The sequence below is a fragment of the Elioraea sp. genome, from assembly GCF_022842375.1.
Taxonomy (GTDB): domain Bacteria; phylum Pseudomonadota; class Alphaproteobacteria; order Acetobacterales; family Acetobacteraceae; genus Elioraea_A.
In genome coordinates, this window is the sequence record NZ_JALHPR010000003.1 from 1 (window position 1) to 57,367 (window position 57,367).

Below are 57,367 nucleotides of genomic sequence, written 5' to 3' on the forward strand. Positions count from 1 at the left end.
CGGCGGGGAGCGTGGCGGCAGCGGCGAGGCCGGCGAGCGCGGCACGGCGCGAGAGCCGCGCCGCGATCAGCGCGCCGATGGTCTCGCCCGGTGCCGGGTTGCTGCCGATGTCCTCGATCTCGACCGTTTCGTCGGCCGAATTGTCCTGGTGCGTCACGACGCGCCTCCCTAGGTGTCTTGTCACAAAACTGTCACACGACACCACGGTGGCCACAAGCCCGCAACGAAGATCGAAAGCCCTCGGGCGCCGGCCCCTCCTCCGGCCGCCCGGGCCCTCAGACCTTCAGCGACGCCAACGCCTGGTACACCCGCGCCCAGGCCGTCATGCCGCGATCGAAGCTCGCCTCGCGGAAGAACTCGTTCGGCGCGTGATAGTCCTCGTCGCCGGTCGAGAAGCTCATCGGCACCGTATCGAGACCGAGACGATCCTTGAACACGGCACAAAGCGGCAGCGTGCCGCCGATTCGCGTGCGGAAGCACGGCATGCCGTAGACATCCTCGAGCACCGCCTCGATCACGCCGAGCGCGGGATGATCAGGCGCGATCTCGTAGGCCGCCGCGCCGCCGCCGCCCTGGCGCACCTCGATCGTGGCACCTTCGGGGCACACTGACCGAAGATGCGCCTCGACCGCCGCCTGAACCGTCCGCGGGTCCTGCCCCGGCACGAGGCGGCAGGTGAGCTTGGCGTGCGCCTCGCACGGCAGCACGGTCTTGGACCCCTCGCCCTGGTAGCCGCCCCACATGCCGTTCACCTCGAGCGTCGGGCGAAGCCAGAGTTTCTCGAGAACCGAACGCTGCCGCTCACCCCACACGGCGGTGGCGCCGACGCCCGCAAGCCAGGCGCCCTCGTCGAACGGCACGCCTGCGAGGTCGGCGCGGTCATCGCCCGTCGTCTCGCGCACGCCCTCGTAGAAGCCCTTCACCGAGACGCGGTCATCGTCCGCGTGCAGCGTGGCGACGACGCGCGCCATCGCCGTCAACGGGTTCAGGATCGCGCCGCCGAAGCTGCCCGAATGCATGTCCTTCGCCGCGGTGCGCAGCGTAAACTCGAGCTTGCAGATGCCGCGATTGCCGACCGACACGTCCGGCCTGTCGGGGAACATCATCCCGCCATCGGCGGAGAGGCAGAGATCGGCCGATAGCATCGGCCCGTGCCGGTCGAGGATGGCGCCGAGCGTCGGCGAGCCGACCTCCTCCTCGCCCTCGTAGAACACCTTCACGTTGCAGGGCAGGCGCCCTTGCGTCGCGATCCACGCCTCGATCGTGGCGAGCGAGATGAACAGCGTCGCCTTGTCGTCCGACGCGCCGCGGGCATAGAGGCGGCCGTCACGCAGCGTCGGCTCGAAGGCGGGCGTGGTCCAGAGCTCAAGCGGCTCGGGCGGCTGCACGTCGAAATGCGCGTAGACCAGGATGGTGGGCGCACCGGGCGCGCCGAGCCATTCGGCATACACCGTCGGGTGGCCGCCTGCCTCGAGCATCTGGATGTTCGACAGCCCCGCCTTGGCGCAGCGCGCCGCGACCCAGTCGGCCGCCCGCCGCACGTCCGACGCATGGCCGGGCTTTGCGCTGATCGAGGGGATGCGGACGAGGTCCTTGTACTCCTCCCACAGCCGCTCGCGATTGGCGCGCAGCCAGGCCTCGGGGCTCTCGGTCACGCGCGCATCCATTCACTTTCCTCCATCGACGCTGATCGTCTGTCCGTTGATGTAGCCGGCGTAATCGCTCGCCAGGAACAGCACGGCGTGCGCCATGTCCTCGGGCGTGCCGAGCCTGCGCGACGCGACACCCGCGACGAGCGCGCGCTGGCCGGCCTCTCCATACGCATCCCATTGCCGCATGGTCGCGGGGTTGGAGAGCACGAAGCCGGGAGCGATGCTGTTGACCGTGATGCCGAACGGTCCGAGCTCGTGCGCAAGCTGGCGCGTCAGCCCGATCTGCCCCGCCTTCGCGCTTGCATAGGCCTGGATCCCGGTTTTCGACACGCCAAGCCCAGCGCCAGACGAGATGTTCACCACCCTGCCACGCCGCCGCGCCTTCATCGCCGGGGCCGCGGCCTGGGTCACCGCGAACGCGGCCGTGAGGTTCACGCGCACGATCGCGTCCCAGTCCTCGTCGCTGATCTGCTCGATCGGGCGGCCTGGCTGGCCACACACGCCACCGGCATTGTTCACCACCACGTCAAGCGCACCGCCCGACGCCTTCTCGATCGCCGCCACCCAGGCGCGGACCTCCGCGCGGGCGGTAACGTCTAGCAGCGCGGCCTCGATGCCGTGTGTGCGCGCCGTCACTTGCAACGCGGTCTCATTGACGTCACAGGCGAACACATGGGCGCCGCGCTCGGCGAAGGCGCGCGCGATCACCCGCCCGATGCCGTGGCCGGCCCCGGTCACCGCAACCGATTTCCCATCGAAACGAATATTCATGCCGCGACGAACCCGGCGAGCTCGCTGAGGTTGTCGTCCGTCATCGGGCGGGTGCCATCCTCGATCTCGTGGATCATGGCGACGAGGCGGTCGGTCAGCGGCGTCGTAAGCCCGTGCCGCGCGGCGATGCCCGAGATCGGCGCGATCTGCATGTCGACTTCGGTGCGCCGCTTGCGGATGGCGAGGTCACGCCAGACGCCGCTATGCGTCTTCGTGCTCGTGCGGTTGTGCGCGACCATGGCATCGACGGAGGCCTGCGCGGCCGCCGCCGTGCCGTTGCGGCCGAACGCGTCGGGGTCGAAGCCGTTGAAGCCCTCGGCGCGTATGCCCTCGGCATCGGCCACCGCCATCACCTCAGCCCCAAGGCCGCGCCAGAGCGGGAACAGCGCGGGGTTGGCCAGCGAGCCGGCGATGCTGTCCTGGCCCAGCGCCTGGGCGAACAGCATCGCGCCATAGGCGAGCTTGCCCCAGAGATAGCCCCAGATGTTGTCGGTCATGATCGCGGCATCGTCGAAATCGAGCATGGTGCGATGCAAGCTCGCCAGCCTGCCGGTGATGCGCCCGTCGAGCTCGCCCAGCACCACCGCCCCGCGATTGCCGTACATCACCTCGCCAGGGCCCATCCAGTCAGCCCCGAAGTTGACGAAGGCGCCGACGGTGCGCTCGCGCCCGACGATGCGCTCGATCACCGTCTCGCACAGGCCGTTCTGCAGGCTCAGCACGTAGCCGTCATCGGCGAGGTGGGGCAGCAGCGCCTGCGTCGCCGCTTCGGTGTGGTGCGCCTTCACACAAAGGAACACCTTGCGCCAGGTGCCGTTGAGCGCCGATGGCAGGAAAGCGGGCGCGGTGACGCGCAGCTGGTCGACCGGGCCGGTGATGGCGAGCCCGCGCGATGGGTCGGCGATCGCGTCGACATGATCCTCGACCACGTCGACGAAGGTCACGTCATGCCCGGCGCGCACCAGGAAGGCGCCGACCGTGCCGCCGATCGCACCGGCTCCCCAGATCAGGATCGGATCATCGGGCATCGCGGTTTCCCCTCACCATCCGCTCTCGATCAGCGCGCGCGTCTCCTCGACGGCCACGCGCCAGATCGCCTCCATCTCATCGTCGGGTCGCTGGTAGCGGCCGGCGAAGTTGCCGTCTCCCAGCAGCGCACGGATCCCGGCTGCCGGGCGGCCGGCAATCGCCGCCGTGTCGATCGGCGGCTTCGCGCCGTCTGGCATCGCGATGCCGGCAAGCCGCGTCCAGGGGAAATTCTCCATCCACGAGCCATGGCTGCCCACGGGGTCGGCCGCCTGCACGGCTGCCCAGGTGCGGGGTGCGTTCCACCAGTTGTGGAAGCGCACGCGGTGCCCCGCGCGGCCCGCCACCCATTCACGCACGAAGGCATCGACGGGGTTGTTCCCGCCATGGCCGTTGACGATGAGGACGCGGCGGAACCCGTGGCCGGCAAGACTGTCGAGGATATCACCCACGACAGCGAGCAGCGTGGAGACCTTCAGCGAGACCGAACCGGGATAGGCAAGGAAATAGGGCGCGAGCCCGTAGGGCATGACCGGGAACACGGGAACGCCGAGCGGCTCCGCCGCTTCCACGGCAACGCGCTCCGCCAGCGTGGCATCGACGGCGAGCGACAGGAACGCATGCTGCTCGGTCGAGCCGATGGGCAGGATGCAGCGATCATCCGCCGCAAGCCAGGCCTCCACCTGCATCCAGTTCATTCCGGCGATCCGCACGCGCCCCTCGTTCCCTGCCCTTCCGCTCGACAGCGCGCGACGTTACGCTCCCCGGAGGCTCATGCAAGGGGGAGATGAGAGATGCAACGACCAGGATTGGTGACGCGCCTTCGGCTGCTGCGTGGCTTTCTGGCGGCCACCGCCGCGCTTGCCCTTCCGCTTGCCGCCGCCCCCGCGGCGGCGCAGGACCTGCGCATCGGCGTGCGCGCGGGGCCCGAAGCGATCGATCCCCACTTCATGGCCCTTGGCAACCACGCCGCCGCGCTCAAGAACATCTTCGACCCGCTCGTCTGGGTCGACGCGAACCTCCAGGTCCAGCCTGGCCTGGCACTCTCCTGGACCGCGATCAACGACACGACGTGGGAGTTCAAGCTTCGCCCCGGCGTCAAGTTCCATGACGGCACCCCCTTCACCGCCGCCGACGTGAAGTTCTCGATCGAGCGCATCCCAGGTGCGGCGGGGCCCGATGGCGGGCTCGTCATCTACACGCGTTCCATCGTCGGCGTCGACGTGGTCGACGACCTGACCGTGCGCATCCGCACCAACGTGCCCAACGCGGCCCTGCCGCAGGACATGACGCGGATGTTCATCGTCTCCTCCCGCATCGCGCCGACGGCGAAGGCGGCCGAGTTCAATTCCGGCCAGGCCGCGATCGGGACGGGGCCGTTCCGCTATGTCTCGTGGAGCCCGCGTGGCGACCTCGTGATGGAACGCGCGGCAGGGCATTGGCGCGGCGATGCGCCATGGGCGAAGGTCACCCTCGTCGAGATCAGCAACGATGCCGCGCGCGTCGCGGGGCTCCTCTCCAACCGCGTCGACTTCGTGAACTACGTGCCGGTCAGCGACATCGCCCGGCTGAAGCGCGAGCGCAACCTCGCAGTGTTCCAGGGCGAGAGCATCTATACCTTCATCCTCTACCCCGACATGCGCGAGGACATGACCGCGCCGGCGATGCGCCTGATCACCGACAAGCAGGGCAACCCGCTGCCGCGCAATCCGTTCCGCGACCCGAGGGTACGCGAGGCGCTCTCGCTTGCGATCGACCGGGCGGGCATCGTGCAGTCGGTGTTCGAGGGAACCGCGATCGTCGCGAACCAGCTCATGCCGAACTACATGTTCGGCGCCAGCCCGAACCCGCCGCCGCTCCGCCATGACGTCGCCCGCGCCCGCGCGCTGCTCGCCGAGGCCGGCTACCCGAACGGGTTCCGCTTCCCGCTCTACTGCTCGTCCGACCGCCTGCCCGGCGATGGCGCCACCTGCACAGCGCTCGGCCAGCTCTATGCCCGCATCGGCCTCGACGTTCAGGTGAACGCGCAGCCCCGCACGGTGTTCTTCCCCGCCCGCACCCGCGGCGACTATCCGATCACCATGGCAGGCTGGGGAACGCTGACGGGCGAGGCTGGCTACACGCTCTCCTCCTTCGTCCACTGCCGGCGCCCGGGCGGCCGCTACGGCGCCTTCAACGTGAGCCACTACTGCAACGATGCGCTCGACACGATCATCGCCGAGGCGATGGGTACGCTCGACGACACGAAGCGTCGCGCGCTGTTCCAGGATGCACACGCCAAGGCGGTGGCCGATGGCGGGCAGATCCCGATCGTGACGCTGCCCACCGTCTGGGCAGGCCGCGCGAACCTGACCTGGACGCCGCGCGCCGACGAGGACACCGTCGCCTTCGACATCCGCCCACGCTGACCATGCCATTGCCGTGCGCGCCGGGCAACGCCCCGGCGCGCCCCCCCCCCCGGCCCCCCACGCCGCGATGACAGCCTCGCACGCCTCGCCATTGCTCCGCGCCGCCGGGCTCTCGCTCGCGGCGGCGGTGCTGTTCACGCTCGAAACCGTGTTCGTGAAGCTGCTCGCCGGCAGCGTGCCGATCAGCACGATCATGCTCGTGCGCAGCGCGGGCCAGTTCTTCTGGATCACCCCTGCACTGCTCCGCCATGGCACGGCACTCCTGCGCACCAGCCATCCGTGGCTGCACATCGCCCGTGGCGTGCTCAGCCTCGCCTGCTGGGCGCTCTACTACTGGTCGTTCCAGCGGCTCGACCTCGCGACTGCGACGGTGCTGTCCTTCACCTCGATCATGTTCGTCACCGCCCTTGCCGGCCCGGTGCTGGGCGAGGTGGTGCGCTGGCGGCGCTGGACCGCGACGATCGTCGGCTTCATCGGCGTGGTCATCGTCGCGCGGCCCTTCGCGGGCACGTTCAATCCCGCCATCCTCGTCGGGCTCGCCTCGGCCTTCTTCGGGGCCGGCATCGTGTTGACGACGAAACGGCTTTCCACGACTGAGAGCACCGACACGATCATGCTCTATATCGGGCTGATCACCTTCGGCGGTTCCCTTCCCGTCGCACTGCCCGATCTCGTGGTCCCGCACGCCTGGCAGGCGCTTTGGCTCGGTCTCATGGCGGTGATCGGCCCTGCCGGCATGCATTTCTGGATCAGCGCCTTCCGGCTGGCGGATGCAACCGTCGTCGCGCCGATCGGCTACACGCGGCTGCTGTTCGCGACCGCCTTCGGCGCGCTCCTGTTCGACGAACAGCCCGACAGGTGGACCGGGCTCGGCGCCATCCTCGTCGTCGGCAGCGCGCTCTACATCACCCATCGCGAGGCCGCAGTGGCACGCGCAAAGGCAACGTGAGGCGGGCGGAGCATCGCCCGCCCGCCTCGCAGCCGCGCCACGCTACTGGATCAGGAGGTTGTCGCCAGCGCCGCCGATCAGCAGGTCGAGGCCGGGGCCGCCGATCAGCACATCGTCGCCGGCGCCGCCATCGAGCGTGTCGTTGCCATCGCCGCCGATCAGCACATCGTCTCCCTCGCCGCCGTTGGCCGTGAGCAGCATGCCGCCGGCAAGCAGGCCCGAGGCCTCGATCACGTCGTCGCCGCCAAGCCCGTTGATCACCAGGCGGTCGAGCGCTGCCTCGAAGCCCCTGATGCGCACGGTCGCGGCAAGGCCGAGCACCAGCACATCCGCCCCGTCGGACACGACGAGCACGACATCCTCGCCGGCCGTTCCCTGGAGCGTCACCTGGTCAGCCTGCCCATCGCCCCCGCCACCGGCAGCGGCGAGGTCGATCAGCACCTCCGACACGTCCGTCCCCGAAAGATCGTTCACGGTGATGAGGTCGGCGCCGCCGAGCGCGTTGAACGTGACCTGCTCGACGTCGTTCAGGTCCATCGTCACGTTGGCGATGTTGCGGAAGAACGTCGCCCGCCCGCCATTGGCCGAGATGTCGATCACCTCGGCGATGTTGGCGCCATTGAACAGCATCGTGTCGAAGCCCGCCTGGCCCTCGAGCACGTCGCTGTCATCGCCCGGGTTCCACACGAACGTGTCGTCGCCCTCGCCCATCAGCGCGAGGTCGGCGCCATCGCCGCCGTTGATCAGGTCATCGCCCGCGCTGCCGAGGAAGACGTCGTTGCCGAGCCCGCCATTCATGGTGAGCGCGATCGCACCCGCCGCGAGGCCGGATGCGTCGATCACGTCATCGCCGCCCTGTCCGTTCAGCACCAGGCGGTCGAGGTCGGCGTCCATGTCGAAGATGTCGACCTTGGCATGGAGCCCTGACACCGTGATGGCGCCGGCACCGCCGGCGACGGTCACGACGTCCGCCCCGGCGGTTGCGTTCACCGTCACGGTGTCGGCCGCCCCGTCGGCGCCGCTGCCAGGGCCGTTGAGCGCGATCTCGATGTCGATCACGTCCGTGCCGGTCATGTCGGCGATGACGATGGTGTCGGCACCGCCCAGCGCGTTGAACTCGATGCGTTCGACGTCATCGAGGTCCATCGTGATGTTGGCGATGTCGCGCAGGAACAGGGCGCGGCCGCCATTGGGAAGGATGTTGATCACCTCGGCGGCGTTCGAGCCGAAGAAGCGCATGATGTCGAAGCCGGCCTGGCCTTCGACGACGTCGCTGCCGTCACCGGGGTCCCACTCGAACACGTCGTCGCCGGTACCGAGGAACGCGATGTCGTCGCCGTTGTCGCCGAACACGAAGTCATCGCCGTCGCCGCCGAGCAGCAGGTCGGCGCCCTGGCTGCCGAGGATCGTGTCATCGCCACCGCCGCCATCCAGCGTGAGCTTGACGATGCCCGCGGCGAGCGTCGTCGCGGTGATGGCATCATTGCCGCCAAGCCCGTTGATGACGAGGGCGTCGTTCGCGCCCTCAACCGCGCTGATGCCGATCGAGGCCGAAGCGCCGATGACCGCGATGGCCGTGCCGACGCCGATGACCTCGAGCGCATCGTCACCGGCCGTCGCGTTCACGACCACCGTGTCGGCCGCACCGTCACCGGCGTTGCCGCCCAGCGTGCCGGCGAGGCTGATCCTGTATTCCTCGAGCCCCGTCCCGGCCGTGTCGTTGATGATGATCGTGTCGGCGCCGCCAAGCGCGTTGACGGCGAAGGTCTCGACGCCATCGGTATCCATCACGATGTTGCCGAGGTTGCGCGTGAAGGTGACGCGCCCGCCATTCGCCGTTGCCTCGAAGATCTCCGCCCCGCCCGAGCCGTTGAACAGCATCGTGTCGGCCCCGTCCTGGCCCTCGACAACGTCGCTGCCATCTCCGGGGTCCCACTGGAACACGTCATCGCCGGCACCAAGGAGAGCGACATCGTTGCCCTGCTGGCCATCGATGAAGTCGTTGCCGTCGCCGCCGATCAGGAGATCGGCGCCGTTGCTGCCGAGGATCGTGTCGTTGCCGGCACCGCCATCGACGGTGAGCTTGATCAGCGCGGCGAGGTTGCCGGTCGCGGAGAACGTGTCGTCGCCGCCATTCATGTGCACGACGAGGTTCTCGGTCGTGCCGATGTCGAGCGCGAAGGGGGCCGGGGCAACGCGGTCGAACCGCACACGCGCACCGTTGGCGGTGGCGGTGAACTGTTCGGCGCCATTGCCGCCGTTCACCTCGGCCGTGTCGATGCCGGCGCCCCCCTCCATCAGGTCGCTGTCATCGCCCGGGTTCCAGATCATGCGGTCATTGCCCGCACCTCCGAACATCTGGTCATCGCCGTCGCCGCCCGTCAGCACGTCATCGCCTGCGCCGCCGAACAGCAGGTCATTGCCGCCGCGGCCGAACAGCGTGTCGTTGCCGCTCTCGCCGAACAGATGGTCGTTGCCCGACCCGGCGGTGATCGTGTCGTTGCCCCTTCCGCCGAACATGTTGGCGCGCGGCAGCGCCCCGTTGCTTTCGTCGAGCGTGATCACGTCATCGGCGCCCAGGCCGAAGATGCTGATCAGCTTGGTGTTGGCGACCGTCGGCGCGCCGCCGAGGATCTTGATGGCCCCGCCATTGGCGAGGATCTTGCCTGCCGCATCACGGCTGATGGTGAGCGTGTTCGCGGCACCGTCGGCGAGCAGCGTGAGCAGCCCGACGGACGGAACGAAGATACCGGCGATGGCCATGGTGTGGTCCTCCTGATTGATTGGAGGCACGCTGGCGCGTTCATGTTGCAGTTTCGTTCCAACATCGGGGCGCCTCTGTTTCAGGTGTTTCAACTTCGCTCAAACCCACGTGAGCCTGCAGGATTAACGAAGCGTACACGGCCTTCACGGACACTCGGCCTCGCCGTCAAACGTCGATCAGGGGCCCCATCGATGCGCTTCACCATCAGCCGGCTGATCATCGCAGGCCAGGTCCTGCTGGCCCTCCTCATCATCGCAGGCGTGGGGCTCTCGCTCCGCACCACCGGCGAAGGGGCAGAGAACCTCAGAGCCATCTATGACGACCGTGTCGTTCCGCTCAGGCACCTGAAGACGATCTCCGATGCCTATGCTGTCTTCGTCGTCGATGCCACCCACAAGTCGCGGAACGGCAACTGGAGCTGGGAGGACGGTGCTGCGTCCGTGACCAAGGCGCTCGCCGAAGTCGACGCTGCGTGGAAGGCGTATCTCGCCGGCCCCTCGGAGGCCGCACGCCAGCATCTCGTCGCAGCCGCCCAGGAAAAGATCGTGAGCGCGGAGCGCCTGTCGCGCGATGCGGAGGCCATCCTCGCCGCAAAGGATGCAGGCAGGCTCGACGCGCTTGTCCGCGACCGCCTCTACCAGACGCTCGATCCGCTGACCGAGACGCTCGATGCTCTCGTCGCCTACGAGGTTCAGGCCGCCGAAAGGGCCTATCTATCCGCGACGGCGGCGTCCGAGCGCGCCGAGCGCCTCAGCATCGCGCTCGGCGTCTTCGGCATGCTGCTTGCCGGCGCGATCGCGCTCGTCGTGCAGCGCCGGGCGTTGACGCCGCTCCGGACACTGACCACCGCGATGCAGGCGATCGCGGGGCGTGCGTGGGCAACCCCCGTTCCTGGCCTCGCACGACAGGACGAGCTGGGCGACATGGCGCGGACGGTCGAGACGCTGCGCGACGTTGGTGGGGATGCGGAGCGGCTGCGTGCGGAGCAGGACCGCCTTCGTGGCGAGAGCGAATCGGCACGCAAGGCCGCGTTGCTCGATATGGCCGAGCGCATCGACAGCCAGAGCCGCGAGACGCTGGGCTCCGTGACCGCGACCTCGGAGCGCATCGGCGCGGAAGCTGCCTCGGTTGCCGCCGCCACGCACCGCGTCGGCGAGAACGCCCAGGCTGTCGCCGCTGCCGCGCAGCAATCGCTGGCGTCGGCCGAGACCGTCGCGTCCGCCGCCGAGGAGCTCACGGCAAGCATCGGTGAGATCACCACCAGGGTGCGCGAGACCGCGACGACCGCGCAGCGTGCCGCGACCGACGCCGCGCGCACGGAAACCGCCGTCGCTGCGCTGTCGGACGCGGTGACGAATGTCGGCGATGTCGTGCGGCTGATCGGCGAGATCGCGGGGCAGACGAACCTGCTCGCACTCAACGCCACGATCGAAGCTGCCCGGGCGGGCGAGGCCGGCAAGGGCTTTGCCGTCGTCGCCAACGAGGTCAAGAGCCTCGCAAGCCAGACAGCGCGCGCGACCGACGACATCGCCAAGCGCATCGCGCAGATGCGCGACGAGACCAACGCCTCGGTCTCCGCCGTCCGCGCGATCATCGGCAGCGTGCGTGATGTCGACGCCCTGGCCGCGACGATCTCAGGCGCGGTAAGCCAGCAGCTTGCCGCCACGCAGGAGATCGCGCGCACCGTGGCCGAATCTGCCTCCGCCTCGCGGGAGGTGAGCCTGCGGATCACCGATGTGTCGGCCAATGCCACCGAGGCAGGCGCGCAGGCGGGCCGCGTCGGTGAGCAGGTGACCTCTCTCGCATCGAGCGTCATGCGGCTGCGCGGCGAACTCACCCGCGTCGTGCGCACGTCCGTCGACGATGCAGACCGCCGCAGCGAAACACGCGTGCCTGCGGAGGGCGAGATTGCGTTCGCCTGCGGCGGCGCAATGAACATGCTGCGGCTCGTTGATGTCTCATCGGGCGGCATTGCGGCGTCGGGCGAGGTGGCGCTCGCGCCAGGCACGGCGGGCACGATCAGCGGCAAGGGTGGCGCCTCTGCCCGCGCGGTGGTCGTTGCGGTGGACGGCACCAGGATCTCGTTCCGCTTCGAGGATGCAGCGCGCGCAGCACCGCTTGTCGCCACGCTCAACACACGCCGCGGCGCAGCGGCCTGAAACGATTGTCAGCCAAGATTGAGATGGCAGGCGACGGTTCGGCCAGGCGCGATCGCTCGCGTGACCGGCTTCTCCGTCCGGCAACGATCGACCGCGTGCGGACAGCGCGGGTGGAAGTGACAGCCCGGCGGCGGATCGAGCGGTGAGGGAATCTCGCCCCGCACGGGATGGAACCCATGGCGCCGACGATCGAGCCGCGGCACGGCGGCAAGTAGCCCGCGCGTGTAGGGGTGTGCGGGTGCCGCGAACACCGCCTCCGCCGGGCCGAGCTCGACTATGCGCCCGAGATACATGATCGCCACCCGATCAGCGAGATGGCCGACCACGCCGAGGTCGTGGCTGATGAACAGCCATGCGAGGCCGCGCCGCGCGCGCAGCGCGAGGAAGGTGTTCAGCACCTGCGCCTGGATCGAGACGTCGAGGGCCGCGACCGCCTCGTCGGCCACCACGACGCGCGGGTTCATCGCCAGCGCGCGCGCGATGCCGATGCGCGCGCGCTGACCGCCGGAGAATTGGTGCGGAAAGCGCTGCGCGTAGCTCGCGTCGAGCCCGACATCGCGCAGTGTTTCCGCGACGCGGTCGGCGCGCTCGGCCTCGGGCCAGAGGCGGTGGGCGATCGGGCCCTCGGCGATCGCATCGCCGATCCTCATGCGCGGGTTCAGGCTCGCGAACGGGTCCTGGAACACCATCTGCACAGACGTCAGCCGCTTCACCACGCGGCTGCCGGAGCGATCAGCCACCGGTTCGCCATCGAGCAGCGCCGCGCCCTCGTCGGGTGCGAGAAGCCCTGCCGCGATCCGCCCGAGCGTCGATTTGCCGCAGCCACTCTCCCCGACGAGGCCGAGCACCTCTCCAGCTCCAAGCTCGAGCCCCACAGCATCGACCGCATGCACCGTGCGCGGCGGCATCGCGCGGCCGATGAGGCCCGCAAGCCGCTCCTCGACCGTCGCCGGCCGCGTGAAGCGCTTGCTGACCGCCTCGAGCGAGAGCAGCGGCGTCATCGCTTCAGCCGTGGGTTCAGCACATCGCGCAGCCGATCCCCCACCAGGTTGATCGCGACGATGACGATGAGCAGCGCGATGCCCGGATAGACGCTGATCCAGTACCGGCCCGACAGCATGAACTGGAACCCGTTGGCGATCAGCGTACCGAGCGAGGGCTCGGTGACCGGAAGCCCGACGCCGAGGAAGGAGAGCGTCGCCTCGATCGCGATCGCGTTCGCCACCTGGACGGTCGCGACCACGATGAGCGGTGGCAGCACGTTCGGCAGCAGGTGGCGGAACAGGATGCGCGCGGGCCTGAGCGGGATGCCGGAGGCTGCCTCGATGTATTCCTTCCGCCGTTCCGACAGCGCGGCACCATGCACCGTCCGCGCGAAATAGGCGTATTGCGCGGCAACGAGAGCCGTCACCACCTGCCAGAGCCCCTGGCCGAGCGAGGCGACGAGAACGAGTGCCAGCAGGATCGCGGGGAAGGAGAGCTGCAGGTCGACGATGCGCATCAGCAGCGTTTCGATGCGCCCGCCGAAGAAGGCGGCCGCCAATCCGAGCGTGGTGCCGAAGGCGAGCGCAAGGGTGCCGGCAGCGACGCCGACGAAGAGGCTCGTGCGCAGGCCCCAGAGGATCGCCGAGAACACGTCACGCCCAGCGGCGTCGGTGCCGAGCCAGTGCGCATAGCCACCGGTACCGACGGTGCCTGGCGGCAGCCGCGCATCCATCAGCGCGAGCCCTGCCTGATCATACGGGTCCTGCGGCGTGATCCAGGGCGCGAACAGGGCCGCGAGCACGGCCAGCGTGAACATGGCAAGGCCCGCGAGCGCGACCCTGCTCTCGGCGAACTCGGCCCAGAACAGGGCAGCTGGGCGCTCCGCTTTCGCCGCGCTCATCGGGCACCGAGCCGCACGCGTGGGTCGAGGGCCGCGTAGCCGAGGTCGACAACCAGGTTGATCACCACGAACATCGCCACGACCAGCATGAGGTAGGCGACCATCACCGGCCGGTCGAGCGTCAGGATGCTGTCGATGATCAGCTTGCCCATGCCCGGCCAGGAGAAGATCGTTTCGGTCACGACCGCAAACGCGACGACGGAGCCGAACTCGAGCCCGAGCACGGTGACGATCGGGATGAGGATGTTGCGGAAGGCGTGCACGCACACCACGCGCAATGGCGAGAGCCCCTTGGCGCGGGCGAAGCGCACGAAATCGGCCGGCATCGTCTCGCGCATTCCCGCGCGCGTCAGCCTGATGATCAGCGACAGCTTGAACAGCGCGAGGTTCAGCGCCGGCAGCACGAGATGCGCCAGCCCGTCGACCGTGAGGAACGACCAGGCGATGCCGCCCACCATCACCGTCTCGCCGCGCCCCCCTGAGGGCAGCCAGCCGAGCTCGACCGAGAAGACGAGGATGAGCATGAGCCCGACCCAGAAGGTGGGCAGCGAGAAGCCGAGGATGGAGCCCGCCATGATCGCCTGGCTCGAGGCCGCGTTCGGCCTGAGGCCGGCGAGCATGCCGAGGGGGATGCCGAACACGATGGCGATCAGCATCGCCGAGAGGGCGAGTTCCAGCGTGGCAGGCAGCTTGGCGAGGATCAGCGGCAGTGCGGGGGTGTTGAATACGAAGGACGTGCCGAAATCGCCCGCGATCAGGCTGCCGGCGAAGCGGGCGTATTGCTCCCAGAACGGCCGGTCGAGGCCGTAGCGCGCGATCGTCTCTGCCCGCGTGATCTGGTCGGCGGCGGGGTTGATCAGCACGTCGATCGGGTTGCCGATGGCGTAGACGCCAGCGAACACGATCACCGACATCACGACCAGCACGACCATCGCCGAGGCGAGGCGCTGCAGGAGGAAGCCGAGCATCAGGACTGTGGCGTATGCGGTGTCATGCCCCGCCGTCATACCGGCAGAGGGCGCGCCTGTCATCGCGCATCCCTCGCCCGGGCGCCGGGCCCCTCAGCCGTGGGGGAAGATGCGCCCCCAGTCATCCCGCATCGAGATGACGTGCCAGCCGCGCGCGGGTGCCTCGTCCAGCGCGCGGGCGAGGCGGCCGACATGGCTCTGCCGGTCATAGGCATATTCGCGCTCGGCGTCGTCGTGCCGGACGATCATGCCGAGCCGCCGCCCTGGCCCTTCGGTGGCGTAGCGCAGCATGTGCCAGTCGCCGTCGGAGTTGCCGAAGGCCGCGATCGGCCGCTTGCCGATATGGCGGGCGATGCCGACCGGCTTGCCGGGGCCGTCATCAATGAAGTCCACGCGCGGCTCGCGGGTGAGCACGATGCGGCCATCCGCCTCGCCCGGCGCCAGCGCGAAGCTCGAGCCGACCACCTGGTGCGGCGGGATGCCATAGACCCGCTCGGAAAACGCCCGCACGAACTCCACGCCGCCGCCCGAGACGATGAACGTCGTGAACCCGTTCGCGCGCAGCAGCGCCAGCACCTCGAGCATCGGCGCGTAGACGAGCTCGGTATGGAGCCGGCCCCATCGGCGGTCACGCGTCGCGGCAAGCCATGCGGCGGCGATGCGCTGGAACTCCTCGGGGCTGGTGCCCGCTTGGGCTGCGCCGGCGAGGCGCAGCAGCCCCTCGGTCCCGCCAGCCGCGACCCCACGCATGTCCCCGGCGATGGCGGCGCGGAACAGCGGATCCTGCTGCCACTCAGGCTGCCGAGGCGCGAGCGCCCTGATGCGATCGAGAATGAATGTCAGCTGCGTGTAGATCGGCTGCTCGACCCAGAGCGTGCCGTCGTTGTCGAACACGGCGATGCGTTCCGCCGGGGGCACGAAACCCGGCCCGCCTTCGGTGGTGACGCTTGCGACGAAGTCCAGCAGCGCCTGCCTGCGCGGGCCGGGCGACCATGATGGAAGCGGGTCCGCTGCCTGCGCCCACAGGACCCGTGGGGCGGCGAGCAGGGCCCCGGCCAGCAGCAGCGCCTGGCGCCGGCCGGTGATCGAGGGTCGCAATGGCATAGGCTACGTCCTCGGCAATCGTTGTTGGTGCCGGCGGCCGCGGGAGGGGGCAGCCGCCGGGGGATCAAGCTCAGCGCCCGGCGGCGCCTTGCTCCATCGTCCGCAGGATGCTTTCGAGGTTGAAGGCATCCGGCTTCTGGCGCGGCGGGAACTCACGGAAGGTCTCGTAGAACTGCCGTGCCATGGCCTGCGCCGGCACGAGGAGGTAAACACGGTCGATCAGCCAGTCGTAGTACGTGTTCGAGTTCTCGTCCGCGCGCTCGAACGGGTCCATCCGCAGGTCGAAGATCTTCGGCACGCGCAGCGGCACGAAGGGCTCCGCCCACAGCTTGAGCGTCTTCTCGCGCTGTTCGAGGAACACCACCTTCCACCGCTCATAGCGCATCGCGACCATCGCGCCGTCGTCGTTGAAGTAGAAGAACTCCTTGCGCGGGCCTTCCCTCGTCTGCCCCGTTAGCAGCGGCAGCTGGTTGTAGCCGTCGAGATGCACCTTGTAGGTGCGCCCCTGCGTCGCATGGCCGGCGAGGAGCTTCTGCTTGATCTCCGGGTCTCCGGCAGCGGCGACAAGCGTAGGAAACCAGTCGAGATTCGAGATGATCTCGTTGCTGACGCTGTTCGGCGCGATCCTGCCCGGCCACCGGATGGCGCAGGGCGTGCGGTAGGCACCCTCCCAGTTGGAGTTCTTCTCGCTGCGGAACGGCGTGATGCCGGCATCGGGCCAGGTGTTGTAGTGCGGCCCGTTGTCGGTGCCGTAGATCACGATGGTGTCGTTGGCGATGCCGAGATCGTCGATCTTCTTCAGCAGGGCGCCGACGTGGTCGTCATGCTGGATCATGCCGTCGGCGTAGAAGTTCTGCCCAGACCGGCCGCGATAGCTCTCGGGGATGTGGGTGCGGAAATGCATCCGCGTGCCGTTGAACCACATGAACATCGGCTGCCGCTCGCGATGCTTGCGGTCCATGAAGTCGAGGGCCGAGGCGAGGAACTCGTCGTCCACCGTCTCCATCCGCTTCCTGGTTAGCGGGCCGGTGTTCTCGATGCGCTGCGTGCCATCGGCGTTCGCCCATGACTTGATCACCCCGCGCGGGCCGAAGCGGCGGCGGAACTCCGGATTGCGCGGATAATCGACGTTCTCCGGCTCCTCCTCGGCGTTCAGGTGGTACAGGTTGCCGAAGAACTCATCGAAGCCGTGCATGGTCGGCAGGTGTTCGTCACGGTCGCCGAGGTGGTTCTTGCCGAACTGCCCCGTGGCGTAGCCCATGCCCTTCAGCACCCGCGCGATCGTCGGGTCCTCGGGCTTCATGCCCGCTTCCGCGCCTGGCAGCCCGACCTTGGAGAGGCCGGTGCGCACCGTCGCCTGGCCGGTGATGAAGGCTGACCGCCCCGCCGTGCAGGACTGCTCGGCGTAGTTGTCGGTGAACGTCATGCCTTCCTGGAACACACGGTCGATATTGGGGGTGCGATAGCCCATCATGCCGCGGTTGTTGTGGCTGATGTTCCAGAACCCGACATCGTCGCCCCAGATGACGATGATGTTCGGCCGCCGCCCCTGCGCTGCCGCCTGCGCCTGGGCCTGCTGCGCTGCCTGCGCGAGCTGGATGTTCGCGGCGCTCGCCGCAACGCCTGGCGGCACCGCCGCCGCGGCGGCCAGCGCCGCGCTGCCGCCAAGCAGCATCTCGCGGCGCGACCGGCCACGTCCCGTGGTCTTCATGGGTTAGTCCCTCCTGATGGTTCTTGTGATGGGCGGCGGACGCAGCGGAAGCCGATATGGCTCATGCCGCTGTCGATCATCTGCGCGTGCCGGGCAGCCGGGCGGTAGCGGCGGCAGTAGGAGGGCGCACAGAGGAAGGAGCCTCCCTTCACCACCTTGCGCGGGATGCGGAACGCCTTCTGCGCGGGATCGAAGGCGGCCTCGACGCCAGGCCCGCGCGGATTGAGCGGGGCGCAGCATGGCTTGGCAGGGTCGGCCACGTGGCGGGCGGAGAACCAGTCGGCCGTCCACTCCCAGACATTGCCGCAGATCTCGTAGAGGCCGAACGGGTTCGGCGGGAATGAGCGAACCGGACAGGTGCCGGCGAAGCCATCCTCGGAGAAGTTGCGCCACGGAAACGGGCCCTGCCATGTGTTGGCCTGGTGCACGCCCCCCGGTTCAAGCTCGTCGCCCCAGGCGAAGGCCGCGCCCTCGAGGCCGCCGCGCGCGGCGCGTTCCCACTCCGCCTCGGTGGGCAGCGCCTTGCCGGCCCAGGCCGCGTAGGCTTCCGCGTCCTCGTAGGCGATGTGCACGACGGGATGCTCCTCGCGCCCGGAGATCGTGCTGCCCGGGCCTTGCGGCGCGCCCCAGCATGCGCCCGGCGTCCAGCGCCACCAGTTGGCGATGATCCGCGTATCGACCGGCCCATCCGTCATGTGGAAGACGAGGGAACCGGGCTGCAGCATGTCCGGTTTCGCACCCGGGTAGAGAGCGGGGTCGAGCGGCCGTTCCGCGACTGTGACGTAGCCCGTGTCGGCGACGAAGGCCGCGAACCGTGCGTTTGTGACGGCCGTCTCGTCCATGAGGAACGGATCGACCCGCACCGGATGGGCGGGCGCCTCCTCGGCGTAGTGGCTGTCGGAGCCCATCAGGAAGGTGCCGCCGGGGATGCGCACCATGCCGCCATGGCTTGCAGGCAGGGTGACGGCCCCGCCGCAGCACTCTCCTGCCATGCCGCTCCCCCGCCGACCGTCGGTCCTTCTTCGCCGCACGCGCTGCGGCCCCGCTCAGGCCGTGGACTCTGGCACAGGCTTGCGCGTCATGGCCAATACGATTGCCGAAATGTCCGATTGCTATAAAGGCATGGGCATGGACCTGCGTGACCTTCATCTCGTCCGTGCGATCGATGAGCACGGCAGCCTCGTGCGCGCTGCCCGCGCGCTCGGCACGTCCCAGCCGTCGCTGACGCGTGGCCTTGCCGCCCTTGAGGCGAGGCTCAAGGGGCCGCTCTTCACCCGCACCGCCCGCGGCGCGATCGCGACGGATCTCGGCCGCGCCTTCCTTGCCGATGCCGCCGAGGTGCTTGCACGGATGGGCGACATGCAGCGCCACCTCGCGGAGGTGCGCGGCGGCCAGGTGCGCGACCTCGTCGTGGTCGGCGGCCATTATGCAATGGAAACGATCGGCCTCGTGGCGGCGGCGCGGATGCTCGCCGCATTCCCGGCCATCCGGATCCGCGCCGACTCGATGACATGGACGGGGCTCCAGGGTGCCCTGCTCTCCCGCGAGGCCCAGCTCTGCATCGGCGATCTCAGGGGGATCAAGCTCGACCCCGCCCTCGAGGTCGAGCGCCTCGCACCCCTGCCAGGTGTCTTCGTCGCGCGGCCAGGCCACGCACTGGCCGGCCGCACCTCCGTCACCCTTTCCGAGATCCTCGCCTATCCGTTGATCACGATCGGCCAGCTGCCGCGCGAGGTGCAGGCCCCCTTGGCCACGGCGCGCGAAGCGGCACGCGCCGCGGGCTCGCTGCACCCCGCGTTCCCCGCCTTCGTGCAGGAGGGGCCAACGGTCGCGATGGCGCTGCTCGATCAGTGCGACGCGGTCGCGCCCGTGCCCATCGCGCTCGCGGCACGCCGGCTCGGCCGGGGTGACGTGGTCGCGCTGCCCTTCCGGGAGCCTTGGCTGTCGGTTCACCCGGGCATCATCCAGCTCCGCGGACGGCGACCGTCGGAGGAGGAGGGGCATTTCCTCGACCTTCTCCGCGCCGCCAGCGCGGAAGCGGATGCCGTGGCCGCCGCCTGGTGCGCGCGGCTTGGCCTGCCAGCCGCGTGCGGCTGAGGCGCACGCAGCGACAGGTGCGCAACCGTCAGTGCTGATCTTTCTGCAGGCCTCGCCGCTGCTCCTGCTCGTCGCCGTGCTCGCCGCCCGGCGCGGCGGGCCGCTCGCGCCGGTGCTCGCGGCACTGGCCCTCGCCGTGCCGGCCGCGGCCGCATCGCTTGCCGGGGGGGCATCGCTCATCCCCTTCCTGCTGACCGAGGCGCTTCGCGGGGCATGGCTCGCGCTGGCCCCCGCCGCGATCACGGCAGCGGGCCTGCTGTTCCACGAGGCCGTCACCGGCGAGGCCGAGGCGCAGCAGGCAGTGCCGCGGGCGAGAAGCCATGCCGAGCTCTTCACCGCCGTGTTCCTGCTCGGACCGTTCTTCGAGACCGTGACGGGCTTCGGCATCGGCGTCGTCTTCTCGCTCTCGGCCATGCGGCGCCTGGGCGTTCCCGCCCCGGCCGCCGCCGCGCTCTCGCTGCTGTCGCAGGTGCTGATCCCGTGGGGCGCGCTCGGGCCCGGAACGCTGCTCGGCGCCGCCCTCGCCGGGGTGGACCTTCGCGCCTTCGGCGCCTGGACGTCGGCGGCCAGTGCCGCGTGGCTGCTGCTGCTGCTGCCGCTGTTCTGGCGCCTGGCGCGCGAGGCGGGACTAAGCGGGACCGTGCGCGAACGGGCTGGCGATGCCATCACGATGGTGGTGCTCGTGACGCTCCTCGTGGGCGCAAACCTGCTCGCCACCGTCGAGGTCGCCGGGCTGATCGCGCTCTCGCCACCGCTGCTCGTGCGGCTGTTCCGCGAAGGGCGCGGCGTGCCCGATGCACGGGCGCGGCGTGCGGCCCTGCCCTATCTCGCGCTGTCGCTGCTGCTGCTCGCCACGCGCCTCGTCCCGCCCGTTCAGGCGGCGTTGACCGCGCATGGTATGCTCCGCCCCTACCCTGACCTTCCCGGCATCGCGACCCTGCACCACCCGGCGACGATGCTCGCCCTCGTCGCCCTGCCGGTGCTCGCGGTGCGAAGCGAGGGGCGGTGGGCGGCCCTGGCGCGGGCGGCGGCGCGCGCGCGCATGCCGATCATCCTGCTGTTCCTCTACGTCGTGCTCGCGCGCTGGCTCGGCGCCTCCGGGGCGGCGGCCTCGCTCGCCGGCGCGCTCGCGGCCTCCGCCGGGCCGGTGGCGATGCCCTTCGTCACGCCCGTCCTTGGCGCGGCGGGCGGGTTCTTCACCGGAACGAATGTCGGCTCGAACAGCATCCTCATGCCGATCCAATCAGCGCTCGCAGGCAAGCAGGGCTTCCCGCCGGCCTTCCTGCCGGCGCTGCAGAACTTCACCGGCAGCGCGCTCTGCATCCTCGCGCCGATGCGGATCAGCGCCACGGCGGCACTCGCGGCCGACGGCACGACGGAAGCAGACCTCTACCGACGGCTGTGGTGGACGGGCGCGGCGGCCCTGCTTGCCGCCCTCGGCTGGATCGCCGCGCTGCGCCTCGGGTGAGCGTTCGCGTTGCCCAAGCGGCGGCGCTCGCTTATGGTCCGCCACCCGGCCCGGGGACCAACCTGGGCCTTCCGCATCAAGGGGAGGACATCCGCATGCGCATCCAGCGCCGCCTTATGCTCGCAGGGCTCGCCATCATGGCGCCCGCAATCGCCATGCCGGCTGCGGCCCAGACGAACGTCACGCTCACCCACCCCCTGCCGCTGGCAAGCCACTACGGCGCCGGCAGCCAGGCCTTCAAGGAAGCGGTCGAGCGCCTGACGAACGGCCGCTATCGCGTCACGATCCAGCGCAACGACAACGAGCGCGAGGGCATCGAGGCGACGCAGATCGGCACGCAGGAATTCACCATCACCTCGACCGGCCCCGTCGGCAACTTCGTGCCCGACGTGCTGATTCTCGACGTGCCCTTCCTGTTCCGTGACTACGCACACGCCCGCGGCGTCCTCGACAGCGCGATCGGCCAGGAGATCCTCACGAAGTTCAGTGCCCGCGGCCTCGTCGGCGTGGCGTGGATGGAAAACGGGTTCCGCAACCTGACGAACAGCCGCCGCGACGTGAATACGCCCGACGACGTGAAGGGCATGAAGGTGCGCACCATGGAGAACCAGGTGCACATGCGGGCGTTCACCACGCTTGGCGCGCTGCCGACGCCGATGGCGTTTTCAGAACTCGTTCCCGCGCTCCAGCAAGGCACGGTCGATGGGCAGGAGAACCCGATCCCGGTGATCGTGGCGAACAACCTGAACCAGGTGCAGCGCTTCCTCTCGCTGACCCGCCACGTCTATTCGCCGGCCGTGCTGATCGGCAACCCGGCCTTCCTCGCCCGCCTCACTCCGGCTGACCGCGCGCTGTTCATGCAGGCCGCGAAGGCCGCGGTGGATGCCAACCGCGCGAAGGTGACCGAGGATGAGCAGACCGGCGTTGCCGAGCTCCGCCGCCGCGGCATGACGGTGCGCGAACAGGTCGATACTGCGGCGTTCCAGGCAGCGCTCGCGCCGGCCTTCCAGGCCTACAGCCAGCAGTTCGGCGCAGCCAACCTCCAGCGCATCCGCGACTGGCGGCCCGGTTCGTGAGAGGAGCGCTCACCCGCTCCGTTCTCGCGGTTGATCGCATCACGACGCAGGCGGCCCTCGCGGTCGCCTGTTTCGCGCTTGCGGTCGCCGTCACCGCCGGCGCGTGGCAGGTCGTCACGCGGTTCGTGCTGAGCCAGCCCTCGCCCTGGTCTGAGGCGCTGGTTCGCCAGGCGTTGATCTGGATGGTCATGCTCGGCGTCGCGGGCGCGATCCGCCAGGGCGCTCTCGTTGCCATCGACGTGACGCGTGAGGCAGTGAAGGGCCGTGCGCGGCTCGTGCTCGATATCCTGATCTTCGCAGCCATCGTGCTGCTGTTCGGCGTGCTGTTCTGGTTCGGCTGGGAGATGGCCAACCGCGTGCGGTTCCAGTCCATCGCCGGCCTCGAAGTCTCGATCGCCTGGGGCTACGCCGCCATCCCGGTCGGCTCGGTCTGCGCCGTGATCGGCGCGCTGGCAGCGCTTCTCGACCGGCGCGAGAGCGCCGCCGAAGGCCAGGTCTAGGAGCACCGCCATGGCCGGCACCATGCTCGCGGTGATGCTGGGGCTGTTCGCCCTGTCGGTTCCCGTCGCGGTGGCGATCGGGCTTGCGGCGGTGCTCGGCATCGTCGAGTTCACGCGCTTCCCGCTGATCGTCGCGGCACAGCAGATCTACATCGCGCTCGACCGGTTTCCGTTGGCCGCGATCCCGTTCTTCATCCTTGCCGGAAACCTCATGGAGGTCGGCGGCATCTCGCGCCGCCTGGTCGACTTCGCGCGGTCGCTGGTCGGCGGCGTCCAGGGCGGACTTGCCGTCACCTGCATCCTCACCTGCATGATCTTCGCCGCGATCAGCGGCTCCTCGGTCGCGACCACCTTCGCGATCGGCGCGATCATGGTGCCGGCGCTCAAGCGCCTCGGCTACCCCGCTGCGTTCGCCGGCTCGCTGCAGGCGTCTGCCGCCGAGCTCGGCGTGGTCATTCCGCCCTCGATCCCGATGATCCTCTACGGCGTCGCGACCCAGACCTCGATTCCGGAGCTGTTCATCGCCGGTTTCGGCCCGGGCCTGCTGATCGGTGCGGCGCTCTCCGTCACCGTTCTCGTCTGGTGCCGCATCAACGGCTGGGGCAAGCGCGACGGCGAGGGGCGCGCAAGTGTCGGCCACGCGACGAAGAGTGCCGCCTTCGCGCTACTGATGCCGGTGATCGTGCTGGGCGGCATCTATGGCGGCGTGACGACGCCGACGGAAGCCTCTGTCATCGCGGTGGTCTATGCGCTGATCGTCGGCGTCGTGATCCATCGCGAGATCGCATTGCGTGAGCTCTACCCGATCTTCCGCCGCTCGGTCATCACCTCCGCGGTGATCATGTTCATCATCGCCACGGCAGGGCTGTTCTCGTGGCTGCTGAACCGCCAGGGCGTTCCCGACAAGATGGCCGAGTGGCTCGTCTCGGTGTTCGGCTCGCCTGCATTGTTCCTTCTCGGCGTCAACATCTTCCTGTTCGTCGTCGGCATGTTCATCGAGACATCGGCTTCGATCATCGTGCTCGGGCCGATCCTTGCCCCTGCTGCGATCAAGTTCGGCATCGACCCGGTGCATTTCGGCACGATCATGGTGGTGAACCTCGCCCTCGGCATGGTCACGCCGCCGTTCGGGGTGAACCTGTTCGCCGCGGCCCAGGTGGCCGAGACGGGCGTCGACAAGATGATGCGTTACCTGCCGGTGTTCATCGGCGTGATCGTCGCGTGCCTGATGGTGATCAGCTACGTCCCGCCGATCTCGCTGTTCCTGCGCGACATCGTCTACCGCTAACCAGCGAGCATCCGGCAGGCGGCGGGAGGAAGCGAGACCAGCACCTCACCGCTGCCCGGAACCGCCGCGTCGGACGGGATGGTGAGGCGCAGCGTGATGCCACACGCAGTCTCGACGCCAAGCTCGCGCACCGGGCCGAGGAAGGTCGAGCGAACCAGCCGCGCGGCGATCACGTTCTGCCCAGGTGCCGCGGCCAGCATGACGGCGTGGGGGCGGATGGCGACGATCGCGCTGCCGTCCTCGGCCGCGCTCCCGCTCGCACAGGCCAGCGCGACGCCGCCGCAATCGACCACGCCGCCGCCGAGATGCCGGCCGGCGATCAGGTTGGTACCGCCGATGAAGCGCGCGACGAAGGCCGATGCGGGTGCTGCGTACACCTCCTCGGGCGTGCCGAGCTGCACGATGCGGCCGGCCTGCATCACCGCCACGAGATCGGCCGTGGCCATCGCCTCCGCCTGGTCGTGCGTGACGTAGAGCGTGGTCACGCCATGCGCCTCGTGCAGCCGGCGGAGTTCGAGGCGCATCTCCTCGCGGAGCGCCGCATCGAGGTTCGAGAGCGGCTCATCCATCAGCAGCGTGCGCGGTTCCATCGCCAGCGCACGCGCGATCGCCACGCGCTGCTGCTGGCCGCCGGAGAGATCGGCCGGCAACCGATCGGCCAGTGCATCGAGCCGCACGGCACGCAGCACCTTCGCGACCTCCGTGCCGACCGCGGCGCTGCCGAGGCCCTTCAGCTTGAGCGCGTACGCGACGTTGCCCGCCACCGTCATGTGCGGCCAGAGCGCATAGGACTGGAAGATCATCGCCATCCGCCGGCGTTCCGGCGGCAGCACGCGGCCAGGCTCCGACAGCACCTCGCCATCACGCAGGATGCGCCCGGCATCGGGCGCGACGAGGCCCGCGACGGCCCTGAGCGTCGTCGTCTTGCCACAGCCCGAGGGGCCGAGCAGGCAGAGGAGAGCGCCATCGGGAACGGCGAGGTCGAGCGCATCGACGGCGGCGGCATCGCCGTAGCGGCAGGTGAGCCCCTCGATCACAAGGCCGCTCATGGCGGAGAGAGCGGCCCGAGCGTGCGCAAGATCGCGGGGATGCGGTCCTTCACCTGGAAGAATCCCTTGGTCGCGTGCGGCCACACGGCATCGTCCCACGCGCGGCGAAGGCGGACGAGCCTGATCCCGCGCGTGGCGAGCGTTGGTTCGAGGCCATCGAGCATGGTGGCGACCGGCCCGACCGGCGCGTAGGCCGTGACCACCGCCGCTGCCCCGCCCGAAGCTGCCCAGTCGACCACCGCGGCGGCATTGGCCAACCGCGTGGGCACAAGGCCGAGATGCGTGCCTGCACGGGTGAGCGCGTCGTTCATCGCACCGTCGGCGAAACGGATCGCTGCCGCACCGACAGGCAGGGGACTTCGCCTCGCCGTGCAGATGATGCCGCCGAGCGAAACGACCCCGGCGCGCCCGAGCGGCAGCGTCTCGACGCACCCGTCATCCTCGGTTGCCAGGAGCGCCACGCGTCCCTCCGGTGCCGGCGAGGCTGGCGGCAGCATTCCGGGCGGGCCGTAGGGCGGCTCGTCGAGCGGGCCGGCACGCTCATCGAGCTCGCCGCGTGGGTCGAACCTGCCGCCGGTGTATTCGGCGATGTTCGCGGCGCGGGCGAGGTAGTGCTTGCCGCGCGTGTGCAGCCCCGCCACCCAGCGCCAGGAGAGCGTGTTCGAGGCAGGGTCGCCATCCATGAAGTGGCGATAGGTGAAATCGGCCCCGAGCACCCAGGGCAGCCTGAGCGTGAAGACCCAGATCGAGGCAAACCACATGCGCGCGTGGTTGTGCAGGTACCCGGTCTCGACCAGTTCGCGCGCCCAGGCATCGAAGCAGGCGATGCCCGTGCGGGCAGAGACGGCATCCTCGTAGGCGCGCCGGAGGCCACCCTGCGTGGCGAGCCCATCGGCCTCGTGCGCGATGCGGCCGGCATAGTCGGCCCAGACGGCGGGGCGAAGCTCGAGCCAGCCTTTCCAGTAGCTGCGCCAGAACACCTCCTGCACGAACTTCTCGCACGACGATGGCCCATGCCGGGCCAGCGCGGCGATGACAAGCTCCTCCTCCGTCACCAACCGATGCCGCACATGCGGCGAGAGGGCAGAGACGTTGCCGCGATCACCAGGCCCACGGTCATGGTTGCGGGTCGCGGCATAGGCAGGGCCCATGGCGGGCGCGAAGGCAGAGAGCCGCACGAGGGCGGCCTCACGGGTCGGTTCCGGGGGAAGCATCATGCCGGTGATGTGGTGATGCGCTTCCGGTCAACCACGCCCGCGGTCCAGAAAGGGCAGAATCGCGCGCAGGAACGCCTCCGGCGCCTCTGCGTGCACCCAATGCCCTGCATCGGGGATCACGGCGAATGCGGCCGCGGGGAAGCGCGCGAGCGCAGCCGCACGCCCCGCCGCGTCGATATACGTGCTGTTCTCGCCGCCGATGAACAGCGCCTCGCCCTCCCACCGCGCATCATCGGCCAGCGCGGGGAAGTCCGAGATGGCATCGAGCGAGGCGGCGATGACGGGAAGGTTGCACCGCCATGACGGCGCGCCCTCGCCGAAGCGGAGGTTCTGCAGCAGGAACGCACGCACCCCGGCATCGGGAACGGCGGCGCGCAGCGTCGCATCGGCCTCGGTGCGGCGAAGATCGGGGCGAAGTGGGATCGCTGCCATCGCCGCCGCGTACGGCGCGAAGGCGGAGGGGTAGCGCCGTGGTGCGATGTCGACCACCACAAGGCGGGAGACCAGCGCGGGTTCCGTCAGCGCCAGCAGCATTGCCGCCTTGCCGCCCATCGAGTGGCCGAGCACGGTCATCGGCACCCCCTGCCCGGAGATCAGCGCGGCGATGTCCCCGGCCATCGCGGGATAGTCCATCCGCGCGTCGTGCGGGCTGGCGCCGTGGTTGCGCAGGTCGGCGAGCAGCACGCGGTGTCGCGCGGCGAGGTGCTTGGCGATGCCACCCCAGTTGCCGCCATGGCCGAACAGCCCGTGCAGCACGAGAAGCGGCGGACCATCACCGAGCTGGGTCACATGAAGGGGCAGCGCCATGGGACGGCTCTAGCGCCTGAGCGCAAGCGTGGCCAGCCCTGCGATGATCAGCGCCGCGCCGGCGAGCAGGGAGAGGGTGACCGCCTCGCCAAGGAACGCCACCGAGAGGGCGAGGCTGATCACCGGCACGCCGAGGAAGCCGAGCGAGGCGACGACGACGGGCAGCGCGCGCGAGACGCTGTTGGCGGCCCAGGTCGCGAGCGGGCCGCCGATCACGCCGAGGAACAGCAGCGCGAAGCCGGAGGAGGGCCCGAGCGTGACGCCACCCGTTGGCTCGAGCAGGACCGCCACCGGCAGCAGGACCAGCGTCGCGAGCCCGAACTGCCAGGGCAGCAGATCAACCAGCGGCGTGATCGCGGACCCCGCGCGCAGCACCGCGATCGCGATCGCCCAGGCAAGCGCCGCGAGCAGCAGCAGCCCATGCGCCGGCAGCTGGCGGGCGTCCGACCAGTCGACGGCCCATGGGTTCGCGAGCGTCACAACCCCGGCGATGCCGAGGATGACGGCAATGATCCGCCGCGCGTCCAGCCGCTCGCCCAGCACAAGCACCGAGATCGGCACGAGCCAGAGCGAGGTCGTGTAGCAGAGCAGCACCGACCGGCCCACGGGAACGATCGTCAGGGCCGTGTGCAGCAGCGCGAAGAAGGCGCCGAGCTGGAGCATCCCGACGGCTGCGACCGACGCCCAGTCGCGCCGCGCGGGCGGCTTCAGTCTGCCGCGCGCGGCAGCGATCAGCAGCATCGTCCCGAACGAGAGCAGCGCGCGCCAGAAGGCGAGCCAGGTCGGCGTGGCTTCCGCCAGACCGATCCTGATCACCGGGCCTGCGGCACCGAAGATGAAGACGACGATCGCAAGCTGGACGAAAGCAGCGCGTGGCGGCTGGGACGGTGGCATCGCGGGCCACAGCAGGGCACGGCCATGGTCGCCCGGCAAGCGCGCGGATCAGCGTGCCACGCTCAGTGTCCGAGCGGGCGCACCACCTGGTCGTCGACCGCGCCAAGCCAGGCCGGCACCGCGCGCCTGACCGGCAGCGCGATCTCGTCCATCCCGATCGCCCGGCCCGTTACCGGCGGCGCGAGCAGGAAGCCCTGCACGAGGGTGAGGCCGAGCTCGGTGAGACAATGATATTCGCCTTCGCTCTCGACGCCGACGGCGATGACGCCGAGGCCGAGCGCGCCTGCCTTGTCGACGATGCCCGAGACCAGCGAGCGGCGCACGCGATGATGATGGATGTCGCGCACCAGCGTCATGTCGAGCTTCACGAGGTCAGGCAGCGTCTCGGCGAGGAGGCCGAGGCCGCCATAGCCGGTGCCGAAATCATCGAGGGCGATGCGAAGCCCGTGTGCATGCGCGGCGGCGATGACCGTGCGCAGTCCGGCGGCATCATCGATCCTCTCGCCCTCCGTCACCTCGATAACGAGCCGACCTGGCGCGAAGCCGGCGCGCGCGAGACCGTCGGCGAGCGTGCCGATCATGCCGGCCTGACGCAGCAGCACGGCGGGGGAGATGTTCACGTGCAGGTCTGCCTCGCCGGCCTCGGCGCCGCGGGCGGCGAGGATCGCGTCGATCGCCGCCGTTTCGAAGGCAGGCCGGTCAGGCGCCTTCACCCGGGCGAGAACGCCATCCGCCGGCGAGCCACCAGGTCCACGCAGCAGCGCCTCGTGCGCCACGACCCGGCGCGCCTTGATGTCGATGATCGGCTGGAACGCGATGGCGAAGCGCGGGGTGTTCGCGTCGCGCCCGGCGCCAGCCTGGTTGTTTGCGTCCCGCATCCGCCCTGCCCCGCATCGTCAGCCGGCGCCACCCGATGCGACGCAGGCTCATTTTCGGGTATCGGCGGTGAACGGCGCGTTAACTGGCTCACTCTGCACCGCTCACGAACGAATGTAGGGCCCGCCGTTGACGTGGCGCGTCCCGTGATGAAGCCGCGTCAGCGGGCAGTCAGCATGATCTTGCCGACATGCGCGCTCGTCTCCATCAGCGCATGCGCCTTCGCAGCATCCTCGAGCTGGAAGGTGGCGTGGATCACCGGCCCGCAACGGCCCTGGTCGAGCAGCGGCCACACCTTCTCGCGCAAGGCATCGGCGATCGCGCCCTTCTGCGCGGTCGAGCGCGGGCGCATCGTCGAGCCGGTGACAGTGAGCCTGCGCGTCATCACCGGCATCATGTCGAACTCGGCCACCTTCGAGCCCTGCAGGAAGGCGATCTGCACCAGGCGCCCGTCAAGGGCGAGGCAGCGGATGTTGCGGGGGATGTAATCGCCGCCCACCATGTCGAGAACGACATCGACGCCCCGGCGTTCCGTCAGGCGCGCGATCTCCTCGACGAAATCCTGCGTGCGGTAGTTGATCGCGACATCGGCGCCGAGGCTTCGGCAGGCGGCGCATTTCTCGTTGCTGCCGGCCGTCACGTACACCGTCGCCCCAAAAGCCTTGGCGAGCTGGATCGCGGTCGTTCCGATACCGGATGAACCGCCATGGACCAGCACGCTCTCGCCCGCACGCAGGCCCCCGCGATCGAACAGGTTGGCCCACACGGTGAAGTAGGTTTCCGGCAGCGCGGCTGCGCGGAGATGGTCATACCCCGCGGGCGGGCGCAGTGCCTGGGCGGCGGGAGCCGCGACATATTCCGCATAGGCGCCACCATTCGTGAGCGCGCAGACAGGCTCGCCGATCGCCCAGCCCGCAACACCCTGGCCGATCGCGGCGACGACGCCCGCTGCCTCGAGTCCGATGATCGGCGAGGCACCCGGCGGCGGCGGATAGGCGCCGCGGCGCTGCTGCACGTCGGGCCGGTTCACGCCGGCGACATGCACGGCGATGAGCAGTTCGTCAGGCGCGGGCACCGGCACTGGGCCGGTGGCGATCGCCATCACCTCCGGCCCGCCAGGCCCCGTTGTCGCGATGTGGCGCATCGTCTGTGGCAGGCCCATGACGGTTCGTCTCCGGTGTGTGCGGCGAAGGTGCTGGCGCAGCACCGCAACATCAAGCACGGGGCGTCGACCAGGGCGAGTGTCGCGCTGCCGGCCACCTGTTCGGAACGACGAAGGGCGCGCCGACCAGCGCGCCCCATCGTCACACCCGGCCGCGCCCGCTGCGCTCGGTTCCCGGCTGCGGTCAGTTCACGGTGATGTTGGCGCGGCGGATGATGTCCGACCACTTGCGGTTCTCGGCGAGCAGGAACTGGCGCGCGCTCTCTGGCGTGCTGTCGGCAACCGTCTCGGCGGTGAGCTCGGTCAGCCGTGCCTTCACATCGGGCATCGCCATGACCTCGTTGGCGAGGCGGTTGATGCGTGTGACGATCGGCGCGGGCGTTCCGGCCGGCACGTGCATCATGTGCCACGTGTACGCCTCGTAGCCCGGCACGCCAGCGTCCTGGAAGGTCGGCAGTTCGGGCGCGACCGAGGAGCGCTTGGCCGAGCTGATGGCGAGGCCCTTCACCTGGTTGCCGCGCACATAGCCGATGGCGGATGCGGCGACGTCGACCGAGAAGGCGAGGCGGCCGGCCAGCAGGTCCGGCATCAGGGCGGAGGAGCCGCGATAGGGGATATGGTTGGCCTGCACGCCGGCGAGGGCGAGGAACAGCTCGCAGGCGAGGTGCACCGCACCGCCATTGCCGGACGAGCCGTAATCGTACTTGCCGGGGTTCTGCTTCATGAGCGCGATGAGCTCGGGCAGCGAGTTCACCGGCAGGTCCTTGTTCACGATCATGATCATCGGCACGACGGCGACGAGGGCGACCTGCTGGAAATCCTCGAGCGCGTTGAATGTCAGGCGCGGGAACAGCGGTGGCAGCACGGCATGCGCGATGGTGGAGTAGAGGATGGTCTGCCCGTCCTTCGGCGCGCGGGCGACGAGCTCGGTGCCGACGACGACGCCAGCCCCGGTGCGGTTCTCGACCACCACGCGCTGGGGCAGCTTCTCGCTCATCTTGTCGGCGATCAGGCGGGCGGGAATGTCGGTCGGCCCGCCGGCGGCGAAGGGAACGATCATGCGCACGGGCGAGGTTGGCCATTCCTGGGCGCGCGCGGCACCAGGCAGGAGAGCGGCACCGGCAGAGGCAGCCAGCAGCGTGCGGCGGTGAAGCTTTGTCATGGACGTCTCCCAACGCGACTTTCTTGTGCCAGCGAGATGATACGTGCGGGGGGGCGAGTCAACTGGAGACCACCTGCTCCGCCGGCCGGCCGACGATGCTGCGGTAGAGGTCAGGGTCGGTGGCACCTTCGGTGCCGAACAGCAGCACGCGGCTTTCCGGCCCCAGGTCGAGCGCTGCGGTGGCGGCATCGTCGTTCCGGGCCAGCACGAGGCCGGCGAGAACGGCGACCGCGCTTTCACCCGCAACGATGGGCCTGTCGCCGCCCACCCCATCGGCCAGCATGCGCATGCAGGGCGGGACGCTCGCGTCGGGAATGGCCATGAAGCCGTGGGCGCGCCAGAGCAGCTCGTCGAAGGCGAGGATCGAGACCTCGCCGCAGGCAAGCCCGGCCATCATCGTGTCGAGCTCTCCGGGCACCGCGACGGGGTGGCCGGCCTCCGCGCTCCGCAGCAGGCAATCGGCTCGGTCAGGCTCGACAACGACGAGGCGCGGCATCGCCCGCTGGCCGTAGGCGAGGGCGAGTTCGGCCGCGACCGCCGCCGCAACGCCGCCGACGCCGCCTGGCACGAACGCATGCGTCGGCGGCCCGTCCAGGGCCGCGCGCCATTGCGTGATCGCCTCCTCGGCCATGATGCGATAGCCGTCCATCACGTCGCGGGGGATCTCGGTATAGCCGGGGTAGGAGGTGTCGCTCACCACCGTCCAGCCGTCTCGGGCGGCATCCTCGGCGGCGCGGCGGACGGCATCGTCATAGGTGCCGGGAACGCGGCGGACCTCGGCGCCGTAGCGGGCGATCGCGGCCGCGCGCCCCTCGCTGACGGTCTCGTGGATATAGATCACCGCGCGGGCGCCGAAGCGCTGCGCCCCCCAGGCGACGGAGCGGCCGTGGTTGCCATCAGTCGCGCAGGTGACGGTGATGGACTGCGTCCGATCGGCGAAGCGGCCAGCGGCGAGGTCGTCCGATGTGGCGGCGATGCCCTGGCCGGCGAGCGTGCGGATGAGGTGGCGGGCCACCGCATAGGCACCGCCGAGCGCCTTGAAGCTGCCGAGACCGAACCGGCCGCTCTCGTCCTTGAAGCCGATCGCCGCCACCCCGGCCGAGGCGGCGAGGCCGGGCAGGAACGCCAGCGGGGTGGGGGCATAGCCGGGCCAGGTCGTGATCTCGGCCAGCGCCGCTGCCCGGCCGACGAGGTCGAGCCGCGGCTCTCCGGCCTGGTCGCGGGCGGCGTTCAGGTGAAGCCGGAACGGCAGTCGGGGGAGGAGCATGGGCGCTAGGGTCCTTTCCGCCCCCACCTTCCTCCGGGCGCGCCGGCCGGGGAAGCCCTCTCGAATACGTCCACCTCTGTCGCATACGACGATTACGGTCGCATTCAGCAGGCAGGAGGCAGCGATGGACGCAGGCGAGCAACGGATCATCCTCGGCTACGCGCAGGCGGCGCTGGCCGACCTGCCGCGCCGGTCACGCCGGGCGGCGGCCCTGGCAGCGTGGATCGCGAGCTTCGAGGACGCGCTCGGCCTCGGCACCCGGGCGGGAAACCGCGCCAAGGCAGCACAGGATGACCTATTCGCCGCCGACAAGCAGGAGCCTGACGCCGCCCTGCTCAAGCGCCTGTCTGATCGCATCAGCCGGCGCATCGCCACCCTCGGGCGCCAGCCGCGCTCGCCCCTCGCCGCCAGGCTCGAGACCCTGGCCGAAGCCGCCGGGCTCGACGCGCAGGAGGCGGCGATCCTCGGCCTCGTGCTCCGCTACCGCGTGCATCGGCCGGTCGAGCGGCTGTTCGACCTGCTGTCGGACGCCATGGGCGGGGAGATGCGGCTGACGGCCGATGTGCCGCTGATCGCGCTGCTGCTCGGCCTGCCCACCTCGGTTGTCGAGCGCAGGCTTGGCCCGACCGCGCCGCTGCGCGCCGCGGGGCTGGTCGCCCTCGATGCCGATGGGGGCTTGCGCGTGCTCGAACGCCTTCGCCGCAGGCTCGGCGATCCGCTCGACATCCCGCCCTCCTCCGCGCGCACCGCTGCCGCGGGCCTGCTGGGCCCCGCCCTCGCCCCGAGCCTCGGGATGGAGGAGTTCGCCCATCTCGGCGCCGGGGCGGAGCATGCCGCAGGGCTTCTCGCCGCCGCGCTGCGCACCCGCCGTGCGGGAACGCATGTGCTGCTCTACGGCCCGCCAGGCACCGGCAAGACGGAGTTCTGCAAGACGCTCGCCGCCCGCATCGGCACCCCGCTCTTTGCCGTCGCCGAGGCCGACGAGGAGGGCAACGAGCCAGGGCGGAGCGAGCGGCTGGCCGAGATGCGCTTCGCGCAGCGGCTGCTCTCGGCCGGCACGCCGGCGCTGCTGATGTTCGACGAGGCGGAGGACCTGTTCGACGGCGGCTTCGGCGGCCTTTTCGGCGGCGAGCGCTCCCGCGCGCACCTGCTTCGCCTGCTAGAAAGCACGCCCGTGCCGATGCTCTGGACCACCAACAGCGTCGAGGCGCTCGGGCCTGCGGTGATCCGGCGCATGACCTTCGCCCTCGAGATGCGCGTGCCCGAGGCCGCCGTGCGCACCGAACTCTGGACGCGTGAGCTCGCCCGCTCCGGCATCGCGATGGAGAGCCACGAGATCGCGCGGCTTGCCCGCGAGGTGCCGGCAGCCCCCGCGATCGCAGCCTCCGCGGTCGCTGCTGCTGCCATGACCGGCGGCGGGGCGGAGGCCGTCAGGCTCGGCGCGCTCAGCGTCGCGCGCGCCATGGGTGGCGGCACGCTGCCTGCGGTTGAGCATGAGGCGGATCAGGTGTTCGACCCGGGCCTGACAGTGGCCGACCACGACCTTGCGGCACTCGCCGATGCGCTCTGCCGGCCCGGTGCGCCGCGCGCCGTGCCGATGCTGCTGTCGGGCCCGCCAGGCACGGGCAAGAGCGCCTTCGCCCGCCACCTCGCGGCGCGGATGGGCATGCGGCCACTGCTGAAGCGTGCGTCTGACCTGCTGTCGCGCTTCGTCGGCGGCAGCGAGAAGGCGATCGCCGCCGCGTTTACCGAGGCGCGCGAGCGCGGGGCGTTCCTGATCATCGACGAGGCCGACGGCCTGCTCGCCGACCGCCGCGCCGCAACGCAGGCGTGGGAGGTGACGCAGGTCAACGAGCTGCTGACCTGGATGGAGCAGCATCCGCTCCCCTTCGCCTGCACCACCAACCTGCCCGAACGCCTCGACCCGGCCTGCCAGCGTCGCTTCCTGGTCAAGATCAGCTTCGCCGCACTCGACGGCCCCCGGGCCCAGGCTGCGTTCGCGCGGTTCTTCGCCCGCCCGGCACCGCGCGGCCTTGCCGCGTTGCCGCCGCTGGTGCCGGCCGATTTCGCCCTTGCCGCCCGCAAGGCGAGGCTGATGGGAACCGACGGTGACGACGCAGCGATCCTCGCTCTCCTCGGCGACGAGGCGGCCGCCCGCGGCGCGACGTGCCCCATCGGGTTCCGGGTGGCGTCATGAACGTTTTCACTTCCTTCAGCATGCGGTCATAATCAACCCGGGATTGACCATCCCGCATCGTCGCCGGCCCAACATTGGAAACCCCATGCATTATCTGAAACTCGAAACGATTCTCCGTCTCGCCCTCGCTTTCCAGGGCACGCGCGAAGGCCTGTCGCTCGGCGACATCCAGCGCGATTTCGAGGTGGGACGGCGGACGGCCGAACGGATGCGCGATGCCGTTGCGCGCGTCTTCCCGCAATTCGAACGCTGCGACCAGGGCGAGCGGGTGCGCCGCTGGCGCCTGCCGCAGGGAACGCTCGGGGGCCTCGTTGCCCTCGGCGCCGAGGAGCTCGCCTCCGTCGAGGCAGCAGCGGCCGAGTGGCGCGGGCGAGGGCTCGACGAACGCGCGGCCTCGCTCGACAGTGCCGCGGCCAAGCTCCGCGCGATGACGCGGCCCGAGCATCTCCGCCGCGTCGAGCCTGATCTCGAAGTCCTGATGGAGGCGGAGGGAAGCGCGCTTCGCCCAGGGCCGCGCCCGAACCTGCCTGACGGGCAGCTCGGCCAGTTGCGCCGCGCCATCCTCGCCTGCCTGCCGATCACCATGGCCTACCGCTCCCGCGGCGCACCGGAGCCGGCACGCGTCACCGTCCATCCCTACGGGCTGCTCTATGGCAGCCGGCCTCTGCTTGTCGCGGCCCCTGAGCCATGGCACGAGCCGCGCCTCTATCGCCTCGACAGGATGAACGGATTCGAGCTCGGCAATATCCCGTTCGTGCGCCGCCGCGGCTTCTCGCTCACCGAATTCGCTTCCCGCGCCTTCGGCACGTTCCAGGAGGAACCGTTCGAGGTGGTCCTCCGTTTCGCGTCCGATACGGCCGACGAGGCAGCGCAGTGGCGGTTCCATCCGACCCAGGCGATGGAGCGTGACGAGACGGGCAGGCTGATCGTGCGGTTCCAGGCCGGCGGGGCGCAGGAGATGTGCTGGCACGTCTTTACCTGGGGCCGGTCGGTCGAGGTGATCAGCCCGGACGGATTGCGCGAACAGCTGCGCGAGATGCTTTCGGCCGCCCTCCGCCACCACGTGTGAGGGCCGGCTTCGGGGCTCAGCGAGGCCGGAAGACGGTGGCGAGGAAGCGGCCGAGATCGGCGTTGCTGCGCGCCCGCACCGCAGCGTCCGCATTGATCAGGTAGGGCCGGTTCTCGACGCACATGCCGAGGATGATCATGCGCGAGACCCTGCCAGACATCGCGAGACCGCTGTTGAGGTCGCGGACGGATCCGTCACGCTCGAGCTTGATGTTGCAGCCGTTCAGGAGCTGGCCGATGCGCAGCGGGCCGCGGCCGCCGTCCCACTGGTGGGCCGCGCCATCATACGCGATCACCTCGACCGTGCTGCCACCGCTGCGGAACCCGTCAGCCGTCGCCGCACAGCGCGCGGGGTCGATCAGCTCGTCCGCGGTGCCGTAGAGCATCAGCAGCGGAGCGCCCGTGGTGCGCGGCTCCTCGAAGCGCGCGATGCAGGGGCCGTAGAAGGCCGCGTGCGCGGCGAAGCGCTCCCCCGCCGGCGCGAAGGCGCGGGCGGCAGCCTCGTTCAGCGCGTACATCGTGGCCATCGCGCCATAGGAAAAGCCGACCAGCGCAACGCGGCGCGGATCGGCCTCGCCTTTCGCGACGAGGAAGCGGAACCCGGCATAGGCATCGGCGAGCAGCATGCTCTCGGTGATGTTCAGCAGCCGTTCGGTGAAGCTCGTGCCGCGCTCGCGCCGCGCGGCGAAGGCATCGACGACGAGCGCGGTGATGCCCATCGCGGCGAATTGCTTGCCGTAGGTGCGCTCGCGCGGCGCGAGCACCCCGCCCGATCCGTGCAGCAGGATGACGGCCGGCGGCGGCGGCGCACCGGCCGGGCGGCGGGCGGTAAACAGCGTGCCGACGGCGGCGGTCGGCGCGGCACTGCCCCAGAGGGCCTCCTGCGGCGTGAACGGGCTCGTGCTCGGCCAGGTGACGTCCTGGCCCTCCGCCAGCGTCTCGCCGGCAGGCCAGGGCCGCTGCAACGCCGCGAGGTCAACCGCCGCCGCGGGCACCGGCAGCCCGGTGGCAGCCGCGCCGAACATGGAAACAAGGGCTGCAATGAACATCCGCATCAATCACCTCCACCTTGCGCACTGGGGCACGGCGCGCGATGAACATCGTGACGACAGCGGGAAAAGGGAACAGCCATGCGCGTGACGATCACGGGAGCAGCAGGATTCCTCGGCCGGAAGGTGGCCGCCCGCCTGGCGCTGACCGGCAAGGTCGGCGCGCGCGACATCACCGCGATGACGCTGTTCGACATGGTGGAGCCGAAGCCGCCGGCGGGCGCGCCCTTCCCGGTCACGTGCCTGTCGGGCGACATCGCCAACCCGGCCGATTGCGCACGCGCCGTCGATCGCGACACGGGCGTGGTGGTGCATCTCGCCGCCGTGGTGTCGGCGCAGGCGGAGGCTGATTTCGACCTCGGCTGGCGCGTCAACCTCGACGGCACGCGCGCGCTGCTCGAAGCCTGCCGTGCTTCGGGGGCGAGGCCGCGCGTGGTGTTCACCTCCTCGGTCGCCACCTTCTCGGGCGGGCAGGACGCGGTGATCGACGACGCGACGCGCCCCGTTCCGGGCAACAGCTACGGGGCGCAGAAGGCGGCGGGCGAGCTCCTCATCCACGACTACACCCGCAAGGGCTACATCGACGGCGTCACGCTCAGGCTGCCCACCGTCGTGGTGCGGCCAGGCCGGCCGAACCGCGCGGCGTCGAGCTTCGCCTCCTCGATCCTGCGCGAGCCGTTCCTCGGCGAGGAGGCGTTCCTGCCGGTGCCGGAGAGCTTCGCGCTCTGGATCGCCTCGCCGCGGGCGGCGACCGACTGGCTGGTCCATGCCGCCGCGCTCGACGGCAAGACGCTCGGCCTCGACCGCGGCATCAACCCGCCTGGGCTCACCGTGACGGTGCGCGACATGATGCTCGTGCTGCAATCGGTGGGCGGGCACGCGGCGATGCGGCTGATCAGCCGGATGGAGGACAAGGAGGTGGCGGCGATCGTCGGCGCATGGCCAGCGCGGTTCTCCGATGCGCGGGCGAAGGCACTCGGCTTCCGCGCGCATGAGGGGCTGGAGGCGCTGGTGCGCGCCTTCCTCGAGGACGACCTCGCCGAGACGAAGGCGATGCGGGCATAGCGCCCGGCGTCGGCGCGGCGCTACCATCCGCCCGCCGGCATCCCCCCGCCTTCCCACCGCGTGCCGGCCAAGCAACCGGAGAGACCATGCCCGATCCAGTGAGCCCTTCCCTGGTCAGCCGCCGCCTCATGCTGGCCGCCGCCGCCGCCGCGCCGATCCTCGGCGTGCGCGCGGCCGACGCCGCCGCACCCTTCCTCAACACCAACGCCCCGCCCTTCTACCGTTTCAAGCACGGCACGTTCGAGATCACGGTGGTGAGCGACGGGCCGCTCGTTCTCCCAACGCTCGACGTCGTTCTCGAGAATGCACCCAAGGCGGATCTCGAGCGCATCCTGACCGCGAACCGCATGCCGACCGACCGCTGGATCGGCCCGCAGAACGTGCTGGTGGTGAACACCGGCCGCCACCTCGTGTTGATCGACACCGGCATGGGTGACCGCTCCAAGGTGCTCGGCCCCGACAACGGCCACCTGATGCGGAACCTCGCGCTTGCCGGCATCGACCCCGCGGCGATCGACGTGGTGGCGATCACGCACGCGCATATCGACCATTGCTGGGGCCTCGTCGATGCGCGCGACAGGCTGAACTTCCCCAATGCCCGCGTTGCCATCGCAATGTCGGACTATGAGTTCTGGACACAGGAATCACTGCTCGCCAACCCCGCGGCGCGCGACTTCGTCCTCTACACGCGCACCAACCTTCTGCCAGTGCGTGACCGGATCATTCCGGTCCGCGACGGCGCCGAGGTGGTGCCCGGCATCACGGCGATGGCGACGGCTGGCCACACGGTCGGCCACCATTCCTACGTGATCGAGAGCGGTGGGCGGCGCCTCGTGAATGTGGGCGACGTGCTGCACCATCACGTGCTGCTGCTGCGCCACCCGGAGTGGCACAACATCTTCGACAGCGACAAGGCGCAGGGTGCGGCGACGCGCAGGCGCGTGCTCGAGACGATGTCGGCTGATGGCACGGAGTGCGTGCTCTACCACTTCCCGTTCCCGGGCGTGGGTCGTTTCGTGCGTGCCGGCCAGGGCTTCGCCTGGATCCCGACGCCGATGCACGAGGGGTGATGCGCATCGGGGGGCGACAGTGTCGCCCCCCGGTTTGCTCAATCCTCAAGGAAGCTCCGCAGCTTCCGTGACCGGCTCGGGTGCTTCAGCTTGCGCAGCGCCTTCGCCTCGATCTGGCGGATGCGCTCGCGCGTCACGCTGAACTGCTGGCCCACTTCCTCGAGCGTATGGTCGGTGTTCATGCCGATGCCGAAGCGCATGCGCAGAACACGCTCCTCGCGCGGCGTCAGGCTGCCGAGCACGCGCGTCGTCGCTTCGCGCAGGTTCGCCTGGATCGCGGCGTCGAGCGGGATCACCGCGTTCTTGTCCTCGATGAAATCACCAAGGTGGCTGTCCTCCTCGTCGCCGATCGGCGTCTCGAGGCTGATCGGCTCCTTGGCGATCTTCAGCACCTTCCGCACCTTCTCGAGCGGCATGCCGAGCTTCTCGGCCAGCTCCTCCGGCGTCGGCTCGCGGCCGATCTCGTGCAGCATCTGGCGCGAGGTGCGCACCAGCTTGTTGATCGTCTCGATCATGTGCACGGGGATGCGGATGGTGCGCGCCTGGTCGGCGATCGAGCGGGTGATCGCCTGGCGGATCCACCACGTCGCGTAGGTCGAGAACTTGTAGCCACGGCGGTACTCGAACTTGTCCACCGCCTTCATCAGGCCGATGTTGCCTTCCTGGATCAGGTCGAGGAACTGCAGGCCGCGGTTCGTGTACTTCTTGGCGATCGAGATCACGAGGCGAAGGTTCGCCTCGATCATCTCCTTCTTGGCGCGTGCCGCGTCACGCTCGCCACGCTGAACCGTCTGGACCACCCGGCGGAACTCGCCGACCGGCAGGTGCACCTCGGCCGAGATCGCGCCGATGCGCGCACGGATCTCGGCGACATCCTCGGCATGCTTGGCGGCAAACAGCTTCCAGCCCTTGCCCGGCAGCGTGGCGACACGCTCGACCCAGCCGGGATCGAGCTCATGGCCGCGATACTGGCCGAGGAAGTCGTCACGCTTGACCTTGGCGCTGTCGGCGATGCGCAGCAGCTGGCCCTCGAGCGCGTTCAGCCGCTGGTTCAACTCGCGCAGCTGCTCGACCAGCTGCTCGATCCGCGCGTTGTTGAGGTGCACCTGCCCGACGAGCGCGGTCACCTCCTCCTTGGCCTTCTCGTACTTCGCTTCCGCCTGCTTGGTCGGCTGCGTACCCTCGGAGAGGGACTTGAGCCGCGCCTCCTGCAGCTTGGCGAGCTTCTTGTAGGTGGCCGCGATGTCCTCGAAGGTCTTGAGCACCTCGGGCTTCAGCTTCTCCTCGAGGGCGGAGAGCGACATCTGCGCCCCCTCCTCGTCGTCGAAGCCTTCCTCGCCGGGCGCTGCTTCCTCGGCGGCCTCCTCGGCCGGCTCCTCGTCAGCCTCCGGCAGGGCGGCGGGTTCGCCGGCCGCACCGCCGGAATTCGTCGCCTCGAGGTCGATGATGTCGCGGAGCAGCATCTTCCCCGCCTGCAGCGCATCGTGCCAGGCGATGATGGCGCGGAAGGTGAGCGGGCTCTCGCAGAGCCCGCCGATCATCATGTCGCGGCCGGCCTCGATGCGCTTGGCAATCGCGATCTCGCCCTCGCGCGAGAGCAGCTCGACCGAGCCCATCTCACGGAGATACATGCGCACCGGATCGTCGGTCCGCCCCATCTCGGCTTCGTCGACGTTGCCGGTCGAGCCTTCGCCCTCCTCGGCCTCACCCTCTGCCTTGGCGGCGGGCGCGGCCTCGGGGTCGTCGGTTTCCTCGGCCTCGACGACGTTGATGCCGCGCTCAGACAGCATGGCCATCGTGTCCTCGATCTGCTCGGAGGACACCTGGCCTTGCGGCAGGGCGGCGTTCACCTCGTCATAGGTGACGTAGCCGCGCTCATTGCCGCGCGCGATGAGCTTCTTGACGGCGATCGACTGGACGTCGAGCAGAGCGCCATCGGCGAGATCATCGGCCGCCTCGGTGGTCGGGGCAGCGGAAGCGGGTTTCGCCATGGGCATCACCTCATCAGATCGTGGTCCGGGACGAAGAAGCGTCCCCCTACCCTATGTATTCGCAGCGCGGGACGATGCCGCGTGCGGATCATCACGCTCCGCTCCCGAAGCGGCATCCATCGCCTGGACGAGGGCGATGAGCCTCCGCTCATTCGCCTCCGTGAACTCCGCCGCGAGCCTGGCCCTGGCTTCGGCGACCTCGGCTTCCAGGCGCTCGGGGTCGAGTTGGCCGAGGGCCTGGAAGAACGCCTCGCGCGCCTCGGCAGGCGCGGCACCTGGAAGCGTGCAGGCGGGTAGGGCAGACAGGCGCGTCCCAAGCACGGCGTCGAGCGGCTCGCGCAGGTCCATCTGGTCGAGGTGGTCGATCAACCCTGCCGAGTCAAGGCCGAAGGCCGTTTCTGCCTCCGCCACGAGGGCTGCCCTGAGCCTTTCGCATGCCGCCGACCGGAAGGCGAGGGAGGCGAGCGCCTCCTCGGCCTCGGGGAGAAGCGAGGGGTGGCTGAGGATGAGGGCGAGCACGTCACGCTCGCGCACCGCCCCGGCGCGGGCCGGAACCAGCGCCGGGCGCGGGGCGCGGGTGGCAGCGGCGGGCTGGCCGCGCTGGCCGTTCGGCCTGCCCTTCTGGCCCGTCCTTTGGGGCTTTCCCTCGCCGAACCAGCGTTCGCGCCAGTGCCGGCGATACTCCTCGCGGAGCGTTGCGTCCGTCACCTCGGCGGCGAGATCCTCGAGCTTCCGTCGCTGTCCCGCCCTGCCTTCGGGCGTCGTCGCACGGGTGCTGCACGCAGCGTCGAACAGGGCGTCGGCCAGACCCCGCGCCGCCGCGAGGGTCGCGCGGAATACCTCGGGCCCGCGGCGGACCAGTGTATCGGGGTCATCGCCGGCCGGGAGGGAGGCGAGCTTCAGCGTTCGCCCCACCGCCACGCGCGGCAGGGCGAGTTCCGCCGTGCGCAACGCCGCGCGGCTGCCGGCGGCATCGCCGTCGAAACAGAGGACGGGGGCCGGCGAAAGCCGCCAGAGCTCGGCCAGGTGATCCTCGGTCAACGCCGTGCCGAGCGGGGCGACGGCGCCGCCGAACCCGGCCTGGGCCAGCGCGATCACGTCCATATAGCCTTCGACCGCGATCACCTCCGCCCCCGAGGCCACGGCGGCACGCGCATGGTGCAGCCCGTAGAGGGTGCGGCGCTTGGAGAACAGCGCCGTCTCCGGCCCGTTCAGGTATTTGGGCTGGCCGTCACCCATGATCCGCCCGCCGAAGCCGATCACCCGCCCGCGCCGGTCATGGATCGGGAACATCACGCGGTTGAAGAAAAGGTCGACGGGCGGGCGTGACGCATCGTCCTGCTTCAGCAGCCCGACGGCGACCAGGTCGTCCCCGGTCACCCCCTCGCCCTTCAGCGCCTGGGCAATCGCCCCCCGCCCCTCGCCCGACCAGCCGAGGCCGAAGCGGCGGATGGTCTCATCCGTCAGCCCACGGCCGCGGAGATAGGCGAGCGCGGCCGCCCCCTCCCGCCGCCACAGCGCCTCGGAGAAGTGCCGCGCCGCAAGCTCCGCCACGCCGGCGAGCGAGGTGTGGCGCTCGGCGGCCGCTGCGGCCTCGGGCGTGGGCTTCGGCACGGTGAGGCCCGCCTCGGCGGCGAGCTTCTCGACCGCATCGATGAAGCCGAGGTTCTCGGTGTTCATGACGAAGCGGATCGCGTCGCCATGCGCCCCGCACCCGAAGCAGTGGTAGAACCCCTTGTCCTCGCGCACGTGGAACGAGGGGGTCTTCTCCGCGTGGAAGGGGCACAGTCCCTTCAGGTCGCGCCCGACGCGGCGCAGCTGCACCCGACGCCCCACGACGGCGCCGAGCGGAAGCCGCGCCCGCAATTCGTCGAGGAAGCTTTCGGGGATCGCCATGGCGCGTGCGCCTCAGCCGGCGAGTGCCGCCTTCACCAGCGGCCCCGCCTTGCCCATGTCGAGGGTGGCGCCGTGCTTCGCCTTCAGCGCGGCCATGACCTTGCCCATGTCCTTGACGCTCGCCGCCCCGCTCTCGGCCACGGCTGCAGCGACGGCCGCCTGCATCCCCGCCTCGTCCATCTCGGGCGGCAGGAAGCGGGTGATGACGGCGATCTCGGCCTCCTCCTTCGCTGCCAGGTCCTCGCGGTTGCCCTGGCGGTAGAGGGTGATGCTCTCGCGGCGCGACTTCACCATGCCGCGCAGCATGCCGACGATCGCCTCGTCGCCGGCCTGCTGCGGCGCATCGGCGTTCGTGAGGTCGCGGGTGGCGATGTCGGTGTCCTTCATCTTGGCGATGATCATCCGCACGGTGGATGTCGTGGCGGCATCCCCCGCCTTCATCGAGGCCTTCATCGCCTCGGTGAATTGCTCGCGCAGGCCCATGCCTCACTCCTCCGGAAGAACAGCCTGCCATTATAGGCGAAGCGGGGCGCACGGGCGAGTACCGCCCCGACCAGGATGGGAACGCATTTCCCATGCGCGGAAGGCGCTTGAAACGGGAAGCGGTTTCCCATAGGTCTCCCGCCATGGCCAGTGTGGACGAGATCATCGAGCGCCTGGGCGGGCCCGACAGGGCAGCCCAGCTCACCGCCGTGGGAACCGAAGCCATCCGCAAGTGGCGGCAGGGGAAATCGATTCCCCCCCGGCACTGGCCGGTGATTCTCAAGGAAACCGGCCTCACCCTTGCCGACATGCCGGGTGGGGCAGCTCCTGAGCCTGCCAGCCCCGATGGCCGCCCTGCTGGCGCGACCGCGGCACTCGTGCTGGCCGATGGCGCTGTGTTGTGGGGCCGCGGCTTCGGCGCGCACGCCACCACGGTAGGCGAGGTGTGCTTCAACACCTCCATCACCGGCTACCAGGAGATCCTGACCGATCCGTCCTACGCCGGGCAGATCATCACCTTCACCTTCCCTCATATCGGCAATGTCGGCACGAACGCCGAGGACATCGAGACGACGACGCCCGCGGCACGCGGCCTCGTGGTGCGGGATGACCCGACCGAGGCGTCGAACTGGCGCAGCGATCGCAGCCTGCCGGCCTGGGCCGCGAGCCACGGCCTGCCCGGGCTTGCCGGCATCGACACGCGGCGGCTGACTCGGCGCATCCGCGACGCCGGCGCGCCGACGGGCGTTCTCGCCTTCCCCGCCGATGGCCGGTTCGACCTCGTGGCACTGGCCGAGCAGGCCCGCGCCTGGCCGGGGCTCGAGGGGATGGACCTCGCGAAGGAAGTCACCGCGAGGCAGAGCTACACGTGGGACGAGGCGATTTGGGCCTGGCCCGACGGCTACGCGCGGCAGGAGGCACCGCGGCTGCACGTGGTGGCGGTGGATTATGGCGCCAAGCGCAACATCCTCCGCTGCCTCGCCGCCGCCGGCTGCCGCGTCACGGTGGTTCCCGCCACGGCGACGGCGGAAGACATCCTCCGCCACCAGCCTGATGGGGTGTTCCTCTCAAACGGCCCCGGCGATCCGGCAGCGACGGGCGAATATGCCGTTCCAGCGATCCGCGGCGTGATGGAAACGGGCGTACCCGTGTTCGGCATCTGCCTCGGCCACCAGTTGCTCGCGCTGGCGCTCGGGGCCAAGACGCGGAAGCTCGAGCGTGGCCACCGCGGCGCCAACCACCCGGTGAAGGACCTGACCACGGGGCGCGTCGAGATCACCAGCCAGAACCACGGCTTCGCGGTGATCCCCGAGAGCCTGCCGGCGAACGTGTCGGTGACGCACACCTCGCTGTTCGACGGCACGAACGAGGGCATCGCTGCATCCGACCGGCCGGCCTTCTCGGTGCAGTACCACCCCGAGGCAAGCCCGGGCCCGACCGACAGCCATTACCTGTTCCAGCGCTTCGTGGAGATGATCGACCGCGCGAAGGCAGCGTGAGGGCGCGATGCCCGAATTCGCCGCGCTGATCACCTTCGCCGCCCTCTCCTTCGGCCTCGCGGTCACGCCGGGGCCGAACATGCTCTATCTCGTCTCGCGCTCTCTCGCGCAGGGCAACCGCGCTGGCATGGTGTCGCTCGCCGGATGCCAGGCGGGGTCGGCGATCATCATGTTCGGCGCGGCAGCGGGCGTGACGGCGGCGCTGCTCGCCGTCCCCTATGCCTATGACACGATGCGGCTCGGTGGTGCGGCCTACCTGATGTGGCTCGCCTGGCAATCCGTCCGCCCTGGCGGGCAAGCGCTGTTCTCGCCACGCCCGATGCCGAAGGAGCGTGACGCCAAGCTCTTCACCATCGGCATGGCGACGGCGGCGCTGAACCCCAAGGTTGCGCTCTTCTACGTCGCGGTGCTGCCGCCCTTCATGAACCCGGATGCCGGCAACCTGTTCCTCCAGGCCATCGTTCTTGGGTCGATCCAGATCATCGTCTGCACCATCTTCGATGCCTTCCTCGTCTCCGGCGCGGGCGGGGTGGCAAAGTTCCTGAACGCGCGGCCGATGTGGATGGCAGCCCAACGCTGGGTGCTCGGGGCGGCGCTGGCGCTCATCGCGGTGAAGCTCGCAACCGATACGCGACAATAACGGGAGGATCACCATGGCATTGTTCGATCTCACGGGGCGCACCGCGCTCGTCACCGGCGGCAATGGCGGCATCGGCCTCGGCATGGCCAAGGGGCTGGCCGAGGCCGGCGCCAACGTCATGGTGTCTGGCAGGAACGCCGCGAAGAACGCCGCCGCCGCAGCGGCGCTCGGGGGCAACGCCGCCTCGGTCGCTGCCGACGTGACGGTCGCGGCCGAGGTCGAGGCGATGGTGAAGGCCACCGTCGATCGCTTCGGCGGCATCGACATCCTCGTGATCAACGCAGGCACCAACATCCGCAAGCCAGCGCACGAGGCGACGTTCGAGGAGTGGCACGCCGTCATCTCCGCCAACCTCGACAGCGCCTTCCTCACCGCCAAGGCTGCGTACCCTGCGCTGAAGGCATCCGGCCGCGGCAAGGTGATCACCACCGGCTCGATGACCACGCTGTTCGGTGCCGCCTTCGCACCCGCCTACAGCGCGTCCAAGGGCGGCATCGTGCAGTTCACCCGCTCGATCGCCGCTGCGTGGGCGGCCGACAACATCCAGTGCAACGCCATCCTGCCCGGCTGGATCGACACCGACCTGACGCGCCAGGCGCGCATCGACGTGCCTGGGCTGAACGAGAAGGTTCTCGCCCGCACGCCGGCAGGCCGCTGGGGGTCGGGTGAGGACTTCGCCGGCATCGCCGTGTTCCTCGCCTCATCCGCTTCCGACTTCGTGACCGGCACGGCCATCCCGGTCGATGGCGGCTATTCCTCGACCATCTGAAACGAGACCATCACGATGCCAAAGCGCACCGACATCGCCTCGATCCTGATCATCGGTGCCGGACCGATCGTCATCGGCCAGGCCTGCGAGTTCGACTATTCCGGCGCTCAGGCCTGCAAGGCGCTGAAGGCCGAGGGTTATCGCGTCATCCTCGTGAACTCCAACCCCGCCACGATCATGACCGATCCGGGGCTGGCCGATGCAACCTATATCGAGCCGATCACGCCGGAGATGGTCGAGAAGATCATCGCCAAGGAACGGCCCGATGCGTTGCTGCCCACCATGGGCGGGCAGACTGCACTCAACACCGCGATGAAGCTCGACGACATGGGCGTTCTCGCCCGCTACAACGTCGAGCTCATCGGGGCCAAGCGCGACGCGATCGAGAAGGCGGAGGATCGCCTCAAGTTCCGCGACGCAATGGCCGCGATCGGCATCCAGAGCCCGAAGAGTGCGATCGCGCACACGCTGGACGAGGCGCGCGCGGCACTTGCCCTCGTCGGGCTTCCCGCCGTCATCCGCCCCTCCTTCACGCTCGGCGGCACGGGCGGCGGCATCGCCTACAACCGCGAGGAATTCGAGACGATCGTCACGGGCGGGCTCGACGCCTCGCCCACCACCGAGGTGCTCATCGAGGAGAGCGTGCTCGGCTGGAAGGAATACGAGATGGAGGTCGTGCGCGACCGCGCCGACAACTGCATCATCATCTGCTCGATCGAGAACCTCGACCCGATGGGGGTTCACACCGGCGACAGCGTGACGATCGCGCCCGCGCTGACGCTGACCGACAAGGAATACCAGCGGATGCGCGATGCCTCGATCGCGTGCCTGCGCGAGATCGGAGTCGATACCGGCGGGTCGAACGTGCAGTTCGCGATCAACCCCGCCGATGGGCGGATGACCATCATCGAGATGAACCCGCGCGTCAGCCGCTCCTCCGCTCTCGCCTCGAAGGCCACCGGCTTTCCCATTGCCAAGGTCGCCGCCAAGCTTGCAGTCGGCTACACGCTCGATGAGCTCGCCAACGACATCACCCGCGTGACGCCCGCGAGCTTCGAGCCGACCATCGACTACGTCGTGGTGAAGATGCCGCGCTTCACCTTCGAGAAGTTCCCCGGCACGCCCGCGCTGCTCACCACCTCCATGAAGTCGGTCGGCGAGGCGATGGCGATCGGCCGCACCTTCGCCGAGGCCCTGCAGAAGGGACTGCGCAGCCTCGAGACAGGCTTCACCGGCCTCGACGAGGTGGCGGAGCTCGAGGGCGCCGGCAAGGGTGCGGTTCTCGCCGCCCTCTCGACGCCGAAGCCTGACCGGGTGCTCGTGGTCGCCCAGGCCTTCCGCGAGGGGCTGACGGTGGAGGAGATCCACGAGGCCTGCCGGTTCGACCCGTGGTTCCTGCGCGAGATCGAGGCGATCGTGCAGGCGGAGGACATGGTGCGCGCCGCAGGCCTGCCGCGCGAGGCCGGCGCGCTCACCCGCCTGAAGGCGCTCGGCTTCTCCGATCGCAGGCTCGCCACCATCGCGGGCGTGAAGGAGGCCGAGGTCACTGCCCTTCGCACGCGGCTCGGCGTTCACCCGGTGTACAAGCGCATCGACACCTGTGCGGCCGAGTTCGCCTCCGAGACGCCCTACATGTACTCGACCTACGAGGGTAACGGGATCGAGCCCGCCGAGTGCGAGTCAGACCCGACCGACCGGAAGAAGGTAGTGATCCTCGGCGGCGGGCCGAACCGCATCGGCCAGGGCATCGAGTTCGACTATTGCTGCGTCCACGCGGCCTATGCGCTGAAGGAAGCAGGGTTCGAGACCATCATGGTCAATTGCAACCCCGAAACGGTCTCGACCGACTACGACACCTCCGACCGCCTCTACTTCGAACCGCTGACGGCGGAGGACGTGATCGCGCTGGTGCGCCGCGAGCAGCAGAACGGCGAGGTGCTCGGCTGCATCGTGCAGTATGGCGGGCAGACGCCGCTCAGGCTGAGCCAGGCGCTGACCGAGGCTGGCATCCCGCTGCTCGGCACCTCGGCGGATGCGATCGACGTGGCGGAGGATCGCGAGCGGTTCCAGGAGTTGCTGAAGAAGCTCGGCCTTCGCCAGCCCGAGAACGGCACGGCGCGGAGTGCCGACGAGGCGGAGGCGATCGCCGAGCGCATCGGCTACCCCGTGGTGATCCGCCCGTCCTACGTGCTCGGCGGCCGCGCGATGGAAATCGTGCACGATCGATCGCAGCTGCACCGCTACATGCGCGAGGCGGTGCGCGTGTCGGGCGACAACCCCGTGCTGATCGATCGCTACCTCAATGACGCGATCGAGGTGGATGTCGACTGCATCGCCGACGGCGAGACGGTCTATGTCGCGGGCGTGATGGAGCATATCGAGGAGGCCGGCATCCACTCGGGGGACAGCGCGTGTTCGCTGCCGCCCTACTCGCTCGCCCCCTCGCTCGTCGCCGAGCTTCGCGCGGAGACCGAGGCGCTGGCCAAGGCGCTCAAGGTCGTCGGGCTGATGAACGTGCAGTACGCGATCAAGGACAGCGACATCTACGTTCTCGAGGTGAACCCCCGCGCCTCGCGCACCGTGCCCTTCGTGGCGAAGGCGACGGGCGTTCCCGTGGCCAAGATCGGCGCCCGCGTGATGGCCGGCGCGCGCCTCTCCGACTTCCGGCTCGATGACGACGCGGTGAGCCGCCACGTCGCGGTGAAGGAGAGCGTGTTCCCCTTCGCGCGCTTTCCGAATGTCGATGTGCTGCTTGGCCCCGAAATGAAGTCGACAGGCGAGGTGATGGGCCTTGATGCCTCGTTCGAGCGGGCCTTCGCGAAAAGCCAGCTTGGTGCGGGCGTGAAGTTGCCGCTCACCGGCACCGCCTTCATCAGCGTGAAGGATGGCGACAAGGGTGCGGCGGTGTCTCTCGCCCGCCGGCTTGCCGACATGGGGTTCTCGGTCACGGCCACGCGGGGCACGGCAGCAGCGATCCGCGAGGCAGGCCTGCCTGTCGCTGTCGTGAACAAGGTGCTCGAAGGGCGGCCGCACTGCGTCGATGCGATCAAGTCCGGCGCGTTCCAGCTTGTGATCAACACATCGAGCGGCGGACAGAGCGTTTCGGACAGCTTCGACATCCGCCGCAGCGCCTTGACACACAACGTTCCACACTACACCACCCTGGCGGGTGCGCGGGCCGCCGTGCACGCAATCACGGCGTTGAAGGCGGGCACCCTTGAAGTAGCCCCGTTGCAGTCGTATTTTCGGGGTTCGTTCTAGGCGCGTCGTGCCGCTGGGCAGGCCAAGGAGCAGGCTCTGCCCTGGGCACGTCGCTTCGTCTCCGGCCGCGCGGGCGTCCCCAAGGCACCAAGCGGTGCTGGGCACTTCCCTTGCGCCGGGGTCCATAAATGAACCGAGGAAGCCTGTCGTGCAGAAGTTCCCGATGACCGCAGAAGGCCTGATCAGGCTCGAGGACGAGCTTCGCCAGCTCAAGTCCGTCGAGCGCCCGGCCGTCATCCGCGCGATCGCGGAAGCGCGCTCGCACGGCGACCTCTCGGAAAACGCCGAGTACCACGCCGCGCGCGAGCGACAGTCCTTCATCGAGGGCCGGGTGGGCGAGCTCGAGACCATCATCTCGGCCGCCGAGGTGATCGACATCTCCAAGCTCTCGGGCAGCCATGTGGCGTTCGGCGCCAAGGTGACGCTGATCGACGAGGACACCGAGGAGGAGAAGACCTACCAGATCGTCGGCGCCCATGAGGCCGACATCACCAAGGGCCTTCTCTCGATCTCGAGCCCCGTCGCGCGTGCCATCCTCGGCAAGAAGAAGGGTGACGTGGTCGAGGTCGCCGCCCCGGGCGGGTCGAAGCAGTACGAGATCGCCCAGGTCGCCTTCGGCTGAGATGGGAACGACGGCCGCAGACGTCGCGGCCGCCGCCGCCCGCATCGCCGGGCAGATTGTCCGCACCCCGCTGGTTGCCGCGCACGGGCTGTCACGACGCCTCGGCACCGAGATCTTCCTCAAGCTTGAGACCCTGCACCGTACCGGCAGCTTCAAGGAACGCGGCGCGCTGAACCGGCTGCTCGCACTCAGCGACGATGAGCGGGCGCGCGGCGTCATCACGATGTCGGCAGGCAACCACGCACAGGCCGTCGCGTACCACGCCGCACGACTAGGCATCGCAGCCACCGTCGTGATGCCGCGCTTCACCCCCAACGCCAAGGTGGGGCGTACCGCCTCGCACGGGGCCACGGTGGTGCTCGAGGGCGAGACTCTGGGCGACTCCGCTGCCCATGCGCGAACCCTTGCCGCCGCCCAAGGCCTGACGATCATCCACCCCTATGACGACGATCTCGTGATCGCGGGACAGGGCACGGCGGCGCTCGAAATGCTGGCCGACGAACCCGGGCTGGACACGCTCGTCATCCCCGTCGGCGGCGGCGGGCTGATCGCGGGCTGCGCGCTGGTCGCACGCGCGCTGAGGCCCGGGATGAAGGTGATCGGCGTCGAGGTTGCCGGCTGGACGTCAGCCGCGCAGCGACTTGCCGGCGACGCGGTGCACACAGGCGGGGCGACGATAGCCGAAGGCATCGCCGTGAACGATGTGGGTGAGCGGCCCTACACCATCATCCGCGACCTGGTCGACGAGGTTCTCGTGGTACCCGAAGCCGCAGTCGAGACCGCGATCGTGCTGCTGGCGGAGGAGGCGAAGCTCGTCGCCGAGGGGGCAGGTGCCGCGGGGATCGCGGCGATCCTTCACCATCCGGATCGTTTCGTGGGCAGGCGGATCGGGGTCATCCTCTGCGGCGGCAACGTGGATGTGCGCATCCTCGCCAACGTTCTTCTGCGCGGGCTCGCGCGCGATGGGCGGATGCTCCGCCTCGCCATCGACATCGCCGACCGGCCTGGCGTTCTCGCCGATGTCGCCGGCCGCATCGCGCAGGCCGGCGGCAACATCATCGAGGTGGCGCACCAGCGCCTGTTCGCCGCCGAAAGCGTGAAGGCGGCCGAGCTCGACCTCGTGGTCGAGGCGCGCGACAGGGCGCATGGCCAGGCGATCCTCGCAGCACTCGCGGGTGCCGCATTCACCGTGAAGATGCTCCCGCCCGGCGGCTGAAGCGCGCGCGATGCCCTTCGGGCATCACTCCATGTGCCAGCCGTGGCTCGCGATCAGGCTCTGCCCGGTCAGCGCGGCGTTGGGGTAGGCGGCGAAGAACAGCGTCACGTCGGCGATATCGTCGACCGTCGTGAACTCCCCGTCGGCGGTGTCCTTCAGCATCACCTTCCTCACCACCTCGTCCTCTGAGATGCCGAGCGTGGCGGCCTGTTCGGGGATCTGCTTCCGCACCAGCTGGGTCAGCACGAAGCCCGGGGCGACGAGGTTCGCCGTCACGCCCTTCGGCGCCCCCTCGCGCGCGACGGCGCGCGTCAGGCCGAGCAGCCCGTGCTTGGCGGTGATGTAGGGCGCCTTCAGCAGCGAGGCGGTCTTGGAGTGGACAGAGCCCATGTAGATGATCCGCCCATGCTTCTGGCTGTACATGTGCGGGATGGCCGCGCGCGTCAGCAGGAACGCGCCGTCGAGATGGATCGCGAGCATGCGCTTCCACTCCGCGAAGCTGAACTCCTCGACAGGGTGGACGATCTGGATCCCGGCATTGCTGACGGCGATGTCGAGCCGGCCCCAGGCCTCGACCACCTGCGCGACGCCGCCATTCACCGCTGCCTCGTCCGCCACGTCCATCGCGACCGCGATCGCGGTGCCACCCTTGGCGGTGATCGCGGCTGCGGCTTCCTCCGCTGCGCCGATCGCGACATCGGCGATGGCGACCTTCGCCCCTTCGGCGGCGAAGCGCTCGGCGATCGCGCGGCCGATCCCGCTCGCGGCCCCGGTGACGATGGCAGTGCGGTTCTCGAGGCGCATGGGCAGCGGGTCCTTCTCGTGCTCGGCCTGAACTCGGCCGACCGCGTCTACACCAGCGCGGCACCGCCCGTCAGCCTTCGCGCGGCGACCACGCTGCGTGACGTCACCCGCGTGCGTCACCCGAGTGCGATGGGAACGCCTGCCTCGTCCTTGCCGGTGCGGATGGTCTGCAGCGTCTGCACGCGGGTGACGTTCTGTGCTCCCGTCAATCGCCGCGTCAGCTCGTTCTCATGCGCGGTATCGCGCGCCACGAGCTTCAGCATGAAGTCGCCGCCGCCGCGGATCATGTGGCACTCGCGCACCTCGGCCCAGGCGCTGACCATCGCCTCGAACGCGTCGAGCACCGTCTGGCGCTGGCTGTCGAGGCCGACAAGGGCGAAGAACATCACGTCATAGCCGAGATGGGCGGGCTCGGTGTCGGCATGGTATCCGCGAATGATTCCGGCCTCCTCGAGCCGGCGGACGCGCCTGAGGCAGGGCGGGGCGGAGATGCCCGCCCGCTTGGCGAGCTCGACATTCGTCATCCGCCCATCGGCCTGGAGCTCGGCGAGGATTCGCCGATCGATGGCATCGAGCACCGGTGCTTCCCCGGTGGTTTTCCGCATGTGCGCAATCCCGAAACGACTTGCCGCCTGTTCGCGCAAGAATATTGCATGCGGCGCCGCATCGCGAAAGGGTCAGGCCCGACAAACGCACTCGGCGGATGCTGTGCCTTGCCTGCGCACCGCGCTGGGCAATATCCTGGCCATGCAGGAAGGGCATGGATGACATGGCGGAGCAGATCACCACGCCGGTGCTGATCATCGGCGCCGGGCCGGCAGGCTACACGGCGGCGATTTACGCCGCACGTGCCGCCCTATCCCCCGTGCTCGTCGCCGGGCTGCAACCTGGCGGGCAGCTGACAATCACTACCGATGTCGAGAACTATCCCGGCTTCGCCGACGTCATCCAGGGCCCCTGGCTCATGGAGCAGATGCGCAAGCAGGCGGAGCATGTCGGCACCACTGTGGTGGAGGACATCATCACGGCGGTCGACTTCTCCCGCCGCCCGTTCCGCGCGACGGGCGATTCGGGAACCGCCTGGTTCGCCGAGACGGTGATCATCGCCACGGGAGCGCAGGCACGCTGGCTCGGCCTCGAGAGCGAGAAGCGCCTCTCGGGTGCGGGCGTGTCGGCCTGCGCGACGTGCGACGGGTTCTTCTTCCGCGGGCGCGAGGTGGTGGTCGTCGGCGGCGGAAACTCGGCGGTGGAGGAGGCGCTCTACCTCGCCAACCTCGCCTCGAAGGTGACGCTGGTCCACCGGCGCGACAGCCTGCGGGCGGAAAAGATCCTGCAGGCGCGGCTGTTCGCCCACCCCAAGGTCAATGTTCTGTGGAACAAGGTGGTCGAGGAAATCATCGGTGAGGGCACGCCGCCTGCCGTCATCGGCGTGCGAATGACGGATACGGTTAACGGGGTGGAGAGTACGCTCGCGACCGAGGGCGTGTTCGTCGCCATTGGCCACACCCCGACGACGGGGCTGTTCAAGGGCCAGGTCGCGATGGACGGTGACGGCTACATCGTCACAACGCCGGGCAGCACGCGCACCTCGGTGCCCGGCGTGTTCGCGGCGGGCGATGTGCAGGACAAGGTCTTCCGCCAGGCGGTGACGGCGGCGGGCACCGGCTGCATGGCCGCGTTGGAGGCCGAGAAGTTCCTCGCCATGCACCACGGCGCGGCAGCGCTGGCGGCAGAGTAGGCGAGAAAGCGTCACGGTGGTGGCCAAGGGGCAAGCCCTGGGCACGCCACCGGCAGGGAGGCTGGTCGACGGATGAATGCCGCACACGTGGCATCCTATCCCGCGCGGCGCGGCCCGATCGGGAGTTAAGAATGGACTGGGACAAGTTGCGGGTCTTCCACGCCGTGGCGGAGGCAGGAAGCTTCACCCATGCGGGTGAGACGCTGAACCTCTCGCAGTCGGCCGTCAGCCGCCAGATCTCGGCGCTCGAGGAGGCGCTGGCGGTACCGCTGTTCCACCGCCACGCGCGCGGCCTGATCCTGACCGAGCAGGGCGAGACGCTGAACCGCACCGTGCGCGAGGTCTTCGCCAAGCTCGCGATGACCGAGACGCTGCTGACCGAGAGCAAGGAGAAGCCGACCGGCAAGCTCAAGGTCACGACGACCGTCGCCTTCGGCTCGACTTGGCTTGCCCCGCGGCTCAAGGACTTCCTCGACCACTACCCCGAGATCACGCTGTCGGTCGTGCTCGACGATGCCGAGCTCGACCTCGCGATGCGCGAGGCCGATGTCGCGATCCGCATGCACCCGCCGCGACAGCCGGACCTCGTGCAGCGCCACCTGCTGACGATCTCGTGGGTCATCTTCGCCTCGGCCGAGTATCTCGCCGCCCACGGCACGCCCGAGCGGGTGGAGGATCTCGCCGATCACCGGATCGTGCTCTACGGCGACTATCGCCCGCCGGTGCCCGACATCAACTGGCTCGCCGAGGCAGGGCGGCGTGCAGGCGTATCGCGCAAGCCGGCGCTCGAGATGAACTCGATCTTCGGCATGCTGCGGGCGGTGAAAAGCGGCCTCGGCATCGCGGCGCTGCCCGACTACATGATCGAGGAGACGGCCGATCTCGTGCGCATCCTGCCCGACGTGAAGGCGCCGCGGGTCGATGCCTATTTCGTCTACCCGGAGGAGCTCAGGAACTCCAAGCGTGTGGCCGTTTTCCGCGACTTCCTGCTGGCGCGCCTCGCCGACAAGGGCTGACAGGCGGGAAGCGGCGGGGCCCGGTTGGGCCGTTGCCCCCCGCCTGGCTAAACGGCGACGTGCCGGTAGGCTGCGTCAGCCCCTGAAGGCCGCCGCCGGCAAGGCGCCCTGCAGAGCGGCCCGCTGCCGCACCACGGCGCCTAGGCCGAGGAGCGCGATGCCGAACAGCAGCAGTGCCGCCGGCTCGGGCACAGACACGGGCTGGTCGGAGATCGTGATGTCGCTCGCCGCCACCTCGCCGTTGTCGCCCACCTCGCCGATGTAGAGGTAGAGGGGCGACGAGATCGCAAGCGGCGCGACAAGGTTGATGGAGAGGACGCCACCGTCCCCGAGGCTCACGAAGCCCGCGGCACCGGGTATGGCCGTGGTTGAGTTGCCATCGAACAGGTTGAGCGTGGCGACCGCGTTGTTCACCTGGCCGCCGGAGGTTCCGAACAGGGCAGGGTCCGCCGGCGGGCGCTGGGTTCCAGCGGTCAGGATCGAGTTCGCGAAGTCGAGCGCCACGGCGGGCGCCAGGAGCCCGACCTGTGATGCATCGCTGATGAAGACCGTCGAGATCACCAGGGCGTCGAGGTCGAAGCCGCTGAACTGGCTGCCGGAGCCGCCCACGCCGCTGTTGCTGTCGCGGATCGTGATCGAGGCGATCTGGCCGACGCCGAGGCCGGAGAGATCGGCCCTGAAGACGCCGGTCTGGGCAGGGCTGCCGCCCGTCAAGCCGGTGATCTGGGTGAACGTTACCGGTGCCGCGTCGGCCTGCGTTGTACCGAAGGCGAAGGCGGCAACAAGGGCCGCGGCCCCTGCAAGCCGCCGCACGAGCAGCGGCGTCGTGATCCTGTCTGTCATGGCATCCCTCCTGTTGTTCTGGGCCGTCCTGGCGTCGTCACTGGCACGATTGGATGCGCCAGTTTTTGACAGAGCAATTTCCGTGCCGCCTTGGCAACGACCCTGAAATGACAGGCAGAACAATGGCTTGCCAGGGCCCTGCCGGCCCGTCGGATGCCGCATACCCGTGAGTGTCAAGAGTTCCGACAGGTGTCGTCATGCCCGGCGACAAGCCCACCCACCGGCGCGGCTCGCCTGGCTGGCCCAGCGAACAATTTCATCCGCCTAAGGATTGCTTCGCGAGGAAACGAAAGCGGATATTGCTCTAGAAGGGCTGAGGTGCTGCCGAGGTGCCGTTGGAGAAGGAGCAGACGCGATGCCGGCCTATCTGATCGCCAATGTCCGTGTGAAGGACGCAGCGAAATTCGAGGAATACCGGGCGCTGGTGCCGGCCGTGATCGCAGCGCATGGCGGCCGCTATCTCGTCCGCGGCGGCGCGATGACGCCGAAGGAAGGCACGCCACCGCATCGCGTGGTGATCCTGGAGTTCCCGACCATGGACGCAGCGCAGCAATTCTATGACTCGGATGACTATGCGCCGCTGCTGAAGCTTCGTCTCGAGGCTGCCGACAGTGACGTAACGCTCGTCGACGGCGTGGCACCTCCGGCCTGAGTGGGACGGCACGCGGGCGCCGATGATTGCACTCGGCGCTACAGCCAGATTGAAATCACACTGAAAACAACGCCCTGGATGAAAGCCTTGTGAGCGCCATGCGGCTCCCGCATGGCCGTGTTGGCCATTTCGCGCTGCAACACGCGGGTTGGCAGCCCATATGATTTGCATAGAGAGTGCGCTGTAGCACACACGAATTCTGTGCAACCGGTTATTCGTTTCTGTGTTGACCAGTTATCGGCTTCGGCCGACCCAGTTCCGGCGCTTTGCCGGAAATCGGGGTCTTCGGACCCCATCGTCTCCCAGACGTGAAGCCTCCCTGTATCACTTGGCCCCGGTGGAAACACCGGGGCCCTCTTTCTTGCGGCCCCCGACCCTGGATCATCCGCCCGCACCATGGCCTCATGCGCCGTCCATCGGGGACGCTCGAACGGGGAGGCATGGATGCGGGTCGCTGCGGTACAAATGACGAGTGGCGCTGACGTGGCGGAAAACAGGGCCCGCGCGTGCCGTGAGATCGCCTCGGCGGCCACCCTGCACCGCGCCGACCTGGTCGTTCTGCCGGAGTTCTTCAACACACTCTATTTCGCGCAATACCAGGACAAGGCGCAGTTCGCGCTTGCCGAGCCAGAGGACGGGCCGACGCTGGCCGCCGTGCGCGAAGAGGCGAGGCGGCACAAGGTCGCGGTCATCGCCACGCTCTACGAGATGGCGGCCCCTGGCCTCTACTTCGACACGGCGTTCCATATCGACCCTGCCGGCGAGATCGTCTTCCGCTATCGCAAGGTGCATCCCGCTGCGGTGCTGAGCCTCGAGAAGCTCTATTTCCGCTACGGCGCACGGTTCGACACCTACCGGGTGGGCGAATGGCAGCTCGGCATCGGCATCTGCTACGACATGGCCTTCCCCGAGACGGCGCGCTCGCTTGCCATCAACGGGGCGGAGCTGCTGATCGCCCCCTACGCGACGTCGCGCACCGCGATGTTCCAGGAGGTGCTGCGCACCCGCGCCTTCGAGAACGGAAGCTTCCTGGTCGCTGCGAACAAGGTCGGCCGCGAGGGTGACTGGACCTTCGGCGGCCAGAGCCTGATCGTCGACCCGACAGGCACCGTGCTGGCCACGGCCGATGCCAGGGAACAGACGATCATCGCGGCCGATCTCGCACGCGAGGCCGTGGTCCGCGCGCGCATCGACTTCCCGACGCGGCGCGACAGGCGGCCAGAGCTCT

At 69.4% G+C, this 57,367-nt stretch carries 48 protein-coding genes (1 of these 48 cut by a window edge); 22 read left to right on the top strand and 26 right to left on the bottom strand.

The genetic code is table 11. From position 1 onward, the window contains the following. Positions 1-275: 275 nt before the first annotated feature. The 4 genes from Q0C38_RS03360 to Q0C38_RS03375 are packed head-to-tail and all read right to left on the bottom strand — an operon-like array spanning position 276 to position 4,162. Positions 276-1,667: a dipeptidase gene (locus tag Q0C38_RS03360; protein WP_291295645.1), complete on the bottom strand. Its 1,392-nt coding sequence runs from the start codon at positions 1,665-1,667 to the stop codon at positions 276-278. Beyond that, complete coding sequence (locus Q0C38_RS03365) at positions 1,668-2,423, bottom strand: SDR family NAD(P)-dependent oxidoreductase (protein WP_291295646.1); 756 nt, start codon at positions 2,421-2,423, stop codon at positions 1,668-1,670. Further along, complete coding sequence (locus tag Q0C38_RS03370; RefSeq protein ID WP_291295647.1) at positions 2,420-3,451, bottom strand: ketopantoate reductase family protein; 1,032 nt, start codon at positions 3,449-3,451, stop codon at positions 2,420-2,422. Before Q0C38_RS03370 ends, Q0C38_RS03365 begins: the two co-directional genes overlap by 4 nt. 12 nt (positions 3,452-3,463) lie before the next feature. Then, complete coding sequence (locus tag Q0C38_RS03375) at positions 3,464-4,162, bottom strand: creatininase family protein (protein ID WP_291295648.1); 699 nt, start codon at positions 4,160-4,162, stop codon at positions 3,464-3,466. 81 nt (positions 4,163-4,243) lie between these two features. Between Q0C38_RS03375 and Q0C38_RS03380 the strand changes: the two genes are divergently transcribed. Next, a complete protein-coding gene (locus tag Q0C38_RS03380) occupies positions 4,244-5,857 on the top strand; it encodes an ABC transporter substrate-binding protein (RefSeq protein ID WP_291295649.1) in 1,614 nt (537 codons plus the stop codon). Positions 5,858-5,924: 67 nt separating this feature from the next. Beyond that, positions 5,925-6,806, top strand: a complete 882-nt coding sequence (locus Q0C38_RS03385; protein WP_291295650.1) for a DMT family transporter — start codon at positions 5,925-5,927, stop codon at positions 6,804-6,806. A 42-nt stretch (positions 6,807-6,848) separates the two neighbouring features. On the opposite strand, the gene Q0C38_RS03390 is transcribed toward Q0C38_RS03385, so the two are convergent. After that, complete coding sequence (locus tag Q0C38_RS03390; protein WP_291295651.1) at positions 6,849-9,569, bottom strand: hypothetical protein; 2,721 nt, start codon at positions 9,567-9,569, stop codon at positions 6,849-6,851. 192 nt (positions 9,570-9,761) lie between these two features. On the opposite strand from Q0C38_RS03390, the gene Q0C38_RS03395 reads away from it, so the two are divergent. After that, a complete protein-coding gene (locus tag Q0C38_RS03395; RefSeq protein ID WP_291295652.1) occupies positions 9,762-11,729 on the top strand; it encodes a methyl-accepting chemotaxis protein in 1,968 nt (655 codons plus the stop codon). Between the two features lie 8 nt (positions 11,730-11,737). Here Q0C38_RS03395 and Q0C38_RS03400 read toward each other — a convergent pair whose 3' ends face one another. From Q0C38_RS03400 to Q0C38_RS03425, 6 genes are all read right to left on the bottom strand, one after another. Further along, on the bottom strand, positions 11,738-12,730 hold the full coding sequence (locus Q0C38_RS03400; protein ID WP_291295653.1) for an ABC transporter ATP-binding protein: 993 nt from the start codon (positions 12,728-12,730) through the stop codon (positions 11,738-11,740). Next, positions 12,727-13,614, bottom strand: coding sequence for an ABC transporter permease (locus Q0C38_RS03405; protein WP_291295654.1), 888 nt, complete (start codon positions 13,612-13,614; stop codon positions 12,727-12,729). Before Q0C38_RS03405 ends, Q0C38_RS03400 begins: the two co-directional genes overlap by 4 nt. Further along, entirely contained in the window at positions 13,611-14,582 is a 972-nt protein-coding gene (locus Q0C38_RS03410) for an ABC transporter permease (protein ID WP_291295940.1), read from the bottom strand. The genes Q0C38_RS03405 and Q0C38_RS03410 overlap by 4 nt, the downstream gene beginning before the upstream one ends. Before the next feature lie 93 nt (positions 14,583-14,675). Next, the gene (locus Q0C38_RS03415) at positions 14,676-15,686 is read right to left on the bottom strand and encodes an HAD family phosphatase (RefSeq protein ID WP_291295655.1); all 1,011 of its coding nucleotides are present in this window, start codon (positions 15,684-15,686) and stop codon (positions 14,676-14,678) included. A 70-nt stretch (positions 15,687-15,756) separates the two neighbouring features. Then, a complete protein-coding gene (locus Q0C38_RS03420) occupies positions 15,757-17,397 on the bottom strand; it encodes an arylsulfatase (protein WP_291295656.1) in 1,641 nt (546 codons plus the stop codon). Next, the gene (locus tag Q0C38_RS03425; protein WP_291295657.1) at positions 17,394-18,389 is read right to left on the bottom strand and encodes a formylglycine-generating enzyme family protein; all 996 of its coding nucleotides are present in this window, start codon (positions 18,387-18,389) and stop codon (positions 17,394-17,396) included. Before Q0C38_RS03425 ends, Q0C38_RS03420 begins: the two co-directional genes overlap by 4 nt. 136 nt (positions 18,390-18,525) lie before the next feature. Between Q0C38_RS03425 and Q0C38_RS03430 the strand changes: the two genes are divergently transcribed. The 5 genes from Q0C38_RS03430 (at position 18,526) to Q0C38_RS03450 (ending at position 23,826) form a co-directional block, all read left to right on the top strand. Next, positions 18,526-19,494 (top strand): LysR family transcriptional regulator, encoded by a 969-nt coding sequence (locus Q0C38_RS03430; protein ID WP_291295658.1) that lies wholly within the window; start codon positions 18,526-18,528, stop codon positions 19,492-19,494. A 31-nt stretch (positions 19,495-19,525) separates the two neighbouring features. Continuing rightward, positions 19,526-20,962: an L-lactate permease gene (locus tag Q0C38_RS03435; protein WP_291295659.1), complete on the top strand. Its 1,437-nt coding sequence runs from the start codon at positions 19,526-19,528 to the stop codon at positions 20,960-20,962. A 95-nt stretch (positions 20,963-21,057) separates the two neighbouring features. Continuing rightward, positions 21,058-22,038 carry a DctP family TRAP transporter solute-binding subunit gene (locus Q0C38_RS03440; protein ID WP_291295660.1) on the top strand — a complete coding sequence of 327 codons (981 nt, stop codon included), beginning with the start codon at positions 21,058-21,060 and terminating at the stop codon, positions 22,036-22,038. Beyond that, positions 22,035-22,538: a TRAP transporter small permease gene (locus Q0C38_RS03445; RefSeq protein WP_291295661.1), complete on the top strand. Its 504-nt coding sequence runs from the start codon at positions 22,035-22,037 to the stop codon at positions 22,536-22,538. Before Q0C38_RS03440 ends, Q0C38_RS03445 begins: the two co-directional genes overlap by 4 nt. A gap of 10 nt (positions 22,539-22,548) precedes the next feature. After that, positions 22,549-23,826: a TRAP transporter large permease gene (locus Q0C38_RS03450; RefSeq protein ID WP_291295662.1), complete on the top strand. Its 1,278-nt coding sequence runs from the start codon at positions 22,549-22,551 to the stop codon at positions 23,824-23,826. On the opposite strand, the gene Q0C38_RS03455 is transcribed toward Q0C38_RS03450, so the two are convergent. The 8 genes from Q0C38_RS03455 to Q0C38_RS03490 all read right to left on the bottom strand — a co-directional run bounded on the left by Q0C38_RS03455 (position 23,823) and on the right by Q0C38_RS03490 (position 32,260). After that, positions 23,823-24,875 carry an ABC transporter ATP-binding protein gene (locus Q0C38_RS03455; protein WP_291295663.1) on the bottom strand — a complete coding sequence of 351 codons (1,053 nt, stop codon included), beginning with the start codon at positions 24,873-24,875 and terminating at the stop codon, positions 23,823-23,825. The genes Q0C38_RS03450 and Q0C38_RS03455 overlap by 4 nt on opposite strands. Further along, complete coding sequence (locus tag Q0C38_RS03460) at positions 24,872-26,092, bottom strand: FAD-binding domain-containing protein (RefSeq protein ID WP_291295664.1); 1,221 nt, start codon at positions 26,090-26,092, stop codon at positions 24,872-24,874. The genes Q0C38_RS03455 and Q0C38_RS03460 overlap by 4 nt, the downstream gene beginning before the upstream one ends. A 27-nt stretch (positions 26,093-26,119) precedes the next feature. Further along, positions 26,120-26,899, bottom strand: coding sequence for an alpha/beta fold hydrolase (locus Q0C38_RS03465; protein ID WP_291295665.1), 780 nt, complete (start codon positions 26,897-26,899; stop codon positions 26,120-26,122). Between the two features lie 9 nt (positions 26,900-26,908). After that, entirely contained in the window at positions 26,909-27,793 is an 885-nt protein-coding gene (locus Q0C38_RS03470; protein ID WP_291295666.1) for a DMT family transporter, read from the bottom strand. 62 nt (positions 27,794-27,855) lie between these two features. After that, complete coding sequence (locus Q0C38_RS03475; RefSeq protein ID WP_291295667.1) at positions 27,856-28,671, bottom strand: EAL domain-containing protein; 816 nt, start codon at positions 28,669-28,671, stop codon at positions 27,856-27,858. A 158-nt stretch (positions 28,672-28,829) separates the two neighbouring features. Beyond that, entirely contained in the window at positions 28,830-29,831 is a 1,002-nt protein-coding gene (locus tag Q0C38_RS03480; RefSeq protein WP_291295668.1) for an NAD(P)H-quinone oxidoreductase, read from the bottom strand. Between the two features lie 184 nt (positions 29,832-30,015). After that, the gene (locus Q0C38_RS03485; RefSeq protein ID WP_291295669.1) at positions 30,016-30,993 is read right to left on the bottom strand and encodes a tripartite tricarboxylate transporter substrate binding protein; all 978 of its coding nucleotides are present in this window, start codon (positions 30,991-30,993) and stop codon (positions 30,016-30,018) included. A gap of 58 nt (positions 30,994-31,051) precedes the next feature. Further along, entirely contained in the window at positions 31,052-32,260 is a 1,209-nt protein-coding gene (locus Q0C38_RS03490) for a diaminopropionate ammonia-lyase (protein WP_291295670.1), read from the bottom strand. Between the two features lie 124 nt (positions 32,261-32,384). On the opposite strand from Q0C38_RS03490, the gene Q0C38_RS03495 reads away from it, so the two are divergent. Both Q0C38_RS03495 and Q0C38_RS03500 read left to right on the top strand, forming a co-directional pair. Continuing rightward, on the top strand, positions 32,385-34,457 hold the full coding sequence (locus Q0C38_RS03495; protein WP_291295671.1) for an ATP-binding protein: 2,073 nt from the start codon (positions 32,385-32,387) through the stop codon (positions 34,455-34,457). A gap of 85 nt (positions 34,458-34,542) precedes the next feature. Further along, on the top strand, positions 34,543-35,526 hold the full coding sequence (locus Q0C38_RS03500) for a YafY family protein (protein ID WP_291295672.1): 984 nt from the start codon (positions 34,543-34,545) through the stop codon (positions 35,524-35,526). A 16-nt stretch (positions 35,527-35,542) separates the two neighbouring features. Here Q0C38_RS03500 and Q0C38_RS03505 read toward each other — a convergent pair whose 3' ends face one another. After that, the gene (locus tag Q0C38_RS03505; protein WP_291295673.1) at positions 35,543-36,580 is read right to left on the bottom strand and encodes a dienelactone hydrolase family protein; all 1,038 of its coding nucleotides are present in this window, start codon (positions 36,578-36,580) and stop codon (positions 35,543-35,545) included. Between the two features lie 75 nt (positions 36,581-36,655). On the opposite strand from Q0C38_RS03505, the gene denD reads away from it, so the two are divergent. Further along, complete coding sequence (gene denD / locus Q0C38_RS03510; protein WP_291295674.1) at positions 36,656-37,639, top strand: D-erythronate dehydrogenase; 984 nt, start codon at positions 36,656-36,658, stop codon at positions 37,637-37,639. An 86-nt stretch (positions 37,640-37,725) separates the two neighbouring features. Continuing rightward, positions 37,726-38,709 (top strand): MBL fold metallo-hydrolase, encoded by a 984-nt coding sequence (locus Q0C38_RS03515; protein ID WP_291295675.1) that lies wholly within the window; start codon positions 37,726-37,728, stop codon positions 38,707-38,709. Positions 38,710-38,747: 38 nt separating this feature from the next. Here Q0C38_RS03515 and rpoD read toward each other — a convergent pair whose 3' ends face one another. Genes rpoD through Q0C38_RS03530 form a run of 3 tightly spaced genes read right to left on the bottom strand, consistent with a single transcriptional unit; the run spans position 38,748 to position 43,079 of the window. Continuing rightward, the gene (gene rpoD / locus Q0C38_RS03520; RefSeq protein WP_291295676.1) at positions 38,748-40,700 is read right to left on the bottom strand and encodes an RNA polymerase sigma factor RpoD; all 1,953 of its coding nucleotides are present in this window, start codon (positions 40,698-40,700) and stop codon (positions 38,748-38,750) included. A 51-nt stretch (positions 40,701-40,751) separates the two neighbouring features. Next, the gene (gene dnaG, locus Q0C38_RS03525; protein WP_291295677.1) at positions 40,752-42,596 is read right to left on the bottom strand and encodes a DNA primase; all 1,845 of its coding nucleotides are present in this window, start codon (positions 42,594-42,596) and stop codon (positions 40,752-40,754) included. 12 nt (positions 42,597-42,608) lie between these two features. Further along, positions 42,609-43,079: a GatB/YqeY domain-containing protein gene (locus Q0C38_RS03530; RefSeq protein WP_291295678.1), complete on the bottom strand. Its 471-nt coding sequence runs from the start codon at positions 43,077-43,079 to the stop codon at positions 42,609-42,611. Positions 43,080-43,222: 143 nt separating this feature from the next. Here Q0C38_RS03530 and carA point away from each other — a divergent pair, with 143 nt between their 5' ends. The 6 genes from carA (at position 43,223) to Q0C38_RS03560 (ending at position 51,086) form a co-directional block, all read left to right on the top strand. Beyond that, entirely contained in the window at positions 43,223-44,578 is a 1,356-nt protein-coding gene (carA, locus tag Q0C38_RS03535; RefSeq protein ID WP_291295679.1) for a glutamine-hydrolyzing carbamoyl-phosphate synthase small subunit, read from the top strand. A 7-nt stretch (positions 44,579-44,585) separates the two neighbouring features. After that, positions 44,586-45,218: a LysE family translocator gene (locus Q0C38_RS03540; RefSeq protein ID WP_291295680.1), complete on the top strand. Its 633-nt coding sequence runs from the start codon at positions 44,586-44,588 to the stop codon at positions 45,216-45,218. Positions 45,219-45,231: 13 nt separating this feature from the next. Next, entirely contained in the window at positions 45,232-45,987 is a 756-nt protein-coding gene (locus tag Q0C38_RS03545) for an SDR family NAD(P)-dependent oxidoreductase (RefSeq protein ID WP_291295681.1), read from the top strand. 15 nt (positions 45,988-46,002) lie between these two features. After that, positions 46,003-49,248: a carbamoyl-phosphate synthase large subunit gene (gene carB, locus Q0C38_RS03550; protein WP_291295682.1), complete on the top strand. Its 3,246-nt coding sequence runs from the start codon at positions 46,003-46,005 to the stop codon at positions 49,246-49,248. A 148-nt stretch (positions 49,249-49,396) separates the two neighbouring features. Beyond that, the gene (greA, locus tag Q0C38_RS03555) at positions 49,397-49,870 is read left to right on the top strand and encodes a transcription elongation factor GreA (protein ID WP_291295683.1); all 474 of its coding nucleotides are present in this window, start codon (positions 49,397-49,399) and stop codon (positions 49,868-49,870) included. Between the two features lies 1 nt (position 49,871). Further along, complete coding sequence (locus tag Q0C38_RS03560) at positions 49,872-51,086, top strand: threonine ammonia-lyase (RefSeq protein WP_291295684.1); 1,215 nt, start codon at positions 49,872-49,874, stop codon at positions 51,084-51,086. A 24-nt stretch (positions 51,087-51,110) separates the two neighbouring features. On the opposite strand, the gene Q0C38_RS03565 is transcribed toward Q0C38_RS03560, so the two are convergent. Beyond that, positions 51,111-51,890 (bottom strand): 3-hydroxybutyrate dehydrogenase, encoded by a 780-nt coding sequence (locus tag Q0C38_RS03565; protein WP_291295685.1) that lies wholly within the window; start codon positions 51,888-51,890, stop codon positions 51,111-51,113. Between the two features lie 116 nt (positions 51,891-52,006). Continuing rightward, complete coding sequence (locus Q0C38_RS03570) at positions 52,007-52,495, bottom strand: Lrp/AsnC family transcriptional regulator (protein ID WP_291295686.1); 489 nt, start codon at positions 52,493-52,495, stop codon at positions 52,007-52,009. A gap of 164 nt (positions 52,496-52,659) precedes the next feature. On the opposite strand from Q0C38_RS03570, the gene trxB reads away from it, so the two are divergent. Then, a complete protein-coding gene (gene trxB, locus Q0C38_RS03575) occupies positions 52,660-53,628 on the top strand; it encodes a thioredoxin-disulfide reductase (RefSeq protein WP_291295941.1) in 969 nt (322 codons plus the stop codon). A gap of 131 nt (positions 53,629-53,759) precedes the next feature. Next, a complete protein-coding gene (locus Q0C38_RS03580) occupies positions 53,760-54,644 on the top strand; it encodes a LysR family transcriptional regulator (RefSeq protein ID WP_291295687.1) in 885 nt (294 codons plus the stop codon). A 75-nt stretch (positions 54,645-54,719) separates the two neighbouring features. Here the strand turns inward: Q0C38_RS03580 and Q0C38_RS03585 are convergent, their stop codons facing one another. Further along, positions 54,720-55,487 carry a PEP-CTERM sorting domain-containing protein gene (locus Q0C38_RS03585; RefSeq protein WP_291295688.1) on the bottom strand — a complete coding sequence of 256 codons (768 nt, stop codon included), beginning with the start codon at positions 55,485-55,487 and terminating at the stop codon, positions 54,720-54,722. Between the two features lie 355 nt (positions 55,488-55,842). Here Q0C38_RS03585 and Q0C38_RS03590 point away from each other — a divergent pair, with 355 nt between their 5' ends. Continuing rightward, entirely contained in the window at positions 55,843-56,139 is a 297-nt protein-coding gene (locus Q0C38_RS03590) for a DUF1330 domain-containing protein (protein WP_291295689.1), read from the top strand. Positions 56,140-56,583: 444 nt separating this feature from the next. Continuing rightward, on the top strand, positions 56,584-57,367 hold the 5' portion of the coding sequence (locus Q0C38_RS03595) for a carbon-nitrogen hydrolase family protein (protein WP_291295690.1). 35 nt of this gene lie beyond the right edge of the window; 784 of the gene's 819 nt are visible here — the first part of the coding sequence; its start codon is at positions 56,584-56,586; its stop codon lies off the right edge, out of view.

Coding starts and splice junctions, on each gene's coding strand:
- Q0C38_RS03360 (WP_291295645.1), bottom strand. CDS start 1,667: ATGGATGCGCGCGTGACCGAGAGCCCCGAGGCCTGGCTGCGCGCCAAT.
- Q0C38_RS03365 (WP_291295646.1), bottom strand. CDS start 2,423: ATGAATATTCGTTTCGATGGGAAATCGGTTGCGGTGACCGGGGCCGGC.
- Q0C38_RS03370 (WP_291295647.1), bottom strand. CDS start 3,451: ATGCCCGATGATCCGATCCTGATCTGGGGAGCCGGTGCGATCGGCGGC.
- Q0C38_RS03380 (WP_291295649.1), top strand. CDS start 4,244: ATGCAACGACCAGGATTGGTGACGCGCCTTCGGCTGCTGCGTGGCTTT.
- Q0C38_RS03385 (WP_291295650.1), top strand. CDS start 5,925: ATGACAGCCTCGCACGCCTCGCCATTGCTCCGCGCCGCCGGGCTCTCG.
- Q0C38_RS03390 (WP_291295651.1), bottom strand. CDS start 9,569: ATGGCCATCGCCGGTATCTTCGTTCCGTCCGTCGGGCTGCTCACGCTG.
- Q0C38_RS03395 (WP_291295652.1), top strand. CDS start 9,762: ATGCGCTTCACCATCAGCCGGCTGATCATCGCAGGCCAGGTCCTGCTG.
- Q0C38_RS03400 (WP_291295653.1), bottom strand. CDS start 12,730: ATGACGCCGCTGCTCTCGCTCGAGGCGGTCAGCAAGCGCTTCACGCGG.
- Q0C38_RS03405 (WP_291295654.1), bottom strand. CDS start 13,614: ATGAGCGCGGCGAAAGCGGAGCGCCCAGCTGCCCTGTTCTGGGCCGAG.
- Q0C38_RS03410 (WP_291295940.1), bottom strand. CDS start 14,582: ATGCTCGGCTTCCTCCTGCAGCGCCTCGCCTCGGCGATGGTCGTGCTG.
- Q0C38_RS03415 (WP_291295655.1), bottom strand. CDS start 15,686: ATGCCATTGCGACCCTCGATCACCGGCCGGCGCCAGGCGCTGCTGCTG.
- Q0C38_RS03420 (WP_291295656.1), bottom strand. CDS start 17,397: ATGAAGACCACGGGACGTGGCCGGTCGCGCCGCGAGATGCTGCTTGGC.
- Q0C38_RS03425 (WP_291295657.1), bottom strand. CDS start 18,389: ATGGCAGGAGAGTGCTGCGGCGGGGCCGTCACCCTGCCTGCAAGCCAT.
- Q0C38_RS03430 (WP_291295658.1), top strand. CDS start 18,526: ATGGACCTGCGTGACCTTCATCTCGTCCGTGCGATCGATGAGCACGGC.
- Q0C38_RS03440 (WP_291295660.1), top strand. CDS start 21,058: ATGCGCATCCAGCGCCGCCTTATGCTCGCAGGGCTCGCCATCATGGCG.
- Q0C38_RS03450 (WP_291295662.1), top strand. CDS start 22,549: ATGGCCGGCACCATGCTCGCGGTGATGCTGGGGCTGTTCGCCCTGTCG.
- Q0C38_RS03455 (WP_291295663.1), bottom strand. CDS start 24,875: ATGAGCGGCCTTGTGATCGAGGGGCTCACCTGCCGCTACGGCGATGCC.
- Q0C38_RS03460 (WP_291295664.1), bottom strand. CDS start 26,092: ATGATGCTTCCCCCGGAACCGACCCGTGAGGCCGCCCTCGTGCGGCTC.
- Q0C38_RS03465 (WP_291295665.1), bottom strand. CDS start 26,899: ATGGCGCTGCCCCTTCATGTGACCCAGCTCGGTGATGGTCCGCCGCTT.
- Q0C38_RS03470 (WP_291295666.1), bottom strand. CDS start 27,793: ATGCCACCGTCCCAGCCGCCACGCGCTGCTTTCGTCCAGCTTGCGATC.
- Q0C38_RS03475 (WP_291295667.1), bottom strand. CDS start 28,671: ATGCGGGACGCAAACAACCAGGCTGGCGCCGGGCGCGACGCGAACACC.
- Q0C38_RS03480 (WP_291295668.1), bottom strand. CDS start 29,831: ATGGGCCTGCCACAGACGATGCGCCACATCGCGACAACGGGGCCTGGC.
- Q0C38_RS03485 (WP_291295669.1), bottom strand. CDS start 30,993: ATGACAAAGCTTCACCGCCGCACGCTGCTGGCTGCCTCTGCCGGTGCC.
- Q0C38_RS03490 (WP_291295670.1), bottom strand. CDS start 32,260: ATGCTCCTCCCCCGACTGCCGTTCCGGCTTCACCTGAACGCCGCCCGC.
- Q0C38_RS03495 (WP_291295671.1), top strand. CDS start 32,385: ATGGACGCAGGCGAGCAACGGATCATCCTCGGCTACGCGCAGGCGGCG.
- Q0C38_RS03500 (WP_291295672.1), top strand. CDS start 34,543: ATGCATTATCTGAAACTCGAAACGATTCTCCGTCTCGCCCTCGCTTTC.
- Q0C38_RS03505 (WP_291295673.1), bottom strand. CDS start 36,580: ATGCGGATGTTCATTGCAGCCCTTGTTTCCATGTTCGGCGCGGCTGCC.
- denD (WP_291295674.1), top strand. CDS start 36,656: ATGCGCGTGACGATCACGGGAGCAGCAGGATTCCTCGGCCGGAAGGTG.
- Q0C38_RS03515 (WP_291295675.1), top strand. CDS start 37,726: ATGCCCGATCCAGTGAGCCCTTCCCTGGTCAGCCGCCGCCTCATGCTG.
- rpoD (WP_291295676.1), bottom strand. CDS start 40,700: ATGGCGAAACCCGCTTCCGCTGCCCCGACCACCGAGGCGGCCGATGAT.
- dnaG (WP_291295677.1), bottom strand. CDS start 42,596: ATGGCGATCCCCGAAAGCTTCCTCGACGAATTGCGGGCGCGGCTTCCG.
- Q0C38_RS03530 (WP_291295678.1), bottom strand. CDS start 43,079: ATGGGCCTGCGCGAGCAATTCACCGAGGCGATGAAGGCCTCGATGAAG.
- carA (WP_291295679.1), top strand. CDS start 43,223: ATGGCCAGTGTGGACGAGATCATCGAGCGCCTGGGCGGGCCCGACAGG.
- Q0C38_RS03540 (WP_291295680.1), top strand. CDS start 44,586: ATGCCCGAATTCGCCGCGCTGATCACCTTCGCCGCCCTCTCCTTCGGC.
- Q0C38_RS03545 (WP_291295681.1), top strand. CDS start 45,232: ATGGCATTGTTCGATCTCACGGGGCGCACCGCGCTCGTCACCGGCGGC.
- carB (WP_291295682.1), top strand. CDS start 46,003: ATGCCAAAGCGCACCGACATCGCCTCGATCCTGATCATCGGTGCCGGA.
- Q0C38_RS03560 (WP_291295684.1), top strand. CDS start 49,872: ATGGGAACGACGGCCGCAGACGTCGCGGCCGCCGCCGCCCGCATCGCC.
- Q0C38_RS03565 (WP_291295685.1), bottom strand. CDS start 51,890: ATGCGCCTCGAGAACCGCACTGCCATCGTCACCGGGGCCGCGAGCGGG.
- Q0C38_RS03570 (WP_291295686.1), bottom strand. CDS start 52,495: ATGCGGAAAACCACCGGGGAAGCACCGGTGCTCGATGCCATCGATCGG.
- trxB (WP_291295941.1), top strand. CDS start 52,660: ATGGCGGAGCAGATCACCACGCCGGTGCTGATCATCGGCGCCGGGCCG.
- Q0C38_RS03580 (WP_291295687.1), top strand. CDS start 53,760: ATGGACTGGGACAAGTTGCGGGTCTTCCACGCCGTGGCGGAGGCAGGA.
- Q0C38_RS03585 (WP_291295688.1), bottom strand. CDS start 55,487: ATGACAGACAGGATCACGACGCCGCTGCTCGTGCGGCGGCTTGCAGGG.
- Q0C38_RS03590 (WP_291295689.1), top strand. CDS start 55,843: ATGCCGGCCTATCTGATCGCCAATGTCCGTGTGAAGGACGCAGCGAAA.